Source organism: Streptomyces sp. NPDC051976, from assembly GCF_040680795.1.
GTDB lineage: Bacteria > Actinomycetota > Actinomycetes > Streptomycetales > Streptomycetaceae > Actinacidiphila.
The window spans coordinates 1-57,145 of the sequence record NZ_JBFAXL010000020.1; the positions used below are offsets into that span (position 1 = coordinate 1).

At 72.1% G+C, this 57,145-nt stretch carries 50 protein-coding genes and 1 tRNA gene (1 of these 51 cut by a window edge); 11 read left to right on the top strand and 40 right to left on the bottom strand.

Features of this window, described 5'->3' with window-relative positions; all coding sequences use genetic code 11:
* Window positions 1-137 precede the first annotated feature (137 nt).
* On the bottom strand, window positions 138-902 hold the full coding sequence (locus AB0M29_RS20595) for an SIS domain-containing protein (RefSeq protein WP_365384463.1): 765 nt from the start codon (window positions 900-902) through the stop codon (window positions 138-140).
* Window positions 903-1,004: 102 nt separating this feature from the next.
* The gene (locus tag AB0M29_RS20600) at window positions 1,005-2,036 is read right to left on the bottom strand and encodes a BadF/BadG/BcrA/BcrD ATPase family protein (protein WP_365384465.1); all 1,032 of its coding nucleotides are present in this window, start codon (window positions 2,034-2,036) and stop codon (window positions 1,005-1,007) included.
* 117 nt (window positions 2,037-2,153) lie between these two features.
* Here AB0M29_RS20600 and AB0M29_RS20605 point away from each other — a divergent pair, with 117 nt between their 5' ends.
* Entirely contained in the window at window positions 2,154-3,023 is an 870-nt protein-coding gene (locus AB0M29_RS20605) for a MurR/RpiR family transcriptional regulator (protein WP_365384467.1), read from the top strand.
* Window positions 3,024-3,122: 99 nt separating this feature from the next.
* On the opposite strand, the gene AB0M29_RS20610 is transcribed toward AB0M29_RS20605, so the two are convergent.
* The 11 genes from AB0M29_RS20610 to AB0M29_RS20660 form a co-directional block, all read right to left on the bottom strand.
* A complete protein-coding gene (locus AB0M29_RS20610; RefSeq protein WP_073497103.1) occupies window positions 3,123-3,458 on the bottom strand; it encodes an RNA polymerase-binding protein RbpA in 336 nt (111 codons plus the stop codon).
* Between the two features lie 171 nt (window positions 3,459-3,629).
* Complete coding sequence (gene secG / locus AB0M29_RS20615; protein ID WP_222968246.1) at window positions 3,630-3,866, bottom strand: preprotein translocase subunit SecG; 237 nt, start codon at window positions 3,864-3,866, stop codon at window positions 3,630-3,632.
* A gap of 144 nt (window positions 3,867-4,010) precedes the next feature.
* On the bottom strand, window positions 4,011-4,805 hold the full coding sequence (tpiA, locus tag AB0M29_RS20620) for a triose-phosphate isomerase (RefSeq protein WP_365384470.1): 795 nt from the start codon (window positions 4,803-4,805) through the stop codon (window positions 4,011-4,013).
* A gap of 7 nt (window positions 4,806-4,812) precedes the next feature.
* Window positions 4,813-6,030: a phosphoglycerate kinase gene (locus AB0M29_RS20625; protein ID WP_365384472.1), complete on the bottom strand. Its 1,218-nt coding sequence runs from the start codon at window positions 6,028-6,030 to the stop codon at window positions 4,813-4,815.
* 146 nt (window positions 6,031-6,176) lie between these two features.
* Window positions 6,177-7,187: a type I glyceraldehyde-3-phosphate dehydrogenase gene (gene gap / locus AB0M29_RS20630; RefSeq protein WP_365384473.1), complete on the bottom strand. Its 1,011-nt coding sequence runs from the start codon at window positions 7,185-7,187 to the stop codon at window positions 6,177-6,179.
* Window positions 7,188-7,477: 290 nt separating this feature from the next.
* Complete coding sequence (gene whiA, locus AB0M29_RS20635; RefSeq protein WP_365384475.1) at window positions 7,478-8,455, bottom strand: DNA-binding protein WhiA; 978 nt, start codon at window positions 8,453-8,455, stop codon at window positions 7,478-7,480.
* A complete protein-coding gene (yvcK, locus tag AB0M29_RS20640) occupies window positions 8,446-9,450 on the bottom strand; it encodes a uridine diphosphate-N-acetylglucosamine-binding protein YvcK (protein ID WP_365384477.1) in 1,005 nt (334 codons plus the stop codon). The genes whiA and yvcK overlap by 10 nt, the downstream gene beginning before the upstream one ends.
* Window positions 9,447-10,376, bottom strand: coding sequence for an RNase adapter RapZ (gene rapZ, locus AB0M29_RS20645; RefSeq protein ID WP_365384478.1), 930 nt, complete (start codon window positions 10,374-10,376; stop codon window positions 9,447-9,449). The genes yvcK and rapZ overlap by 4 nt, the downstream gene beginning before the upstream one ends.
* Window positions 10,373-12,475: an excinuclease ABC subunit UvrC gene (uvrC, locus tag AB0M29_RS20650; RefSeq protein WP_365384480.1), complete on the bottom strand. Its 2,103-nt coding sequence runs from the start codon at window positions 12,473-12,475 to the stop codon at window positions 10,373-10,375. Before uvrC ends, rapZ begins: the two co-directional genes overlap by 4 nt.
* 81 nt (window positions 12,476-12,556) lie before the next feature.
* On the bottom strand, window positions 12,557-13,399 hold the full coding sequence (locus AB0M29_RS20655; protein WP_365384482.1) for a hypothetical protein: 843 nt from the start codon (window positions 13,397-13,399) through the stop codon (window positions 12,557-12,559).
* Between the two features lie 4 nt (window positions 13,400-13,403).
* Complete coding sequence (locus tag AB0M29_RS20660) at window positions 13,404-13,994, bottom strand: papain-like cysteine protease family protein (RefSeq protein ID WP_365384484.1); 591 nt, start codon at window positions 13,992-13,994, stop codon at window positions 13,404-13,406.
* Window positions 13,995-14,234: 240 nt separating this feature from the next.
* Between AB0M29_RS20660 and AB0M29_RS20665 the strand changes: the two genes are divergently transcribed.
* Complete coding sequence (locus tag AB0M29_RS20665; RefSeq protein WP_365384485.1) at window positions 14,235-15,161, top strand: hypothetical protein; 927 nt, start codon at window positions 14,235-14,237, stop codon at window positions 15,159-15,161.
* A gap of 54 nt (window positions 15,162-15,215) precedes the next feature.
* On the opposite strand, the gene AB0M29_RS20670 is transcribed toward AB0M29_RS20665, so the two are convergent.
* Together AB0M29_RS20670 and uvrA are read right to left on the bottom strand one after the other, a co-directional pair.
* Window positions 15,216-15,638, bottom strand: a complete 423-nt coding sequence (locus AB0M29_RS20670; protein WP_365384486.1) for a Rieske (2Fe-2S) protein — start codon at window positions 15,636-15,638, stop codon at window positions 15,216-15,218.
* A 148-nt stretch (window positions 15,639-15,786) separates the two neighbouring features.
* Window positions 15,787-18,720, bottom strand: a complete 2,934-nt coding sequence (gene uvrA, locus AB0M29_RS20675; protein ID WP_365384487.1) for an excinuclease ABC subunit UvrA — start codon at window positions 18,718-18,720, stop codon at window positions 15,787-15,789.
* A gap of 207 nt (window positions 18,721-18,927) precedes the next feature.
* Between uvrA and AB0M29_RS20680 the strand changes: the two genes are divergently transcribed.
* A complete protein-coding gene (locus AB0M29_RS20680; protein ID WP_365384488.1) occupies window positions 18,928-19,659 on the top strand; it encodes a maleylpyruvate isomerase family mycothiol-dependent enzyme in 732 nt (243 codons plus the stop codon).
* Between the two features lie 4 nt (window positions 19,660-19,663).
* Window positions 19,664-20,320: an MBL fold metallo-hydrolase gene (locus AB0M29_RS20685; RefSeq protein WP_365384490.1), complete on the top strand. Its 657-nt coding sequence runs from the start codon at window positions 19,664-19,666 to the stop codon at window positions 20,318-20,320.
* A gap of 22 nt (window positions 20,321-20,342) precedes the next feature.
* Here AB0M29_RS20685 and AB0M29_RS20690 read toward each other — a convergent pair whose 3' ends face one another.
* Entirely contained in the window at window positions 20,343-20,819 is a 477-nt protein-coding gene (locus AB0M29_RS20690) for a hypothetical protein (protein WP_365384492.1), read from the bottom strand.
* A 123-nt stretch (window positions 20,820-20,942) separates the two neighbouring features.
* Between AB0M29_RS20690 and AB0M29_RS20695 the strand changes: the two genes are divergently transcribed.
* On the top strand, window positions 20,943-21,941 hold the full coding sequence (locus tag AB0M29_RS20695) for a hypothetical protein (RefSeq protein WP_365384493.1): 999 nt from the start codon (window positions 20,943-20,945) through the stop codon (window positions 21,939-21,941).
* 159 nt (window positions 21,942-22,100) lie between these two features.
* Here the strand turns inward: AB0M29_RS20695 and AB0M29_RS20700 are convergent, their stop codons facing one another.
* The 11 genes from AB0M29_RS20700 to AB0M29_RS20750 all read right to left on the bottom strand — a co-directional run bounded on the left by AB0M29_RS20700 (window position 22,101) and on the right by AB0M29_RS20750 (window position 35,491).
* A complete protein-coding gene (locus AB0M29_RS20700) occupies window positions 22,101-22,613 on the bottom strand; it encodes a hypothetical protein (RefSeq protein ID WP_365384495.1) in 513 nt (170 codons plus the stop codon).
* Window positions 22,614-22,659: 46 nt separating this feature from the next.
* Window positions 22,660-23,874, bottom strand: coding sequence for a hypothetical protein (locus tag AB0M29_RS20705; protein ID WP_365384497.1), 1,215 nt, complete (start codon window positions 23,872-23,874; stop codon window positions 22,660-22,662).
* 130 nt (window positions 23,875-24,004) lie between these two features.
* Entirely contained in the window at window positions 24,005-25,675 is a 1,671-nt protein-coding gene (locus AB0M29_RS20710) for a protein kinase (RefSeq protein ID WP_365384499.1), read from the bottom strand.
* Between the two features lie 4 nt (window positions 25,676-25,679).
* Window positions 25,680-26,513 carry a serine/threonine protein kinase gene (locus AB0M29_RS20715; protein WP_365384501.1) on the bottom strand — a complete coding sequence of 278 codons (834 nt, stop codon included), beginning with the start codon at window positions 26,511-26,513 and terminating at the stop codon, window positions 25,680-25,682.
* A 248-nt stretch (window positions 26,514-26,761) separates the two neighbouring features.
* Window positions 26,762-27,196 (bottom strand): hypothetical protein, encoded by a 435-nt coding sequence (locus tag AB0M29_RS20720; RefSeq protein ID WP_365384502.1) that lies wholly within the window; start codon window positions 27,194-27,196, stop codon window positions 26,762-26,764.
* A gap of 136 nt (window positions 27,197-27,332) precedes the next feature.
* Entirely contained in the window at window positions 27,333-28,376 is a 1,044-nt protein-coding gene (locus AB0M29_RS20725) for a cytochrome c oxidase assembly protein (RefSeq protein ID WP_365384503.1), read from the bottom strand.
* A 94-nt stretch (window positions 28,377-28,470) separates the two neighbouring features.
* Complete coding sequence (locus AB0M29_RS20730) at window positions 28,471-29,484, bottom strand: TerC family protein (RefSeq protein ID WP_365384504.1); 1,014 nt, start codon at window positions 29,482-29,484, stop codon at window positions 28,471-28,473.
* Between the two features lie 105 nt (window positions 29,485-29,589).
* Window positions 29,590-31,497, bottom strand: coding sequence for a TerD family protein (locus AB0M29_RS20735; protein ID WP_365384506.1), 1,908 nt, complete (start codon window positions 31,495-31,497; stop codon window positions 29,590-29,592).
* Between the two features lie 63 nt (window positions 31,498-31,560).
* Entirely contained in the window at window positions 31,561-32,139 is a 579-nt protein-coding gene (locus AB0M29_RS20740) for a TerD family protein (RefSeq protein ID WP_365384508.1), read from the bottom strand.
* A 163-nt stretch (window positions 32,140-32,302) separates the two neighbouring features.
* On the bottom strand, window positions 32,303-34,399 hold the full coding sequence (gene uvrB / locus AB0M29_RS20745) for an excinuclease ABC subunit UvrB (protein WP_365384510.1): 2,097 nt from the start codon (window positions 34,397-34,399) through the stop codon (window positions 32,303-32,305).
* 69 nt (window positions 34,400-34,468) lie between these two features.
* Entirely contained in the window at window positions 34,469-35,491 is a 1,023-nt protein-coding gene (locus AB0M29_RS20750; protein WP_365384511.1) for a type IV toxin-antitoxin system AbiEi family antitoxin domain-containing protein, read from the bottom strand.
* A 202-nt stretch (window positions 35,492-35,693) separates the two neighbouring features.
* On the opposite strand from AB0M29_RS20750, the gene AB0M29_RS20755 reads away from it, so the two are divergent.
* Entirely contained in the window at window positions 35,694-36,224 is a 531-nt protein-coding gene (locus AB0M29_RS20755; RefSeq protein WP_365384513.1) for a methylated-DNA--[protein]-cysteine S-methyltransferase, read from the top strand.
* 48 nt (window positions 36,225-36,272) lie between these two features.
* Here the strand turns inward: AB0M29_RS20755 and AB0M29_RS20760 are convergent, their stop codons facing one another.
* From AB0M29_RS20760 to rpsA, 5 genes are all read right to left on the bottom strand, one after another.
* A complete protein-coding gene (locus tag AB0M29_RS20760; RefSeq protein WP_365384515.1) occupies window positions 36,273-37,199 on the bottom strand; it encodes a slipin family protein in 927 nt (308 codons plus the stop codon).
* Window positions 37,200-37,315: 116 nt separating this feature from the next.
* Window positions 37,316-37,681: a tetratricopeptide repeat protein gene (locus tag AB0M29_RS20765; protein WP_365384516.1), complete on the bottom strand. Its 366-nt coding sequence runs from the start codon at window positions 37,679-37,681 to the stop codon at window positions 37,316-37,318.
* 85 nt (window positions 37,682-37,766) lie between these two features.
* Window positions 37,767-38,360 (bottom strand): dephospho-CoA kinase, encoded by a 594-nt coding sequence (gene coaE / locus AB0M29_RS20770; RefSeq protein WP_365384518.1) that lies wholly within the window; start codon window positions 38,358-38,360, stop codon window positions 37,767-37,769.
* A gap of 94 nt (window positions 38,361-38,454) precedes the next feature.
* A complete protein-coding gene (locus AB0M29_RS20775) occupies window positions 38,455-39,390 on the bottom strand; it encodes a PAC2 family protein (protein ID WP_365384520.1) in 936 nt (311 codons plus the stop codon).
* Between the two features lie 397 nt (window positions 39,391-39,787).
* Window positions 39,788-41,290 (bottom strand): 30S ribosomal protein S1, encoded by a 1,503-nt coding sequence (rpsA, locus tag AB0M29_RS20780; protein WP_365384522.1) that lies wholly within the window; start codon window positions 41,288-41,290, stop codon window positions 39,788-39,790.
* Window positions 41,291-41,574: 284 nt separating this feature from the next.
* Here rpsA and AB0M29_RS20785 point away from each other — a divergent pair, with 284 nt between their 5' ends.
* Both AB0M29_RS20785 and AB0M29_RS20790 read left to right on the top strand, forming a co-directional pair.
* On the top strand, window positions 41,575-42,399 hold the full coding sequence (locus AB0M29_RS20785) for a class I SAM-dependent methyltransferase (protein WP_365384524.1): 825 nt from the start codon (window positions 41,575-41,577) through the stop codon (window positions 42,397-42,399).
* Window positions 42,400-42,453: 54 nt separating this feature from the next.
* Window positions 42,454-45,120 (top strand): ATP-dependent helicase C-terminal domain-containing protein, encoded by a 2,667-nt coding sequence (locus tag AB0M29_RS20790; protein ID WP_365384668.1) that lies wholly within the window; start codon window positions 42,454-42,456, stop codon window positions 45,118-45,120.
* A gap of 12 nt (window positions 45,121-45,132) precedes the next feature.
* Here AB0M29_RS20790 and AB0M29_RS20795 read toward each other — a convergent pair whose 3' ends face one another.
* The 4 genes from AB0M29_RS20795 to polA all read right to left on the bottom strand — a co-directional run bounded on the left by AB0M29_RS20795 (window position 45,133) and on the right by polA (window position 50,645).
* On the bottom strand, window positions 45,133-46,155 hold the full coding sequence (locus AB0M29_RS20795) for a DUF3068 domain-containing protein (RefSeq protein WP_365384526.1): 1,023 nt from the start codon (window positions 46,153-46,155) through the stop codon (window positions 45,133-45,135).
* An 8-nt stretch (window positions 46,156-46,163) separates the two neighbouring features.
* The gene (locus AB0M29_RS20800; protein WP_365384528.1) at window positions 46,164-46,298 is read right to left on the bottom strand and encodes an SPW_0924 family protein; all 135 of its coding nucleotides are present in this window, start codon (window positions 46,296-46,298) and stop codon (window positions 46,164-46,166) included.
* Window positions 46,299-46,427: 129 nt separating this feature from the next.
* Window positions 46,428-47,621 (bottom strand): lytic transglycosylase domain-containing protein, encoded by a 1,194-nt coding sequence (locus AB0M29_RS20805; RefSeq protein WP_365384530.1) that lies wholly within the window; start codon window positions 47,619-47,621, stop codon window positions 46,428-46,430.
* 315 nt (window positions 47,622-47,936) lie between these two features.
* Complete coding sequence (gene polA / locus AB0M29_RS20810; protein WP_365384532.1) at window positions 47,937-50,645, bottom strand: DNA polymerase I; 2,709 nt, start codon at window positions 50,643-50,645, stop codon at window positions 47,937-47,939.
* 119 nt (window positions 50,646-50,764) lie between these two features.
* On the opposite strand from polA, the gene AB0M29_RS20815 reads away from it, so the two are divergent.
* Together AB0M29_RS20815 and AB0M29_RS20820 are read left to right on the top strand one after the other, a co-directional pair.
* Entirely contained in the window at window positions 50,765-53,068 is a 2,304-nt protein-coding gene (locus AB0M29_RS20815) for an FdhF/YdeP family oxidoreductase (protein ID WP_365384534.1), read from the top strand.
* A gap of 62 nt (window positions 53,069-53,130) precedes the next feature.
* On the top strand, window positions 53,131-53,601 hold the full coding sequence (locus AB0M29_RS20820) for a hotdog fold thioesterase (RefSeq protein WP_365384536.1): 471 nt from the start codon (window positions 53,131-53,133) through the stop codon (window positions 53,599-53,601).
* Window positions 53,602-53,719: 118 nt separating this feature from the next.
* Here AB0M29_RS20820 and AB0M29_RS20825 read toward each other — a convergent pair.
* Window positions 53,720-53,803 (bottom strand) — tRNA-Leu (locus tag AB0M29_RS20825).
* A gap of 103 nt (window positions 53,804-53,906) precedes the next feature.
* Between AB0M29_RS20825 and AB0M29_RS20830 the strand changes: the two genes are divergently transcribed.
* Entirely contained in the window at window positions 53,907-54,548 is a 642-nt protein-coding gene (locus AB0M29_RS20830) for a response regulator (RefSeq protein ID WP_365384537.1), read from the top strand.
* A 70-nt stretch (window positions 54,549-54,618) separates the two neighbouring features.
* On the opposite strand, the gene AB0M29_RS20835 is transcribed toward AB0M29_RS20830, so the two are convergent.
* The 3 genes in view from AB0M29_RS20835 to AB0M29_RS20845 are tightly spaced (at most 8 nt apart) and all read right to left on the bottom strand, a layout consistent with a single transcriptional unit that may run on beyond the window.
* Entirely contained in the window at window positions 54,619-55,335 is a 717-nt protein-coding gene (locus AB0M29_RS20835) for an ABC transporter ATP-binding protein (RefSeq protein WP_365384538.1), read from the bottom strand.
* Complete coding sequence (locus AB0M29_RS20840; protein WP_365384539.1) at window positions 55,332-56,267, bottom strand: ABC transporter ATP-binding protein; 936 nt, start codon at window positions 56,265-56,267, stop codon at window positions 55,332-55,334. The genes AB0M29_RS20835 and AB0M29_RS20840 overlap by 4 nt, the downstream gene beginning before the upstream one ends.
* 8 nt (window positions 56,268-56,275) lie before the next feature.
* A protein-coding gene (locus tag AB0M29_RS20845; protein WP_365384540.1) for a branched-chain amino acid ABC transporter permease crosses the window boundary here: on the bottom strand, window positions 56,276-57,145 show its 3' end. Its footprint extends 1,017 nt past the window's final position; only the last 870 of its 1,887 coding nucleotides appear in the window; the start codon falls outside the window, past its right edge; it ends in the stop codon at window positions 56,276-56,278.

Below are 57,145 nucleotides of genomic sequence, written 5' to 3' on the forward strand. Positions count from 1 at the left end.
TGAAGGGCCACAAAACCTTCATCTTCCGCACAGCATCACTTCCAGAAGTTGCCTACGACCAACTCCTTTTCATGTTCAGGACACAAGACCAGGGAGAACACCCGGCAGGGGGTGGCGGGGAGTGGATCGGCGGCGGGTCAGAAGCCGCCGCGGTGGAGGCGGCCCGCGTAGCGCTGTTCAAGGACCGCGTTGCGCTCGAAGCCGCCGGGCAGGTTGGCGGAGATGTAGACCGGTGCCTCGTGGCCCTCGGCGGTGAGCAGGCCGACGGCCTCGGCCACCACCATCTGCACCAGCATCGCCGAGGTGATGGTCGAGACGCCGCAGAGCGCGCCGCCGTCCGGCAGCGGCAGCAGCGCGTCCCCGGCCGGGGCGCAGTTGTCGAGTACGGCGTCGGCGATGTCGGCGAGGTGCTCGCCGCTGGGGTGCAGCGCGGGGACGGCGCGGGTGTGGATCAGCGAGGTGAGCGCGACCAGCGGGTGGCCCGCCTCCTTGACGTGCAGCGCCATGTCGACGACGGAGTTGTTCACACCGGAGTTGGAGACGATCACGAACAGGTCCTGCGGCCGCGGCGCGGACAGCTCGTACAGCCGCCTGGCCAGGCCCGGGGAGCGTTCCAGCAGCGGGTCGGCGAGCACCGCGCGGTCCTCGCCGCCGCGCAGCACGAGGTCGGCCAGGCCGATGCGGTTCGTGGGGATCAGCCCGCCGGCCCGGCCGACGATCTCCAGGACGGTGGCCTGGGAGTGGCCGGTGCCGAAGCCGTGGATGACGCCGTCGGCGGCCACGCAGTCGGCGAACAGCCGTCCCGCGGCGGCGACGGAGTCCTTGTTGGCCTCGATGGCACGCTCGACGGCGGCGCGCCCCTCGTCGGCGAACCGTGCGGCGCTGAGCTGTGCTTCGGCCATGGCCGAGCCCCCTTGCTGGATGGGTTGGATGATTCATCATCTCGCACTGTCACTGAAACAATGAACCACCCTGCCGAGTGACGTCAAGCCGCCCCGGGCCGCTCAGCGCGGCAGCAGCCGGGCCAGCGCCGCCGCGCCGGCGCCGCCGTCCGCCACCGGGAAGATCCGCAAGTCCAGCCCGTCGAGCCGTGCGGTGACGCGTTCCAGCAGCGGGCCGCCGGGACCGAGCAGCCCGCCGGTCAGCACCAGCGGCTCACCGGCCCGCGGCTCCAGCGCCCGTACGCTCGCGACCAGCAGATCGGCGGCGCTGTCGAGCAGCCGCAGCGCGACCGCGTCACCCTCGGCCGCCGCCCGGACGGCCGCCAGGCTCAGCTCGGCCAGCCGGGCCGGGGGCCGGGCGTAGGCGCTCGTCACGACGGCCTCGGCCAGCCGGTGCCGCTCCTCGGGCCCGGCGAGCGGCCGGACCGCGCCCACCGGCTCGTACGACCCCCGCGGCAGGTGGTGCGCGGCGACCTCCGCGACCAGGGAGGTCCAGGGCCCGCGGCCGTCCAGCGCCTCCAGGGCGGCGCGCACCGCGTGGCCGCCGAGCCAGAAGCCGCTGCCCTCGTCGCCGAGCAGCCAGCCGTGGCCGTCGACGACGGCGGCCCTGCGGCGGTCGGTGAGCCGGGTCGCGATGGCGCCGGTGCCCGCGATCAGCACCAGGCCGTCCGCGGGCGCGCCGGGGGCGGCGGCGAGCGCGACCTCGGTGTCACCGCCGACGTCGACGGCCGCCGCGGTGATCCCGTTGGCCGCCAGCGCGTCCTCCAGGCACGAGAGCGCCAGCCCGCGGCCGCGTTCGGGGCCCACCCCCACCGCCGAGCCCGCGAAGCCGCCGAAGACGGCCGCCACCCGGTGCCGGTCCGCGGCGGGCACGGCAGCGGCGATCGCGTCGGTCAGATGCCGGGTCAGCTCGGGGCGGCGGACGCTCAGCGCGTTGCCCGGACCCCCGGCGCCACGGCCGAGCGCGGTCCCGTCGCCCTCGCCCCCGTCCCACCCCGCCGCCACGAGAGGGGCGAGATACGCCCGGGTGCGCGTGCCGCCCGCGTCGACGCCGATGACCAGATCCCGACGGCCTCGGCTGTAGATTTCATTCATTGCCACGAATGGTGGTTGATAGATTCACCAGGGTGCAAGTCCCGCGGCGCCGACGCGCAGCGTCGATGTCCGGGACGGTCCACCACCCTCCGCCCGCCCCCGCCGAGACGAGTCGTCATGATCACCCCGCTCATCCGCTCCGAACTGCCCAGGATGTCCGGTTCCCTGCGCAAGGTCGGCGAGCTGGTGCTGGCCGACCCGGCCGCCGCCACCCATGGCTCCGCCGCCGAGCTGGGCCGCCGTACGGGCACCTCGCAGGCCACCGTCACCCGCTTCTGCCGGGCGCTGGGCCTGGACTCGTACCAGCAGCTGCTGATCGAGCTGGCGCAGGAGCTGGGGCGCAGCGAGGCGGAGCCGCCGGGCAGTGCGGCGCTCGGGCCGCAGATCGGGCCCGAGGACGATCTGGAGCGGGTCATCGCGGTGGTCGCGGAGGCCGATCTGCGGGCGCTGCGGCACACTGCCGACCGGTTGGACCGGGAAGCGCTGGAACGGGCCGCACAGGCGCTCGCCAGGGCCCGCAGGATCGATGTGTACGGGGTGGGCGGCTCGGGGATCGTGGCCAGGGAGACCGAGGCCCGGCTGTTCGGCATCGGCTGCGCGGCGCGCGCCTGGACCGAGGTGCACGCGGCGGAGACCTCCGCGGCCCTGCTGACGCCCTCCGACGCGGTGGTGGCGGTCTCCCACTCCGGTGGCACCCGCGAGGTGCTGGAGCCGCTGCGGCTGGCCGCCGGGCGCGGCGCCTTCACCGTGGCCGTCACCGGTGACCCGCGGGCACCGATCGCCCAGGCCGCCGATGTGACGCTGACCTCGTACTCGGGCGAGACCAGCTTCCGGCGGGGCAACTTCGGCACCCGCCACTCGGTGCTGCTGATCGTCGACTGCCTCTACGCCCGGGTCGCCCAGCTCACCTATGACCGGGCGACGGCCTCCATCGCGTTGACGGGCCATATCGCCGACGCCCACACGGCCCGGCCGCGCAGGCGCTGAGCAGGCCGGAGCCCGCACCCCGGACACGGAGAAGCCCTCATCCGCCGGGCGGGCTCACACCATGAGCCTGCCCGGCGGACGAGGGCGTTTCCCTGCGACCTAGATCTCGCCGCGGAGCTTCGCGAGCGCCTCCGCGAGGATCGCCTCGCCGTCGGCGGCGCTGCGCCGCTCCCGGACGTAGGCGAGGTGCGTCTTGTACGGCTCGGTACGCGGCGGCGCCGGCGGGTTCTCCTCGTCCTGCCCGGCCGGGAAGCCGCAGCGCGGGCAGTCCCAGGTCTCCGGGATCTGCGCGTCGCTGGCGAAACTCGGCTGGGTCTCGTGCCCGTTCGAGCACCAGAAGGAGATGCGGAGGCGCGGCGCGGACTCGCCGCGCTCCGCCTCTCCCATCGGCCCCGCTCCGACCCGACTTCCACGGATCGCGTTGCCACTTGCCACGGTCGTAACTCCCTGCGTGATGGTGCTGCGAGGTCGCCCAGTTTACGGAGACCTTACGTGCCGTCCAGTGGCAGGCGCACGGCCTGGCCCCCGAGGACGTCCCCCCATAGTAAGCCGGGGTGGCGACGAGGCGTCAGTTCTCCCCAGATGCGCAGGAGTCGGACGCCGGGCTCACTTCTGGTACTTCATCACCAGACCAAGGGTGACAATGCAGGCAAACCACAGCAGACCCACCACGACGGTGATCCGGTCGAGGTTGCGCTCGGCCACCGAGGAGCCGCCGACGGAGGACTGCATGCCACCGCCGAACATGTCCGACAGGCCGCCGCCCTTCCCCTTGTGCATCAGCACGAGCAGCAGAAGCAGCAGGCTGAAAATGATGAGGGCGATGGAGAACCCGATGACCACGGCTGGACCAACTCTCTCGACTACATGACAACGGCGCGGGGCCGGATGGCGCGGTCACGCCGGTCCGGCCCCGACAGGGTACTTCGTGAATGCCCGGTCAGCCCACTGTCGGGTTGCCGGCCATCGCCCAGTGTGCTCGCGGGCTCACTGATCGCGGAAGCGGACGATCTTGACGAACTCCTCCGCGTCCAGTGCGGCGCCGCCCACGAGGGCGCCGTCGACGTCGGGCTGGGCCATGATCGCGGCCACGTTGGACGCCTTCACGGAGCCGCCGTACTGGATCCGCACACCGGCGGCCAGCGTCGGGTCGTACAGCTCGGCCAGCCGCCCGCGGATCGCCCCGCAGACCTCCTGGGCGTCCTCGGGGGTGGCCACCTCGCCGGTGCCGATCGCCCAGACCGGCTCGTAGGCGATCACGATGGAGGCCGCCTGGTCAGCGGAGACGCCCTTGAGGGCGCCGTCGAGCTGGGCCAGGGTGTGCGAGACCTGCTGGCCGGCCTTGCGGACGTCCAGGCCCTCGCCGACGCACAGGATCGGGGTCAGGCCGTGCCGGTAGGCGGCCTTCACCTTGGCGTTGACGATCTCCTCGTTCTCACCGTGGTACTGCCGCCGCTCGGAGTGCCCGATGGCGACGTAGGCGCACTTGAGCTTGGAGAGCATCGGCCCGGAGATCTCGCCGGTGTAGGCGCCGGAGTCCTGCGCCGACACGTCCTGGGCACCGTACTTGATCTTCAGCTTGTCGCCGTCGATCAGGGTCTGCACGGAGCGCAGATCGGTGAACGGCACCAGTACGGCGACCTCGACGGCGGCGAAGTCCTTGTCCGCGAGCGCGAAGGCCAGCTTCTGGACGTGGGCGATGGCCTCGAGGTGGTTGAGGTTCATCTTCCAGTTCCCCGCCATCAGCGGGGTACGGGGGGTCTGGTCGGTCGGCTCGGTCATGGGGGTGTCAGTTCTCCTCAAGTGCGGCGAGTCCGGGCAGCGTCTTGCCCTCGAGGTACTCGAGGCTGGCGCCGCCGCCGGTCGAAATATGGCCGAAAGCGTTCTCGTCGAAGCCCAGGATGCGGACCGCGGCGGCCGAGTCGCCGCCGCCGACCACGCTGAAGGCCGGGGAGTCCAGCAGCGCCTGGGCGACCGCACGGGTGCCGTCGGCGAAGTCCGGGTGCTCGAAGACGCCCATCGGGCCGTTCCAGAAGATGGTGGCGGCGTCGGCGAGCTTGGCGGCGAAGAGCTTGCGGGACTCGGGGCCGATGTCCAGACCGAGCACGTCGGCCGGGATCGCGTCCACGGCCGCGGTGACCGGGGTGGACGGCGCCTTGGTCTTCAGGTCGGGGAATTCGGTGGCGCCGATCACGTCGACCGGCAGCACGAACTCCACGCCCTTGGCCTTGGCGCGCTCCAGGTACTCGGTGACGACCGGGATCTGGTCCTCCTGCAGCAGGCTCTTGCCGACCTCGTGGCCCTGGGCCTTGAGGAAGGTGAAGACCATGCCGCCGCCGACCAGGATGCGGTCGGCCTTCTCCAGCAGGTGGTCGATGACCCCGAGCTTGTCGGAGACCTTGGAGCCGCCCAGCACCACCGCGTAGGGGCGCGAGACGTCCTCGGTGAGCTTCTTCAGTACGCCGACCTCGGTGGCGATCAGCCCGCCTGCGGCGTGCGGCAGCCGCGCGGGCAGGTCGTACACGGAGGCGTGCTTGCGGTGCACCGCGCCGAAGCCGTCACCGACGTAGGTGTCGGCGAGCGCGGCGAGCCGGTCGGCGAAGGCGCCGCGCTCGGCGTCGTCCTTGGCCGTCTCGCCCGCGTTGAAGCGGAGGTTCTCCAGCAGGGCCACCTCGCCGTCGGCGAGCCCGGCCACGGTGGCCGCGGCACTGTCACCGACGGTGTCGGCGGCGAACGCCACGTCCTTGCCGAGCAGTTCGCCCAGCCGCGCGGCGACCGGCGCGAGCGAGAACGCCGGGTCGGGCTCGCCCTTGGGGCGGCCCAGGTGGGAGGCGACGATCACCCGGGCGCCCGCGGCGGCGAGCTTGGTGACGGTCGGGACGGCGGCGCGGATCCGGCCGTCGTCGGTGATGGTCGAGCCGTCGAGCGGCACATTGAGGTCGGCGCGGACGAAGACCCGCTTGCCCGCCACCTGCCCCTGGCTGATCAGGTCGTCGATCGTCTGCATCGTTAAGGTCTCCTACGAGTGCGGGTACCACTACGAGTTCGGCGCCGGGACGCGTACGCGGGCGCCAAGGAAACAGGGTCCGGACCGGCGCTTCGTCGCGCCCGTCCGGACCCTGTCACTCACATCGCTGTGCGTCGGCTACGACGTCAGAGCTGGCCGCCGACGAAGACCGTGAGGTCGACGAGGCGGTTGGAGTAGCCCCACTCGTTGTCGTACCAGCCGAGGATCTTCACCGTGTTGCCCTCCTGGACCATGGTCAGGGAGGAGTCGAAGGTGCAGGAGGCCGGGTCGCTGACGATGTCCGAGGAGACGATCGGGTCCTCGGTGTACGTCAGGAAGCCCTTGAGGTCGCCGTCCTCGGAGGCCTTCTTGAACGCGGCGTTGACCTCGTCCTTGGTGACCTCGCGCTGGAGCGTGACGACCAGGTCGGTGGCCGAGCCGGTGGGGACCGGGACGCGCATGGCGATGCCGTCCAGCTTGCCCTTGAGCTGCGGGAGGACCAGGGCGGTGGCCTTCGCGGCACCGGTCGTGGTCGGGATGATGTTCTCGGCGGCGGCGCGGGCGCGGCGCAGGTCCGAGTGCGGGAAGTCCAGGATCCGCTGGTCGTTCGTGTACGCGTGAACCGTCGTCATCAGGCCCTTGACGATGCCGAAGTTCTCGTCGAGAACCTTGGCCATCGGCGCCACACAGTTGGTGGTGCAGGAGGCGTTGGAGATGATGTGGTGGTTGGCGGCGTCGTACTTGTCCTGGTTGACGCCCATCACGATGGTGATGTCCTCGTCCTTGGCCGGAGCCGAGATGAGGACCTTCTTGGCGCCGCCGGCGATGTGCTTCTCGGCGTCGGCCTTCTTCGTGAAGATGCCGGTCGACTCGATGACGATGTCGACGCCGAGCTCGCCCCACGGGATGTCGGCGGGGTTGCGCTCGGACAGGACCTTGATGGTGTGGCCGTCGACGGTGATCGTGTCGGCGGTGTGCGACACCTCGGCCTTGAGGCGGCCCAGAATGGTGTCGTACTTGAGCAGGTGCGCGGTGGTCGCGGTGTCACCCAGGTCGTTGACAGCCACGATCTCGATGTCAGCACCCTGCTCCAGCAGCGCGCGGAAGTAGTTACGACCGATGCGGCCAAAGCCGTTGATGCCTACGCGGATCGTCACGAACCGATCTCCTCGCTCATACGCCGGAATCCATTCCGGCTGCGAAATATGGGATGTCCCCGACCAGTGAAGACCCTACCTCGCCCGCGTGTTCCCAGTGACATCGGCAAGCCATCGACGGCCACCGGAACGCGCCTGAGCGCCCGCTCAGGCGGCATCGTCGCAGGTGGGCGGGGCAATGACGGAGAGTGACGACAGTAGCAACCGGTAACCGCTCCGCATGCTGAGACGGCCGCCGGGACGGTCCGCGAGGCGGCCCCGGGAGCGGCCGCCGCGACCGGCGGAAGGGGTCAACCCACCATCTCGTCGGTGAGGTTGGCGTCGGTGCCCGGCATGCCCAGATCCGAGGCGCGCTTGTCCGCCATCGCCAGCAGACGGCGGATCCGGCCCGCGACCGCGTCCTTGGTCAGCGGCGGCTCGGCGAGCGAGCCCAGCTCCTCCAGCGACGCCTGCTTGTGGTCCATCCGCAGCCGTCCCGCGGCGGCGAGGTGTTCCGGTACGTCGTCGCCGAGGATCTCCAGCGCGCGCTGCACCCGGGCGCCGGCCGCGACGGCGGCGCGGGCCGAGCGGCGCAGGTTGGCGTCGTCGAAGTTGGCCAGCCGGTTGGCGGTGGCCCGCACCTCGCGGCGCATCCGCCGCTCCTCCCAGGCCAGCACCGAGTCATGGGCGCCGAGCCGGGTCAGCAGCGCGCCGATCGCGTCGCCGTCGCGGACGACGACCCGGTCCACGTTGCGCACCTCGCGGGCCTTGGCCGGGATCTGCAGTCGGCGGGCGGCGCCGACCAGGGCCAGCGCGGCCTCGGGGCCGGGGCAGGTGACCTCCAGCGAGGACGAGCGGCCGGGCTCGGTGAGCGAGCCGTGCGCCAGGAAGGCCCCGCGCCAGGCGGCCTCCGCGTCACAGGTGGCACCGGAGACGACCTGCGGCGGCAGGCCGCGGATCGGCCGCCCGCGGCCGTCCACCAGGCCGGTCTGCCGGGCGAGCTGGTCGCCGCCCGCCACCACCCTGACCACGTACCTGCTGCCGCGGCGCAGGCCGCCGGGCGCCATCACGACCAGGTCGGAGGAGTGCCCGAAGATCTCCAGGATGTCCTTGCGGAGCCGCCGCGCGGCGATCCCGGTGTCCAGCTCCGCCTCGATCACGATCCGGCCGCTCACCAGATGGAGGCCGCCGGCGAACCGCAGGATCGACGAGACCTCCGCCTTCCGGCAGCAGGTCCGGGTGACGGGAAGCCGGGAGATCTCGTCCTTCACCGCTGCCGTCATCGCCATGGGCCGATCCTTCCACGCATACGAAAAATCCGGTCATACGCGGTGGCCAACAGCTCCGGGTCGTGCCGCGGCCCGTCGGGGGCGGCGACCGGGGCCAGTTCGACCGTGCCGCCCAACCGCTGCGCCGCCTCGGAGAGGCTGTCGCGGTCGGGTACGGCGGCCTCGTCGGCGAGAACCACGTCGATGGTGAGTTTAGGGGCGTGTCGGGCCAAAACCTCCAAGTGACGCTGCGGAGAAAATCCGTCGGTCTCTCCGGGCTGCGGCGCGAGGTTCAAGGTGAGCACCCGGCGGGCCCGGGTCGTCATCAGCGCCTCGACGAGTTCCGGCACCAGGAGGTGCGGGATCACCGAGGAGAACCAGGAGCCGGGCCCCAGCACCACCCAGTCGGCGTCCAGCACCGCCTGGACGGCCTCCGGGACGGCCGGCGGGTCGGACGGCTCGACCTGCACCTCCAGCACCTCACCGGGGGTCAGCGCGACGGTGGCCTGGCCCCGTACGGTCGAGATCGCGTCGGGCGCGTCGGGGTCGTGGCCGCGCACGATCGCGTGCAGGTCGAGCGGGACCGCGGACATCGGCAGCACCCTGCCGTGCGCGCCCAGCAGCCGCCCCACCCACTCCAGGGCGGCGACCTCGTCGTTCAGCTGTTCCCACAGGGCGACGATGAGCAGGTTGCCGACCGCGTGTCCGTGCAGGTCGCCCTTGCTGGCGAAGCGGTGCTGGACGACCCGGGACCAGGTCTGCCCCCACTCGTCGTCCCCGCAGAGCGCGGCGAGCGCCATCCGCAGGTCGCCGGGCGGCAGCACGCCCATCTCGGCGCGCAGCCGCCCGCTGGAGCCGCCATCGTCCGCCACGGTCACCACCGCGGTCAGGTCGCCGGTGATCCGGCGCAGCGCGGCGAGGGAGGCGGCCAGCCCGTGCCCGCCGCCGAGGGCGACCACCTTCGGCGGCACCCCGGAGCGGCGGCCGGTGCGCCGCCGCCGACCCGTCTTGATCACTCGCGCCCCATGTCCCTGTGTACCGTCACCGTCTCCACCCCGTCCGCCGCGAGCCGCGCGGCCAGTCGTTCCGACATCGCCACGCTGCGGTGCTTGCCGCCGGTACAGCCGACCGCGATCGTCACGTAGCGCTTGCCCTCGCGGCGGTACCCGGCGGCGATGATGTGCAGCAGTTCCGCGTACCGGTCGAGGAACTCCTTGGCGCCGGGCTGGTTGAACACATACGTGGCCACCTCGTCGTTGAGACCGGTGAACGGCCGCAGCTCCGGCACCCAGTGCGGGTTGGGCAGGAAGCGGCAGTCGACCACCAGGTCGGCGTCGACGGGAAGCCCGTACTTGAAGCCGAACGACATGACGGTGGCCCGGAGTTCCGGCTCCTCCTCACCGGCGAACTGCGCGTCCAGCTTGGCACGCAGCTCGTGCACGTTGAGGCTGGAGGTGTCGATCACCAGGTCGGCGTCGCCGCGCAGTTCGCGCAGCAGGTCGCGCTCGGCGGCGATGCCGTCCACGATCCGGCCGGAGCCCTGCAGCGGGTGCGGGCGGCGCACCGACTCGAAGCGCCGCACCAGCGCCTCGTCGGACGCCTCCAGGAAGATGATCCGGCGCTTGACGCTGCGGGTGGCCAGGTCGGCCAGGGACTCGCGCAGGTTGTCGAAGAAGCGGCGGCCGCGGACGTCCACGACCACGGCGATCCGGGCGACGTTCCCCTGGGACCGGGCGCCGAGGTCCACCATGGTGGGGATCAGGGCGGGCGGCAGGTTGTCGACCACGAACCAGCCGAGGTCCTCCAGGCACTTGGCCGCGGTGCTGCGGCCCGCTCCGGACATACCGGAGATGATCACCAGTTCGGGGATGGCCTCGATGGCCTCTCCCGCTCCGCCGGTCGTCACGTGTGCTCCGTCCCGTTCGTGCTCGTGCTCGTTCATCCGCTCATCCCCCGATGGTCGTCGGACGGGGCCGCGGTGGTCGCGGCGGCTGTCCCGTCGTCCTCTTCAATGATCTCTCCAGTCGCGGTGTTCACCGCGGGTGCGGCCGGAGCCGCGGACGCGAGGGCCGCGGCAACCGTCTCCGCCGTACGGCGGCCGATCCCCGGGACCTCGCAGATCTCCTCGACGGTCGCCGCGCGGAGCCGCTTGAGCGAACCGAAGTGCTTGAGCAGTGCCTGCCTGCGGGTCTCGCCGAGGCCGGGCACGGTGTCCAGGGCGCCCGCCTTGAAGCTCTTGGCGCGCTTGGTGCGCTGGTAGGAGATGGCGAAGCGGTGCGCCTCGTCGCGCACCCGCTGCAGCAGATACAGGCCCTCGCTGGTGCGCGGCAGGATCACCGGGTCGTCGTCGCCCGGCAGCCAGACCTCCTCCAGGCGCTTGGCGAGGCCGCACACCGCGATGTCGTCGATGCCCAGCTCCTCCATGGCCCGGCGGGCGGCGGCGACCTGCGGCTGACCACCGTCGACCACGACGAGCTGCGGAGGGTAGGCGAACCGGCGCGGCCGCCCGGTGTCGGGGTCGATCGGTCCCGACACCGCCGGCTCGGCCGCGCCCACCTCACCGCCGGGCAGGTCCGCCGCCACGTCCTCGCCGTCGCCCTGCCACTCGCCGGTCCGCTGCTTCTCCTGCAGATAGCGGCGGAAGCGGCGGGTGATCACCTCGTGCATCGACCGGACGTCGTCCTGGCCCGCGAACGACTTGATCTGGAAGCGGCGGTACTCGCTCTTGCGGGCCAGGCCGTCCTCGAAGACCACCATGGACGCGACCACGTCGTCGCCCTGCAGGTGGCTGATGTCGTAGCACTCTATGCGCAGCGGCGCGGTGTCCAGGTCGAGGGCGGCGGCGATCTCCTCCAGGGCGCGGGACCGGGTGGTCAGGTCAGAGGCGCGCCTGGTCTTGTGCAGCGCCAGGGCCTGCTGCGCGTTGCGCTGCACGGTGACCATCAGGTCCTTCTTGTCGCCGCGCTGCGGGACGCGCAGGCTCACCTGCGAGCCGCGGCGGTCGCTGAGCCACTGGGCGACCGGCTCGGCGGGGCTGGGCAGCGCGGGGACGAGCACCTCCCGGGGCACACCGCCGCTGCCGCCCGACTGCTCGGCGTCGCCCTGCTCGTCGCCGTAGAGCTGCTGGAGGGCGTGCTCGACCAGGCCGGCGGTGTCGACGGCCTCGACCTTGTCGGTGACCCAGCCGCGCTGGCCGCGCACCCGGCCGCCGCGGACGTGGAAGATCTGCACGGCGGCTTCGAGTTCGTCCTCGGCGACGGCGATCAGGTCGGCGTCGGTGGCGTCGGCGAGCACCACCGCGTTCTTCTCCATGGCGCGGCGCAGCGCCTCCAGGTCGTCCCGCAGCCGGGCCGCCTGTTCGTACTCCATGGCGCCTGCGGCCTCCTTCATGCGCTGTTCCAGGCGACGCATGTGGGTGCCGGTGTGACCGGCCATGAAGTCGCAGAACTCCTCGGCCAGTTCGCGGTGGTCGTCGGCGCTGATCCGGCCGACGCAGGGCGCGGAGCACTTACCGATGTAGCCCAGCAGGCAGGGGCGGCCGATCTGGGCCGAGCGCTTGAACACCCCGGCGGAGCAGGTGCGGACGGGGAAGACGCGCAGCAGCAGGTCGACGGTCTCGCGGATCGCCCAGGCGTGGGCGTACGGCCCGAAGTAGCGCACTCCCTTGCGCTTGGGGCCGCGCATCACCTGGACGCGGGGGAATTCCTCGCCCATGGTGACGGCCAGCGACGGGTAGCTCTTGTCGTCGCGGTACTTGACGTTGAACCGCGGGTCGAACTCCTTGATCCAGGAGTACTCCAGCTGGAGCGCCTCGACCTCGGTGGAGACCACCGTCCACTCCACGGAGGCGGCGGTGGTCACCATGGTGGCGGTGCGCTGGTGCAGGTTGGTGATGTCCTGGAAGTACGACGACAGCCGCTGCCGCAGGCTCTTGGCCTTGCCGACATAGATGACCCGGCCGTGCTCGTCCCGGAACTTGTAGACCCCGGGAGAGTCGGGGATCGTGCCCGGCTTCGGTCGGTAGCTGCTGGGGTCCGCCATGGCTCCCACCCTACTGGCGGGATGTGACATTCCCGGTCCCGGCTCGGGAGGTCCACCGGGACCGGGGATGTCGGGCAGGTGTCAGCGGTGGGCGCGGCGGCGGCGTACCGCCAGGGTGCCCGCCGCGGCCAGTGCCAGCGCGCCGCCCGCGGCCGCCGCGGGCGCCGTCAGGTCACGGCCGCCGCCGGTGTGACCTGCGGCCCCTGCCTCGGGCCCGAAGCCGCCGCCCTCGCCGCGCCGGTCGTACGCCGAGCCCGGCAGCTTGTCGCCGTACCGCCGGTGGACCAGCCGCTGGTAGGCGGCCACGGTGGTGCCGTGGGCGCCGACGGACGCCACGGCGTCCGGGTCGAGCGGCAGGATCCGGCCATCGCGCAGCACGTACCAGGCGTCGATCTGCGGTTCGCGGAAGACGGTGCCGCCGGGCCGGGCGCTGCCCTTGGCGACGTACTCCGTCTCGTCGGCGCCGGTCGCGATGTTGACGACCTTCCATCCCTGGGCGGTGTGCACGGCCCACACCGAGGCGGTGCTGCCGTTCGCCGCGACCGCCTTGGTGGCGGTGAAGTCGGGGCGGGCGACGGGCGCGCCGCGGCGGCCCGCCACGAAGTCCGGGTCCAGGGTGTCGACGGTGACGGTCGGCCCCTCCAGGTGCGGCGCGGCGGCGGTCAGCGGGGTGACGCCGTCGCGGGCGAAGAAGCGGGTGAGGAGTCGGGTGGTGGCGGGCGCGGCCACCGCGTCACGTGCGGTGGCCGCCGTGGTGCCGCCCGGCGTGCCGCTGTCGGCGTGTGCGGGCGCGGTGCCGGCCAGGACCAGGGTGGTGGTGGCGAACAGCGCGGCGAGGGCGGCGGGGACGGCTCGCGCGGTACGGGTGCGGGTGCGGGAGCGGGTCTGGGTCCAGGTGCGGGTCCAGGTGCGGGTCCTCCTCATGGCGTCACGCCCCGATCCGGTAGAGGGAGTGGGTCCAGGAGAAGTCGCTGTTGCTGACGTAGTACGAGTAGTCCGCCCAGTTGTAGCGGTAGTTGGACGGCCAGGGGTCGCCCCAGTAGACCCAGTTCTGGGCGGTGTCGTAGCCGTACAGCACATGCATGTGGCCGCCGCCCGACGACCATTGGATGCGGGTTTCCACCGGGCGGCCGCTGTTGATCTCGGTCTGGACCGTTGCGTAGCGCAGATATCCGGTCACGTACGCACCGGAGTTGATGCCCATCCAGGAGAAGGCGTTCTGCACGTCGGCCAGCGACGCCTGCGAGTTGCCGCAGGTGGAGCCCTGGGGGCGGTTGAAGGCGGCGTCGCAGAACTGGTTCTGGGTGTAGTCGCGGCCGAACCAGGTGGCGATGGTGTTGCCGCTGGCCGCCCAGCACCAATTGGTGTTGTTCTGCGCCTGCATGGTGATGTCGAGGCGGTTCGCGGTGGCGCTCGCGGTGCCGGTGCCCGCGACCAGGGCGCAGAGCAGGGCGAGGAGCAGGGCGGCGAAGCGTCGGGTGGCGCGCGCGGGGCGCGGGCGGCCGGATGCTCGGGGCATGGCGGTCCTCCCTGTCGGAGAGGGTGGGGGGTGGGTGCTGAGCGCGTCCGGACGCTGGGGAGAGCATCGCGGGGTTGTCGCGTACGGGTCAACGGGCTTCAATACGTGCACGGCCGTGGTGTGAACGCGCCCTGGCCGGAAGTGAACGCCGACCGTGTTCCAGCAGGTCAGAGCCGCTCCCGGAGTGGCAGTGGCGCCCTGGTGGGGGTGAATGTTCACGCCATCGGGCCGAGGAGAGGTGTGCCGCACAGAACCGAACTCGCCGAGGCGCTGCGCACCGGTCCCTTCGACGCCGCCCTGCGCGCCGCGCTCGCCGCGCGCGGGCTGGCCCTGCACCGCGTCCAGCACCGGCTCGCGCAGCGCGGCGTGCGGATCGGGGTGACCAGCCTCAGCTACTGGCAGCGCGGGCTGCGCCGCCCCGAGCGGCCCGAGTCGCTGCGCGCCGTACGGGCGTTGGAGGAGGTGCTGGAACTGCCGCCGCGCTCGCTGCTGCGGCTGCTGGTCCCCCGGGACGCCGCGGCGGGCGACGGCCGCGACCGGCCGCCGCCCCGCCCGTACCGCTCCCTGCTGGAGAGCGCCGCCGCCGTCACCTCGCTGCTGGCCGAGCTCGGCTCCCCCGCCGACGGCGGGCTGCACACCGTCGCCCACTTCGAGCGGGTGCGCATCGGCGCCGGGCGGGAGCTGCTGGCACACGACTCACGGCAGGTCGTCAGGGCGCACCGCGACGGCGTCGACCGCTATCTGGCCATCCACCACGGCGACCCGGGGTGCGATGTACGGCGGGTCGCGGTGCGCGCGGTGGACGGCTGCCGGGTAGGCCGGATCCGCCGCCACGAGGGCGCCGGGGTGGTCGTCGCCGAGCTGCTCTTCGACGCGCGGCTGCACGCCGGGGACACCGCGCTGCTGGACTACGGCTTCGACGACGGCACCGGGCCGCCCAGTGACGAGTACGTCCGCGGCTTCCCGTTCGGCGGCGGTCAGTACGTGCTGCAGGTGGCCTTCGATCCCGCGGTGCTGCCGGTGCGCTGCCACCGCTTCACCCGGGCCGCCCATGACGCGGCCCGGCAGGGCGTCACCGAGCTGGTGCTGGGCGGCCGGGGCACCGCCCACTTCTTCGAGGAGTCGCTCAGCCCGGGACTGCTGGGCATCGCCTGGGAGTGGAGCTGACGCCGCTCTCCCGGCGGGCCGCGGTACGGGTACGGGTACGGGTACGGGTGCGGCTCAGCTCGCCGGCCCGGCGGTCAGCTTGCCGCCGGTGACGGTCACCGGGACGGCGGGCAGCGGCTTGGAGGCCGGACCCTGGACGACGGCGCCGGTGTCCGCGTCGAACTGACTGCCGTGGCAGGGGCAGGACACGGTGGTGCCCTTCAGCGAGTCGACGACGCAGCCCGCGTGCGTGCACACCGCGCTGAACGCCTTGTAGGTGCCCTTCTGCGGCTGCGAGACGATCACCTTGTCCTCGCGGTAGAGCTTGGCGCCGCCGACCGGCACCTCGGTGGCCGCGCCCAGCTCCACGGCCTTGGTCGGGCCGGCCGCCGAGCCGCCGCCGGATCCCCCGCAGGCGGTGAGGCCGAGTCCGGCGGCTCCTGCCAGGGCCGCGCCCCGCAGGACGGTACGGCGGCAGGCGGGCAGTTCGGTGGTCATCCGTGCTCCAGGTTCGCGACGACGGGGATCTTGCGACCCGTAACCCTACGTCGCGAACCTGTCCGCTTCCTCTCTGCCCTGCCACGCCGCGAGCGCGCGGGTGACGCCGGGCACGGCGTCCTTGTGACGCCCCGCACGTGCTTCCGCCTTACGCCTTGCTCGCGGCCCGCTTGCGCGCCGCGGCCTTCTTCGCGGGCGCCGCGCGCTTCTTCGGCGCGGACGACGACGCGTCGCTGACCCGCTCGGCGCCCAGCACGTCCCGCAGGAACTTGCCGGTGTGGCTGGCCGGGATGCCCGCGATCTGCTCGGGGGTTCCCTCGGCGACCACCAGACCGCCGCCGCTGCCGCCCTCGGGGCCCATGTCGATGACCCAGTCCGCGGTCTTGATCACGTCGAGGTTGTGCTCGATGACGATCACCGAGTTGCCCTTGTCGACCAGTCCGGACAGCACCTTGATGAGCTTGCTGATGTCCTCGAAGTGCAGACCGGTGGTCGGCTCGTCCAGTACGTAGACGGTCCGCCCGGTGGAGCGCTTCTGCAGCTCGGAGGAGAGCTTCACGCGCTGCGCCTCGCCGCCGGAGAGGGTGGGCGCGGACTGGCCGAGCCGCACATAACCCAGACCGACCTCGTTGAGCGTGCGCAGATGGCGGGCGATCGTCGGCACCGCCTCGAAGAAGTCCAGCGCCTCCTCGATCGGCATGTCGAGCACCTCGGCGATGGACTTGCCCTTGTAGTGCACCTCGAGCGTCTCGCGGTTGTACCGCGCGCCGTGGCAGACCTCGCACGGCACATAGACGTCCGGCAGGAAGTTCATCTCGATCTTGATGGTGCCGTCGCCCGAGCAGTTCTCGCAGCGGCCGCCCTTGACGTTGAAGGAGAACCGGCCGGGCAGATAGCCGCGGACCTTCGCCTCCATCGTCTCCGCGAACAGCCTGCGCACATGGTCGAAGACACCGGTGTACGTAGCCGGGTTGGAGCGCGGGGTGCGGCCGATCGGCGACTGGTCGACATGCACGACCTTGTCGACCAGGTCGTCGCCGTCGACGCGGGTGTGCCGTCCGGGCACGCTGCGCGCGCCGTTCAGCTCGCGGGCGAGGTGGGTGTAGAGGATGTCGTTGACCAGGGTGGACTTGCCCGATCCCGACACGCCCGTGACCGCGGTGAGCACGCCGAGCGGGAAGGACACGTCGATGTCCCGCAGATTGTGCTCGCGGGCGCCGTGCACCGTCAGCCGCCGCTTGCGGTCTATCGGGCGCCGCACGTCCGGCGTGGGGATGGCGCGCTTGCCGGCCAGATACTGGCCGGTGAGCGATTCGTCGTTGGCCAGCAGGTCCTTGAGGGAGCCCGAGTGCACGACCTTGCCGCCGTGTTCACCGGCGCCGGGGCCGATGTCGACGACCCAGTCGGCGGTCTTGATGGTGTCCTCGTCGTGTTCCACCACGATCAGGGTGTTGCCCAGGTCGCGCAGCCGCACCAGTGTCTCGATCAGCCGGTGGTTGTCGCGCTGGTGCAGGCCGATGGACGGCTCGTCGAGCACATAGAGCACGCCGACGAGTCCGGAGCCGATCTGGGTGGCCAGCCGGATGCGCTGGGCCTCGCCGCCGGACAGGGTGCCCGCGGCGCGGTTGAGCGACAGGTAGTCGAGGCCGACGTCGACCAGGAACCGCAGCCGTTCGTTGACCTCCTTGAGCACCCGCTCGGCGATCTTCCGGTCGCGGGCGTCGAGCTTCATCGCGCCCAGGAACTCCGAGCAGTCGCTGATCGACATCGCGGAGACCTCGGCGATGGACCGGTCCTGCACGGTGACGGCCAGCACCACCGGCTTGAGCCTGCTGCCCTCGCAGGTGGGGCAGGGCACCTCGCGCATGTACCCCTCGAAGCGCTCACGGCTGGAGTCGCTCTCGGAGTCCTGGTGCCGCCGCTTCACGAACGGCACCGCGCCCTCGAACTGGGCGTTGTACGCGCGCTCGCGGCCGTATCGCGTCTTGTACGCCACCCGGACCTCGGCCTTGTGGCCGTACATCAGCGCCTTCTTGGCGCGGGCGGGCAGCCCGGCCCAGGGGATGTCGGTGCGGAAGCCCAGCTCCTCGGCGAGGCCGTCGACCAGCCGCTCGAAATACCCCTTGGACATGCCGCCGGTCCAGGGCGCGATGGCGCCCTCGGCGAGCGACTTGCTCTCGTCGGGGACGATCAGCTCCGGGTCGACCTCCATCCGGGAGCCGATGCCGGTGCAGTCCGGGCAGGCGCCGAAAGGTGAGTTGAAGGAGAAGGAGCGCGGCTCCAGCTCCTCGAACGACAGGTCGTCGTACGGGCAGTAGAGGTGCTCCGAGTACATCCGCTCGCGCTGCGGGTCGTCCTCGGGCAGGTCCACGAAGTCGAGGATGACCATGCCGCCGGACAGGCCGAGCGCGGTCTCGACCGAGTCGGTCAGCCGCCGCTTGGCGCCGTCCTTGACGGTGAGGCGGTCGATGACCACCTCGATGGTGTGCTTCTCCTGCTTCTTGAGCGTGGGCGGGTCGGTGAGCTGGATCGTGGCGCCGTCCACCCGGGCGCGGCTGTAGCCCTTGGTCTGCAGATCGGAGAAGAGGTCGACGAACTCGCCCTTGCGCTCGCGCACCAGCGGGGAGAGCACCTGGAAGCGGCTGCCCTCCTCCAGCTCCAGCACGCGGTCGACGATGGCCTGCGGCGACTGGCGGCTGATCGGGCGGCGGCACTCCGGGCAGTGCGGCTTGCCGATCCTGGCGAACAGCAGCCGGAGGTAGTCGTAGACCTCGGTGATGGTGCCCACCGTCGAGCGCGGGTTGCGCGAGGTGGACTTCTGGTCGATCGAGACCGCGGGCGACAGGCCCTCGATGAAGTCCACGTCGGGCTTGTCCATCTGGCCCAGGAACTGCCGGGCGTACGAGGACAGCGACTCCACGTACCGGCGCTGCCCCTCGGCGAAGATCGTGTCGAAGGCGAGCGAGGACTTGCCCGATCCGGACAGCCCTGTGAACACGATGAGGGAGTCCCGTGGCAGGTCGAGGGAGACGTTCTTCAGATTGTGCTCGCGAGCGCCACGGACGGTGAGTCGATCGGCCACGCCAGTGCGCACCTTTCATAGAAGCGGGGGGAGGGTCGGCACCCCCAGTCAGCCTAAACGGGGTGCGCTCAGCTTTTCTTCCTCTTGCGACAGACCGACCATATAGCACGCGCATTCGATTTACGGGATCGCTCTGCCAACTTCACCCGTTCGTGGGGGCCGGGCAGCACCGGTGCCGCTGTCGGCGGCATGGGCTAGCTTCGGTACGTGACTGTCCAACGACCTGATCCGGCCGCCGACACCGCCGCTGTGCACGACGCCACCGCGCAGCTGCTCGACGCCGTGGCCGCGCTCTCCGATGCCGCGCTCGCGGAGCCGTCGCTGCTGCCCGGCTGGACCCGGGGCCACCTGCTGGCCCACCTCGCGCGCAACGCGGACTCGCTGGTCAATCTGCTCACCTGGGCGCGCACCGGTGACGAGACGCCGCAGTACGCGAGCGGGGAGGCGCGCGACCGGGAGATCGAGGAGGGCGCCGGCCGCCCGCTCGACGCGCAGCTCGCCGATCTGCGCGCCACGGCGCGGCGCTGGGCCGAGGCCGCGGAGCAGGTCCCGCCGCCCGCCTGGGCGGCGCAGGTCGCCATGCGCTCGGGCCGGGTGATCGCCGCCGCCGAGATCCCCTGGCGGCGGCTGGTCGAGGTGCGGCTGCACCACGTGGACCTCGGCATCGGCTACACCACCGCCGATCTGCCCGCCGACTTCGCGGGCCGGGAGCTGGCGCTGCTCGCCGACGGCCTGGTCGGCCACGAGGGGGTCGCCGCGGTCCGGCTGCGGGACACCGACTCCGGCGCCGGCTGGGACATCGGCGCCGCGGACGCGCCGGACCTCACCGTTTCCGGCCCCACCCGCGCGCTGCTCTGCTGGCTGTCGGGACGCGGTCCCGGCGACGGCCTCACGGCGAGCCCCGACGGCCCACTGCCGGTGCTGCCGCCGCTAGGCTGACGCCATGGCGTACAGCGGAGAAGTGACGGTGGGCGGCGCCCCCGACGTGCATGAGCTGAGCGATCTCGTCATCACCAAGGTCGCGGTCGGACCGATGAACAACAACGCGTATCTGCTGCGCTGCCGGGAGACCGACGAGCAGCTCCTCATCGACGCCGCGAACGACGCCGAGGCCCTCGTGGAGCTGGTCGGCGCCGACGGGCTGGCCTCGGTGGTCACCACGCACCGGCACGGTGACCACTGGCAGGCGCTGCGGGCCGTCGTCGACGCGACCGGCGCCCGTACCTACGCGGGCCGCGAGGACGCGGAGGGCATCCCCGTCGCCACCGACGTGCTCCTCGACGACGGCGACACCGTGAGCGTCGGCCGGGTCACCCTCACCGCCCGCCACCTCGTCGGCCACACCCCCGGCAGCGTCGCCCTCGTCTACGACGACCCGCACGGCCACCCCCATGTCTTCACCGGCGACTGCCTGTTCCCCGGCGGCGTCGGCAACACCTTCGACGACCCCGCGGCCTTCACCTCCCTCCTGGGCGACGTCACCACCAAGCTCTTCGACGCCCTCCCCGACGAGACCTGGGTCTACCCCGGCCACGGCCACGACACCTCCCTGGGCGCCGAGCGCCCCCACCTCAAGGAGTGGCGCGAGCGCGGCTGGTAGGCCGCCGCCCGTCCACCGCGACTCAGCGGTCCCCCGTCGTGCCCTCGGGGAGGGAGTCGGCCAGGTAGGCGTCGAGGTCGGGGTGGGCGGGGGTGAGCATGTGGCGGACCCAGGCGTCGCGTTCGTGGAGGATCGGCGGGAGTTCCCAGACGCAGCCGATGAACGAGGGGGCGAGGGGGACGAAGTGGGTGGGGTCGTTGTCCGGGCAGCCGAGGACGGGTTGTCCGGCGGCCGCGCCCGCGAAGTGCAGGGCGTTGTCCCAGGCCCAGCTGTAGACGTTGAGGTAGGCGCCGTCGTCGCCGCCGCGGTGCAGGACGGTGAAGGTGGCGGCCGGTGTTCCGTCGGGCGGCGGCAGCAGCCGGGGAAGCAGGGCGTACGCCGCCTTCTCCACCTCCGGAGCGATTCCCTCGGGATCGGCGGTCACGTGGTACCGCTTGACGAACCGGCCGCCCACCTCGATCGGTGGCGGCGTCAGCAGGAGTTTCTCCGCGAAGGCCATACCGTGACCCTAGGAGCGCTCCCCTGACATCTTGTGTCAGGGGAAATGCGCCGGGATAGGGCCGCTTGCCCGTGGCAGACTGCCGTCCGGAATCGGCGCCGGACGAGGGAGTGCGGGAGACCTATGAGGCGGGTGCGATACGCGGCGGCGGCGGTCGGTGCGGCGGCCGCCCTGGCCGTCGCGGGCTGCGGGGGCGGCGGGCACGGCCACGGAGGGACGCCGACCAACAGCGGCGCGAGCGGCACCGCGACCGCCGTCGCCGCGCCGGTCTCCGTGTCGGTGATGCCCAGCGATGTGTACGCGCGCCATCTGACCGGGATCGTCGGCGTCGAGGTGCACAACGACGGGCCCGCCCGCACCTCGGCCGTCGTCGCGCTGAGCATCGACGTACCGGCCGGCCGGAAGGTGGCGGTGCTGAGCGAGGTGCGCGGCGACCCCAAGGCCGACGCGCGGAGCGCCTGGACGCCGGTGGCGATGGCGGCCGCGCCGGGCGCGAAGGCCGGGCACGCCACGTTCACCGGTGCGTTCTCCGCCTCGCTGCCGCACGGGATGACGCTGCTGCGCTTCGAGTTGATCCCGCTCTACCCGACGGCGGCGGAGGGCGAGAAGGTCCCGGTGCGCGTCACCGTGACCGACGAGGGGCGCACCCTCGCGTCGAGCACCCGCGACGCCTCGCTCGCCGCGCTCTCGGTGACCTCGGCCGACGGCCCCGAGGGCGGCCTCCTGCACCGGCACCGCTGGACGACCTACGCCTACACCCTCACCAACGAGTCGTCGGGCGACTTCCCGAGGGTCGGGGTGAGCGCCAGGTTCCAGGCGTGCTCACAGGACAGCCCCGCCTCCTGCGAGACGGTGAACGGCCCTTATCTGACCGCCGACTTCAGGACCCAGATCGACACCGGCAGCGGCTGGCGGGACGTCGCCGGCAGGCGGACGCTCCGGCTGCTCACCACCGCGCTGCCCGCCGGTTCCCAGCACCACTTCCGGCTGCGGATCGTGCCCACGCGTCACCTTCCGCACCGTACCGACCGGGTGAATCTGGATGTCTGGTCGAGCGGGCGACTGCGCGGCGCCGCACAGCCGTCACAGGCCATTGACTCCCTCGTCCTCACTTTCGAGTGAATCCGGGTCGGCGACCGGAGACGGACATGACCGTTCCCCCGGCTCGGCTTCGAGCCGGGGGAACAGCCGTGCCGGCGTGACGTCAGGGCCGCCGCCCGTCCGGCCACACCGGTCCCCGGGACCGCGCGGCCGTACGGACCACCGCGTCGGCCGTACCGGCTACCACCACGGCGTGCAGCGCACCGCGCCGCCGCCGCGGGAACCGCAGGCACGGAAGCGCCAGGCCGGGCTGTTGTCGGTACGCATGGCCGGGGTGGTCGCCACCTGGCCGGTGCCCACGGTGAACGGGCCGCACTGCGTCCAGCCGCTGGCGGAGCCGTTGGAGTAGCTGGTCGTCCAGTCCATCCAGAACTGGTCACCGGCAAGGGTGTTGCCGATGATCGCCGCGTAACCGCGGGACTGGCCCTGGATGCTGGCCGTCTCCAGGTGGATGGTCGCCGCCGCGGCGGTGCCCGGGTCCATGGTGAAGGACTCCTGGCTGGTGCCGTTCGGCATCCAGTCGGGGATGTCGACGAAGCCCTGGGCTCCGTGGACGCAGTCCGCGGCGGAGGCATGGGCGGGGGCGGCGGACGCGACCGCGACGCCGCCCGCCAGCAGGACGGTGGCGGCGAGCGTGCGGGCCGCCGTGTGGACGGAACGCCGGGTCGTGGCACGGGTCTTCGGGGAGAGCATCGGAGAACCTCCAGGTGTCGTGGGCGGTGGGGCCGGGAACGGGCGGTCAGCAGAGGGGAACGCCGGGGAGCTGGTTGTCCGGTGAGCTCATGTAGATGTTGCTCACGTAGCCGCCGTATTGCGGCAGATAGGCCCACCAGTCGTTGTCGTACGGCGGGACCGAGACCTCCTGGCCCTGCTTCTGGCAGGAGACGAGCGTGTCCACTCCCGCGGGGAGCACGCTCAGGACGGCGGACGCGGTGGTCGCCGCCGCGCGGATGTGGACTCCGCTGTTCCAGGTGCCGAAGACGGTGCCGGGCAGGGGCGAGCCGCCGGGGACGTTCAGCGTCCGCACCAGGCTGTTGACGTTGGAGTACGCCTTGCCGAAGGCGATGTTCTGCGGCTGGAGGGTGAAGACGGCGACGATGGTGCGGTCGCCCGCGCCGACGGTGCCGGTGGAGTGCAGTGCGGGCCTGGTGATGTCCACACCCGACGCGGTCCGCGGCTGGGCGGCGGTCCGCGGCTGGGCGGCGGTCCGCCGCTTCGCCGCCGCCGTCACACCACTGGCGCAGTCGCTGGTGTTGCCGAAGCCGGACCAGCCCTCCTTGACCGCCCACGGCCGGGCGAACACCGACGGGATGCCGAAGCGCTCGTCGAAGCCGTCGAGGCCGCATGTCTCGGACGCGTGCAGATCGCCCATGACCAGGTCGCGGATCCCGGCCGGAGCGCTGTCCAGCAGGTAGCGGTAGACGCGTACGGTGTCGGCCGCGGACAACGCGGTGTAGCCCCAGACAGCGGGGTACGCCGAAGGCGGCGGCGCGGTGTCCGTCAGGCCGAGCCGGGACACCATGCGGGTGAGGATGTCGTTACGGCCGTCGTTGTCCCAGTAGTACTGGGCCGCGTTGTCGTCGCTGCGGCGCAGCATGGAGTCCAGCCGCGTGCGGTCGTCCGACGAGAGCGCGGAGGGGTCCTTGCCCCACAGGAAGTCGAGGGCGAGGAGCAGCTTCACCACCGACGCGGAGCGGAACTGCATGTCCTGGTTGAGCTGTTCGGTGAAGGTGCCGGTCTGCCGGTCGAAGACCGCGACCCCCGCGGTGACGCCGGGCGGCACGGTGAGCGACGCGGCGCGCGGCGCGTCCTTCGCGGCGGCACCCCGCGCGGACAGCGGCGCCGCCTTCGGAGGGGCGGCGCCCGCGGGTACGGCAGCGGCGCCCAGCAGCGCGGCCCCGACGGCGCACGATCCGACGGCGAGGGCGAGTCTGCCGCGCAGAGTTGCGAACATCCGGTCCCCTTTTCCCAGTTCTGTCGTTCGGTCCTCCGCACCGTACGAGCGCGACGGGGCGGACCGCTCCTGACAGATGGCAGGGGTGTGACGGATGAGCCGGGTGGGACGATGACGTGACGGTCGGCGGCTACCTCGTGTAGTCCGCCAGATAGCGCCTGACCTTGTCGATGTACGGCTCGACCGCCGGCGGGACGCCGCCCGCCTTCACGACCTTGCCGTAGCTCGTGCGGTAACTGGCGGCGATCAGCGACGGCATGTCGGTGTGCATGCCCGCGACCTGCAACTGGTCGTCGATCCAGCAGAGATAGACGCCCATGGTGGCGATCGCGTCGGGCGCGGACATGTAGTCCGCCTTCCCGTCGTGGTTGCCGTCCTTCGCCCAGGGCTCGAAGACACTGGGCGTCCACATGGCGATGCCGTACTCGCCGGTGCTGGGGCGGCGCGCGTTGGCGTCGAAGTTGCTCTCCGCCTTGAGCATCGCGGCGATCAGCGCGGGGGTGACCTCGGGGTGCACACACCCGTGGGCGGCGTCGTAGATGTACGGGCGCAGCGCCACGGGCACGTCGGAGTCGGCGGGAACGCCGTCGTTGGTGACGCCCGCGCCGGTGCCGCCGGAGCCGTGGTGGCCGCCGCCGGTGGTGAGCAGGACGGCGGTGACGGCGCCCGCGGTGACCAGCGCGGTCGCGGCGGCGGCCAGCGGCACGCGCCGCCGCCACCAGGGCCGGCCGCCGGGCGCCGCCGCCGTACCGGAAACGTTGCCGGGCGCTGGGGCGGACCCGGCTGCGGTGTCGGTGCCGGACTCCAGCGCCGCCACCCTCTCGGCGAGCGTCGCCGCGTCCAGACCGGACCGCGAGGCGTGGTCGGGAGCGAGGCAGTCGACGATCAGCCGCCGCCAGCCGTCCGGCACGCCGCCGTCGAGTCGCAAGGGGGCGCGGCCGCGGGCGTACGACTGGGCGGCGAGCGCCCGGGCGCGGGCGCCCGCACCGGGGAAGGGGTGCAGTCCGCCGCTGAGCACCTGGTGGGCGAGGACGCCGAACGCCCAGATGTCGGAGGTCGGCCGCATCGCGGTGCCCCGGCTGCCGGTGCGCTCCGACCACCACTCCGGCGGCAGATGGTCGAGCGAGCCGAGCGGCGGCACGTAGGCGTGGGTGCCGTCCAGTTCGGCGGTGAGGCCGAAGTCGGCCAGCCAGACCTCGCCGCCGGGGCCGAGCAGGATGTTGCCGGGCTTGAGGTCGCCGTGCACCCAGCCCCGCGTGTGCAGATGGGCGAGCCCGGCGCTGACCCCGCGCAGCAGTCGCTCCGCGCCCGGGACCGGCGTCCCGGGTTCCGCGGCGGCGAGCACGTCCTGCACACTGCGCTCCGCGCGGTCCATCACCAGGGCGATCGCGCCGTCGAGCCCGCGGCTGGCGCCGGAGCGCGGATCGGGGTCCGTGGCGGAGTCCGCGTCCGTATCCGTATCCGTATCCGCATCCGGATCGGAGCCTGAATCAGAGCCCGTATCGCCGTCGTTGACGGTCAGCGCCGCGTGCGCCCGTACGAGGTTGGGGTGGCGGGCGGCGAGGCTGAACTCGACCTCCCGCTTGACCAGTTCGTCCATCGAGGTGAGCTGGCCCGGGGTCAGCAGTCCGGTGCGCAGGAACTTGACGGCGACCCGCGCGCCGTCCGGCCCCTCCGCCGCGTAGACGCTGCCCCAGCCGCCGGAGCCGATCAGCCCGGTGACCGTCCAGTCGCCGACGCGGAAGCCCTTCGGGACCGAGAGGGGCGGAGCGCCCTGTCCGTCCCGGCCGATCTGTACCACGGTGTCAGCCCTCCACCCTGTCCGCCCGCCGCGCCTTGGGCGGCAGCAGGGCCAGGTGTTCCTCGCGTACCAGGTCGAAGCGGAGCGCGAACGCCACCAGTTCCTCGCGCTTGCCGCCCACCATGGCGTCGCCGTCGCCGGACCAGGCGTCGTCGCGCAGCCGCAGCTTCACGGAGGCGAGGTAGTCGATGTGGTAGTTGGCGGCGGACCGGGTCAGGTCGCGGCAGGACTCCAACGGCCGCAGCCGCTCCAGCACTTCGGAGACGCCGGGCACGGCTCCGCTCGACGCGTTGCGCAGCCGCGGCTCGCACAGCGCGAGCAGCACCAGGAAGTACTTGGCGGTGGCGTCGAGGGCGAAGGGGTTGGTGGTCTGCTCACCGCCGCGCGCAAGGTCCGGGCAGTCGGCGGCGCCGTCGGCCGCGCCGGGGGCGTCGGGTCCGACGCCGTCCAGATACGCGTGCTGCGGCGCGAACACCTTGAAGCTGGCCTCGGTGGAGCGGGAAGGCAGCACGACCCGGGAGAACTCGAAGGGCACCGGCGCCCCGAGCCGTCCGGGGGCGACCTTGATGTGCTCGCCCGCGCCTTCCAGGTTCTCCACGACATACGTCACCCGGCGGCTGAAATTCGACAGCCGCCAGTAGTCCTCGGCCGCGGTGATCAGCCCGGCGCAGCGGGACACGCTGGCGTCGTACAGCCGCACCGGTACCGGGCTGCCCGGGGCGCCGCGCCCGAATTCCGCCGTGTCGCCGGGCCCGAGGCGGAGCAGTCGCGGGCACGGCGCCGGGGAGTCCGGCGGCCGTCCGCCCCGCTCGGGAAGCTGCACGATGACGGTGTCCATGTCTTTCCCCGATCCGGCGTTCCTGTCGCGCAATTGGGGACGCCGACCGGGCACGGGCAGTTGCGTGCCTCGCGGATTTTGGCCGAGAAGAACTTCACCGTCCGTACAACACCAGCAACCCTGGGCACAATTCTAGCTGCGCGAGTGGCGTGCGGGGCGGATGTGACGGCCCGTCGGGGGGTGTGCGGGCTCGCGCGATCGGCGCGGCGTGCACACCGCACAAAGGGTGCGGTTGTCACCGGGGTCGGTCAGCGCACCGGGCTCTTGGTCCTGGAGGTCGTCCTGTCGGAGGCCGGGCACTCCTCCGTGGCCTTGACGATGCCGAGTTCGACGTGTGTGCCGAAGGCGGCGGCCGTCCCGGGGGCGGGATGCTGGAAGCAGACCTGCCAGTCGGCGTCGACGGTCTCGGCTCGTTCCGCGCCGGTGGCGTCGTGGGTGGCGACGTTGCCGTAGCCCGCGAGAGCGGCGGCGTCCATGGCGGCGGGCAGATCCATTCCGGTCAGTACCGGAACGCTGCTGGCGGCGTGGGTGGCGGTCGCAGTCGCCACGGCGGTGCCGGTGGGCGCGCTGCCGGGGTCGGCGCCGGAACCGGAATCGGAACCGGCCACCTTGGTGCCGCAGGCGGCGAGCGAGAGCACGGCGGCGGTGAGCAGACACGCCGCGGTCGTACGGAAGTAGCGCATTTTCCCCCTTGGGATCATGTAAGGGGATCAGCGTGTACCTTCTCGACAGCGAATGTCCGTGGCGTGATCCGATCGTGACCGTGAGTGCCACAACCGGAACACGACCGCCCGTTCCTGCACCTGACGGCGGCTCCGGTCAGCCGCGGCGCCGCATCCGCATACCGACCTCGCCCTCGTCGGTCTCCCACCACGGCCGGGTCATCTCGGGCGCGGGCGGAGGGACCGCGGCGGCGTCGGGACCGGCGGCGGCCGCTCCGGAGACCGCGGTCGCGGGCGCCGGGGCCGGGGCCGCGGGCATCGCCAGCGCGGCCTCGCGGTCGAGACGGGCGTCGAGCTCCACGGTCTTCTCCCGCTCGGCCTGCCACCACTCGAAGAACACCAGGATGAGGAAGGGCAGTCCGACGAGTTCGGCGAGGGTGAGCATCAGCCCGCCGCCGAGCATCTGGTCGTGCTGGATGCTCGGCCCCCAGGAGCGCGGGTGGTCGCGGTACCAGTGGCCCGCCACCAAGGTGCCGCTGGTCATCACCACGATGCCGGGCACGGAGTCGAAGAGGCCGTCCAGGAAGACCAGCGCGGCCCGCACCGGGTGGCTGCACCAGCGCGGCAGCAGCTCCTGGCGGCTGAGCATCGGCAGCACGAACAGGCAGCCGGTGAGCAGCAGTTGCAGGTGCATCAACTGGCGGACGAAGCCGTTGCCCAGTGCGGTGGAGAAGTACGGCGTGAAGTAGATCGTCAGCTCGGAGGCGAGCACGAGCACCGAGCTGACCAGCGGATACGTCAGCGCCCTGACCGGGCGGCTGGTGAACGCGCGCTGCAGCCTGCCGTCGGGTGCGGCGAGTGCGAGGGGGTCGCCGAGGGCCAGGCCGAGCGGGGCGAACAGGTCGAGGGCGATGTTCTGCACGGCCGCGGGCCAGAACAGCACCCGGTCGTAGACGGCGAGCGCCGACATGGTGGCGACCACCAGGGTGCCGAGTCCGAGCACGAAGAAGGCCGCCGTACGCCACAGCGGCCATGGCTCCCCCGCCCGCCGTTTGCGTCGTACGCCCGCCGCGTAGGCCGCCCCCAGAAGGAGTACGGCGGCGAGCGCGACACCGTCGAGCTGCCAGGTGCCGAGGAACCGCGAGCCGGTCAGCTCGGGGAGTGCCGTGACCGCAGGGCCGACCGCAAGACCGCTCGCCACAATCCGCGCCTTTCCACGCATCCGTCCGCTACGGGGACACGGTAGACCCCGCGGCGGACGGCGCGAGCGAGCGGGGGGCGGTCGGCCCGGCCCGTCAGGCGTCGACGGGGGCCGGGCGGTCCGGGTCCTCGACCGCGGCGGCGGCATCCGCCTCGGCTGCCGCCGCCTGGCCGCGCGAGGCGATCAGGCTGGTCACGGTGGTGACACCGAGGACGACGACGATGACGCCGAGCGAGACCGGGATCGAGATCTCCGGCACATGGACGCCCGACTCGTGCAGCGCGTGCAGCACCAGCTTGGCGCCGATGAAGCCGAGGATCACCGACAGGCCGTACGACAGGTGGACCAGCTTCTTCAGCAGCCCGCCGATCAGGAAGTAGAGCTGCCGCAGACCCATCAGCGCGAAGGCGTTGGCGGTGAAGACGATGTATGGGTCCTGGGTGAGGCCGAAGATCGCGGGGATGGAGTCGAGCGCGAAGAGCACGTCGGTGGTGCCGATCGCGAGCATCACCACGAGCATCGGCGTCATCAGCCGCTTGCCGTTCTCGGTGATGAACAGCCGGGTGCCGTGGTAGCGGTCGGTTGACGGCACCCGCCGCTCGACCATCTTCAGCACGCGGTTCTCCTCGAACTCCTCTTCGTCGCCGTCGTCGGAGCGGGCGTCCTGGATGAGCTTCCAGGCGGTCCAGATCAGGAAGGCGCCGAAGAGGTAGAAGACCCAGGAGAAGCTGGCGATGATCGCGGCGCCGCCGGCGATGAAGACCGCCCGCAGCACCAGCGCGATGAGCACACCGACCAGCAGCACCCGCTGCTGGTAGCGCGAGGGCACCGCGAACTTCGACATGATCAGCACGAAGACGAAGAGGTTGTCGACGCTGAGCGACTTCTCGGTGATGTAGCCCGCGAAGAACTCGCCGGACGGCTTGCCGCCCGCGAAGAGCAGCAGGCCGAGGCCGAAGAGCCCGGCGAGCACGACCCAGACGACGGTCCAGATCCCTGCCTCCTTGACGGAGACGTCGTGCGGGTTCCGGCCGATCACGAAGTCGGCGGCGATGAGGGCGCCCAGCCCGGCGATGGTGAGCGCCCAGAGGGCGAGGGACACGTCCACTGGTCCTCCGGCAGTCGGGGTCGGCAACAGTCGATGGCTCGCTGTCGGAAGCCCAACGGTACACGAATGACCAAGAAACAGTAAAGATTACTCCAAGTATGCAGGTCAGGTGCCGTATGCCGGACGTGCGGCGGCGATCTCCCCGAGGACGTGCGAGAGCACCTGGCTGCCCGGCGGCACCAGCGCGGGCTCGAACGTCCAGGCATGGCCGACCCAGGGATCGGCGAGATGGTCGCTGGGCAGCGGGGTGAGCCGCAGCAGCGAACGCCACAGCGGATCGAGCACCGGACCGTACGCGGCGGCGTCCTCCCGGTCGGCCACCAGCAGCAGATGGACGCCTGCCCGGGGGCCTTCGTCGGCCAGATAGCGCAGCTGGTTGACCGCCCGGTCGTCGAAGCCGTACGGGAACTCGTTGACGATCAGCAGCTGCTGCGCGGTGTCGAAGCCGGGGGGCAGCGCGTCGGCGGCCCCGCCGCGCATCGCCATCTGCAGCAGGTCGACGCGCTCGGTCAGCCGGTTCAGCACATCGCTGACCCCGGCGGCGCCCGCGGCGGGCGGCAGGGCGAGCGCGCCGCCGGCGGCCAGCGGGGCCAGCGCGGTGGCGCCGGAGCCCGCGGGGTCGAGCGCGTGCACGGCGAAGCCGCCCACCGGATACGAGGCGAGCAGCCGGGCGGCCGTCGCCGCCGCGGTCTCCATGGCCAGCCGGCGGTCCTCGGAGCTGTCGATCCACAGGCCGCGGTCCAGCGGCAGCCGGACCATCAGCGGGATCCGCAGCTCCGGGGCCTCGGGCAGCGAGAGGCTGCCGAGCCGGACGGCGAGCGGCGGCTCCGACGGCACCCGGTAGCCGTGCCAGGCCGGGTTCTCCCAGCCCGCGAAGGCGGGCGGCAGCGCGGGCTCGACCACCTCGGACTCGGCGGTGAGCTGGGCGATGTCCCGGTCGAGCACGGCGCGGGCCTGGTCGACCAGGGCGAACTGCTTGGCCTGCGCCTGGTCGCGGGCGGCCTCGGCGGCCGGACCGCCGCGGGTGGCGGGATCGGACAGCAGCCGGTCCATCTCCTGGTCGAAGCGCGACTCCGCGAAGTCCACCGCGCTGCGGTAGGCGGCGACGGTACGGGCCAGGTCCTCGAACATGCCCCAGATCTGGTTGTGCAGCCGCTCCTCCATCGTCCAGCCGGAGGCGTCGCCCGCGACGGGGACGGGCGGGGCGGACTGGCCGGGGACTCCGCCGGACTGCCCGGGGATCCCGCCCTGGGCGGCCGCGGGCGGGGCCTGCGGCGGCGGGGCGGCGGCCTTGCGGCGCGGATGCCGGTAGTCGACCGGACCGCCGGAAGGGGCGGACGCGGTGGCGGCCGTGCCGGTGGTCCCGCCCGGGTCGGCGGCCGGGGTGGGCGACGGCGGAGTGGGCGGCATCACCGTACGCGGCACGGCGGGCGGGGCCACCGAGCGGGACAGCTCGCGGCCGACCGCCTCGTGGATCGTCCCGGCGACCGTGGCGGCCTCCGGCACGCCCTGGTCGAGCAGCAGGGCGGGCAGCCCGCCCTGGTAGCCCTGGCCGACGGCCCGTACCTTCCAGGCGCTCTGCCGCCGGTACAGCTCCAGGGCGAGCAGAGCGGTCTCCGGGCCGAGCCCGGTGATGGTGAAGGCGGCGATCGCCTCGCCTTCCGGGGTGGTCACCGCGAGATACGGGGCGGGGGCGGCGCCGAAGTCGGACGGCGCGCCGGGGCGGCCCGCGGCGCCGGGCAGCGCGAGCAGCACATGCACCCGGTGCACCCCCGGCGGCATCGCGCCGAGGTCGACCGCCAGCCGGTGGTCGGCGGCGGCCTGCCGCGGCACCTCGACCCCGGCGAGCTGCGGCGCCCCCGGGTGGGCGAGCCATGCGTCGTCGCCGACGACTCTGCCCTGCTCGTCCCCCAGGGTGACCGCGGCCACCACCGGGGTGCCCGCAGACACCCGGATCTCCAGCCGGTTGCCTGGCAGCGGATGGTTCTGCCCCCGGACCAGTTCGGCCGTCATGTCCGCCGCCCCCTACTCCCGTATTCGCGTGTGTGTGGTCCGGCCCTCAGGCCGGGTCTGCCGTCAGAGCGCCGGCAGGATGGCCGGGATCAGGTCCTGGAAGGTCCGTCCGTTGGCGGGGGTGCCGATGGCCGTCATCGACCAGCCCGACGCCCCGCGCTGCACCTTGGCCATGATCTGCGCGGTGAACGCGCCGCCGCCGGTGAGCGTGTAGCGGGCCAGCTCCTGGCCGTTGGTCTCGTCGACCAGGCGGCAGAAGGCGTTCTCCACCTCGGCGAAGCTCTGGCCGGTGAAGGAGTTGACCGTGAAGACGATCTGGTCGACGTGGACCGGCACCCGCTGCAGGTCCACCAGGATCGACTCGTCGTCGCCGCCCTGGCCGGCGCCGCCGACCAGGTTGTCGCCGGTGTGCCGCACCGAGCCGTCGTCGCTGGTGAGGTGCTGGAAGAACACCACGTCGACGGGCTGCTTGTCGGCGAAGAGCACGGCCGAGGCGTCCAGGTCGATCTCGCGGGTGCGGCTGCCGAACAGCCCGCGGCGCGGCGCCGCCTGCCAGCCGAGCCCCATCCTGATCGCGGTCAGGGTCCCTCCATCGGCCTTGCTCAGGCTGATCTTCTGACCCTTGGACATGTTGACCGTCACGCGCTGTCCCCTCTCACCCGTCACCTGTGTGTGCGGTTGTCCGCACCCTAACAAGACGCCGCGCAACGGTATCCCGGTTCGTCGTCCGTGAATTCCCGCTGAGGCACGGCCGGTTTCCGGCCGCCCGCACCGGGCGTCCCCCGCTCACCGCCGATCCGCCGCGCTACGCCATCCCCGCCTCCCTCATCTGGCGCAACTCCTTCTTCAGCTCCCCCAGTTCGTCCCTGAGCCGGGCCGCGACCTCGAACTGCAGCTCGGCGGCGGCCGCGTGCATCTGGTCGGTGAGCTGGCCGATCAGATCCGCCAGCTCCTCGGCGGGCAGCGACTTGGCGGTGCGCTTCTCACCGCCGCGCGAGGACAGACCGGGCACCGGCGCCTTGCCGCGCGAGCGCTGACGGCCGGAGCCGAGCAGCTCCTCGGTGTCGGCGTCCTCCCTGGCGAAGGAGTCCAGGATGCCGGCGATCTTCTTGCGCAGCGGCTGCGGGTCGATACCGCGCTCGGTGTTGTACGCCATCTGCTTCTCGCGGCGGCGGTTGGTCTCGTCGATGGCCCGTTCCATACCCGGGGTGATCCGGTCGGCGTACATGTGCACCTGGCCCGAGACGTTACGGGCGGCGCGGCCGATGGTCTGGATCAGCGAGGTGCCGGAGCGCAGGAAGCCCTCCTTGTCCGCGTCCAGGATGGCCACCAGTGAGACCTCGGGCAGGTCCAGGCCCTCGCGCAGCAGGTTGATGCCGACCAGGACGTCGTACTCGCCCGCCCGCAGCTCCCGCAGCAGCTCCACCCGGCGCAGCGTGTCGATGTCGCTGTGCAGATAGCGCACCTGGATGCCCAGTTCCAGCAGGTAGTCGGTGAGGTCCTCGGACATCTTCTTGGTGAGGGTGGTGACCAGCACCCGTTCGTTCCGCTCGGTGCGCAGCCGAATCTCGTGCACCAGGTCGTCGATCTGGCCCTCGGTGGGCTTGACGATGACCTCGGGGTCGACCAGGCCGGTGGGGCGGATGATCTGCTCGACGACGCCCTCGCCGCGCGACAGCTCGTACTTGCCGGGGGTGGCCGACAGATAGACGCTCTGGCCGACCCGCTTGAGGAACTCCTCCCACTTCAGCGGGCGGTTGTCCAACGCGGAGGGCAGCCGGAAGCCGTGGTCGACCAGGGTGCGCTTACGGGACGCGTCACCCTCGTACATGGCGCCGATCTGCGGCACCGTGACATGCGACTCGTCGATGACCAGCAGGAAGTCCTCGGGGAAGTAGTCGATGAGGGTGTCGGGGGCGGAACCCTGCTCGCGGCCGTCGATGTGCCGTGAGTAGTTCTCGATGCCCGAGCAGGAGCCGATCTGCCGCATCATCTCGATGTCGTACGTGGTGCGCATGCGCAGCCGCTGGGCCTCCAGCAGCTTGCCCTGCCGGTCGAGCTCGGCGAGCCGCTCCTCCAGCTCCTTCTCGATCCCCGCGATGGCCCGCTCCATCCGCTCGGGTCCGGCCACGTAGTGGGTGGCGGGGAAGACGTAGATCTGCCGGTCGTCGGTGATGACCTCGCCGGTGAGCGGGTGCAGGGTCGACAGCGCCTCGATCTCGTCGCCGAACATCTCGATCCGGACGGCCAGTTCCTCGTAGACCGGGAAGATCTCGATGGTGTCGCCGCGCACCCGGAAGGTGCCGCGGGAGAACGCCACGTCGTTGCGCGTGTACTGGATGTCGACGAACTTGCGCAGCAGCTGGTCGCGGTCGATGACGTCACCGACATTGAGCCGGACCATGCGGTCGATGTACTCCTGCGGGGTGCCGAGACCGTAGATGCACGACACGGAGGCGACCACGACGACGTCGCGCCGGGTCAGCAGGGAGTTGGTGGCCGAGTGCCGCAGCCGCTCGACCTCCTCGTTGATGGAGGAGTCCTTCTCGATGAAGGTGTCCGTCTGCGGGACGTACGCCTCGGGCTGGTAGTAGTCGTAGTACGAGACGAAGTACTCGACGGCGTTGTTGGGCAGCAGCTCGCGGAACTCGTTGGCGAGCTGGGCGGCGAGCGTCTTGTTCGGCGCCATCACCAGGGTGGGGCGCTGCAGCCGCTCGATCATCCACGCGGTGGTGGCGGACTTGCCGGTGCCGGTCGCGCCGAGCAGGACGACGTCCTGCTCACCGGCGCGGATACGCCGCTCCAGCTCGTCGATGGCCGCGGGCTGGTCGCCGCTGGGCTGGAAGGGGCTGACGACCTCGAAGGGCGCCACACTGCGTTCGATGTCTGATACGGGCCGCATGGCACCACCGTACGACCCGGCACCGACAATCGGCCGGGTCCGGCGGTGGACGCCCTCCCGCCGGGGGCCTCAGCCGCCCGCGGGAAAGACCGTGATCCGGTCGTGCGGCCCGTGCGGGCCGGTCTCCAGCGCGATCCGCAGCGCGTCGGCGATCCGGCCCGGCCTGCTGGTCAGCGCGTCCGGCGGGACGCCGACCACCCGCAGCCCGAGGCCCGCGAGCCGCTCGTACTGCGCACGGGCCCGGGAGCCGGCGTGCTGCCTCGCGCCGGGCTCCGGGGCGGCGCCCCGGCCGGTACCCGAGCCCGCGCCGGGGCCCGGGTCGAGCATGCCCAGCGCGACGCCCTCGCGCGGCCAGTACGCGTCGGGCGAGCCGAGGTAGGCGCCGTCGAAGCGCAGGACGGGGCGCCACAGCGGGGGCCGCAGCCCGCAGCCGCGCACCAGGGCGCGCAGCGGTGGCGGGACCGGGCAGCGGGCCTGCGCGCGCAGGTCGCGCAGCGTCTCGGGCACCCCGGACTTACGGGCCAGCGCCTCGTCGAGGAGGGCGTTCGCGAGCGTCTCCAGGCCGACGCCGCGCTCGCGGACCAGTTCGGTCAGCACCGAGCGCACCCAGAGCGGGTCGCAGGAGGCGCGGACCGCGTCCACGGCGGCGCGGTGCAGCGGTGCGACCGGCAGCCCGTCGGCGTGCTGGGCGGCGGGCAGCGCGGCGGCGTAGTGCATCCGCACCCAGGTGTGGGTGCGTACGGCCCGGCCGCGCGGCACCAGGACGTCGACGATCCGGCCGCCCGCCGCGGCGGCGAACGGGGTCTGGTCGAGGCCGTGCAGGGCGAGCGCCGCGGGGCCGGTGAGCAGCGCGCCCACGGCCGGGAACCCCGCGTAGGCGAGGGCGGCGCGGCAGCGCTGGTCGACGGTGAGCGGCCCGGGCCGGAGCACGACGACCTTGGGCAGCACCCGCTGCCAGCGTCCGCCGGGGCGGCACAGATTGCGTACGGCGCTCGCGGGCACCCCGATCGCGGCGAGCTGACCGGTGGTGGCCACCTGGTGCTGGTCGCGGGCGAGTTCTCCGAGCGCGTCGGCGTAGTCGGTTCGCGTCATGGCGGCAACTTGCCCCTCGGTAACCGCCCGGCCACCTCTTGTGACGACTCTGCTACAGGAATCCGACCGTACGCGGACAGTCATAGGGAAGGACGGTCATATCATCAGCCCGCCCTGGTGTCCGCCGGGCCGCCGGGCGCGGGGACGGCGCAGGGACCGCGTGGGGACCGCGTTGTCAGACCCCCGGCATACGCTGGCGGACGTGACCACGAATGCCGTCTGGACCGTCCTCGACACCCCGATCGGCCCGCTGCTGGTGGCGGCGACCGACGAGGGACTCGTCAATGTCGTCTTCCGCGCCGACGAGGCCACCGCGCGGCGCGCGGTGGCCTCGATGGGGCGCCGGCTGGGCGCGATACCGGTCGAGGACGCGGCCCGGCTGGCGCCGGTCGCCGAGCGCTTCGCGGCGTATTTCGCGGGCGACCTCAAGGAGTTCGGTCTCGACCTCGACTGGTCGCTGATCACCGGCTTCGCCCGCCGGGTGCTGCGCGAGCTGGCGACCGGGGTGCCGTACGGCGCGGTCGTCGGCTACCAGGACCTGGCCGACCGGGTCGGCGAGCCGGACGCGGCGCGGGCGGTCGGCTCCGCGATGGGAGCCAACCCGCTGCCCGTCGTGGTGCCCTGCCACCGGGTGGTGGAGAGCGACGGCGGCATAGGCGGCTTCGGTGGCGGCCTGGAGATCAAGCGCACCCTGCTGGCCCTCGAAGGCGTGCTGCCCGCACCGCTGTTCTGAGCGACGGCCGCGCCCCGGACCGGGGCGCGCGCCCGCACCGAGCGGCTGTCACTCCTCCGAGGAGCGGGGGTCGGGGATCTGCGCGGGCCCGGACTTCGGCAGTTCGGCGCGCTGCTCCCCGGCCTCGACCTCCGACGGCCGCTCGGCGGCGTCCACCGGCTTGGCCTGCGGCGCCTGCGAGGGCTCCGGCGGCGGCGCGGGCGCGGGCGGCTGGGCCGCCGCGCCGGCCCGGTCGAAGAACCGCAGCAGCTCGATGGGGAAGGGCAGCACCAGCGTGGAGTTCTTCTCCGCCGCGACCTCCACCACGGTCTGCAGCATGCGCAGTTGCAGCGCCGAGGGGTTGGCGTCCATGGTCGCCGCGGCCTCGGACAGCTTCTGGGACGCCTGGAGTTCACCGTCGGCGGTGATGATCCTGGCCCGCCGCTCACGGTCCGCCTCCGCCTGACGGGCCATCGAGCGCTTCATCGACTCCGGCAGCGCCACGTCCTTGATCTCGACGCGGTCGATGTGGATGCCCCAGCCGGTGGCCGGGGTGGACAGCATCAACTCCAGGCCCTCGTGCAGCTTCTCCCGCCCGGACAGCAGGTCGTCCAGCTCGCTCTTGCCGATGATCGACCGCAGCGAGGTCTGCGCCACCTGCAACATCGCGAACTGGTAGTTCTGCACGTCCACGGTGGCGCGGATCGGGTCCACCACCCGGAAGTACAGCACCGCGTCGACCCGTACCGACACGTTGTCGCGGGTGATGCCCTCCTGGGACGGCACCGGCATGGTGACGACCTGCATGTTGACCTTCGTCATCTTGTCGATGAACGGCACCAGCATGCGCGGGCCGGGCTCCCTGGGCAGCCGGTTGACCCGGCCGAAGCGGTAGATCACCCCGCGTTCGTACTGCTTGACCACCTTCAGGCTGCTCGGCAGCACGATCAGGCCGAGCACCGCCGCGATGATCAGCACTGCCACGAGTATGGCCATGTCCCCCGCTCCCCTCGTACAAGGGTGTGAAAATACCTGCGGAACCCGCTCCTTGTAAGTATCGCGAGGGGTTCCTTGACGGGACCTTGACGATCACTCACCGAGGGTCGGGACGCTCACTCGCCGTCGAAGCGCGCCGCGGCCAGATATTCGGGCTGCGGGTCGAGCGCGGCGGCCAGCCGGAAGTGCCGGCGGGCCTCCGCGGCCCGGTTGGCGCGCTCGAGGGTACGGGCCAGCGCGAAGTGCGCGAACGCGTTGTCCGGCTCCCGCTCCAGGACGATCTGGAACTCCAGCTCCGCCGGGCGCAGTTGCGCGGCGGCGAAGAAGGCGCGGGCGCGCAGCAGCCGGGCCGCGGTGTTCTCCGGGTGGGCCGCGATCACCTGGTCGAGCAGCTTCACCGCGCCGCGCGGGTCACGCGCGTCGAGGAGCCGCTCCGCTGCGCGGAAGTCGATGACATGCGTCTCGGGGGTGCGCTCTGGCACGGCCGCCTCCCTGACATCGGGCACGGGCGACGAATGATCGTCTGGACAGACATACCCAACGCCGCCCGTGGCAACCGCATTCCCGTCACGTACGGTCGCGCAGCTCCTGCCACACCTTGCGGACCTGCGGCTCCAGGTCCTCCAGCGGGCCGTCGTTGTCGATGACCACGTCGGCGACGGCGAGGCGCTGCTCGCGGGTGGCCTGAGCGGCCATCCGGGACCTGGCCTCCTCCTGCGACATCCCGCGCAGCCGTACCAGCCGGTCGAGTTGGGTGGCGGGGTCGGCGTCGACGACGATGACCAGGTCGTAGAACGGGGCGAGGGAGTTCTCCGCGAGCAGCGGCACGTCGTTGACGACGATGTCGCCGGGGCCCGCGGCGGCCTGGAGTTCGGCGGAGCGGCGGCCGACCAGCGGGTGCACGATCGCGTTCAGCGCCTGGCGGCGGCTCTCGTCGGCGAAGACGATCGCGCCGAGCGCGGGCCGGTCGAGGGTGCCGTCCTCGGTGAGCACGGACGTGCCGAACTCGGCGACGACGGCGGCCAGCCCCTCGGTGCCGGGCTCGACCACCTCACGGGCGATACGGTCGGCGTCGATCAGGATCGCCCCGTACGACGCGAGCAGCCGCGACACCTCGCTCTTGCCCGCCCCGATCCCGCCGGTCAGTCCCACGCTCAGCATGGGCACAGCGTAGGGCCTGGCCGGTCGGTCCGGGACTGGGGGCAGTCTCCGGACCGGCCGGTCAGGCCCTGGGCGGCGCTGACTTCTCCGTGCTCTAGCGGCCGTCGTCGTCGCGGTCGGCGAGGAAGCGCTCGAACTCCGCGGCGAGGTCGTCGGCCGAGGGCAGGTCGACGGGCTCGGCGATCAGGCTCTCGCGGGACTGCGACCCGGCGACCGCGTCGTACTGGCTCTCCAGCCCGCGGACCACCGAGACCAGCTCGCCGTCGCCCTCGGCGACCTGGCGGTCGATCTCGACGCGGACGGTGTGCGCCTCGGCGCGCAGCGCGTGGGCGACATCGGGCAGCACCAGGCCGGTGGCCGCGGTGATGGTCTCCAGCACGGCGAGCGAGGCGTCCGGATACGGCGAACGCGCCAGGTAGTGCGGCACATGCGCGGCCACGCCCAGCACGTCACGGCCGGCCTCGGCCAGCCGCAGCTCGATCAGCGACGCCGCGCTGCCGGGCACCTGGGCCTCGTCGAACCAGGCGCGGTGGCCGGGCATCAGGTCCACCCGGTTGCCGTGCGGGGTCAGCCCGACCGGACGGGTGTGCGGGACGCCCATAGGGATGCCGTGGAAGTTGATCGCCAGCCGCACCCCCAGCCGCTCGACCACCTGCAGCACGGCCTTGCCGAACCGCTCCCACTCCACGTCCGGCTCCGAGCCGGACAGCAGCAGGAAGGGCGTGCCGGTGGTGTCCCGCAACAGGTGGAGGTCGATCTCCGGTGAGTCGTACGACGTCCAGTGATCCCTTTCGAAGGTCATCAGGGGGCGGCGGGCCCGGTAGTCGACCAGACGGTCGGCGTCGAAACGCGCGACCAACTGGTTGTCGAGGCGGTCCAGCAGTTGCGCGCTGATCTGCTCGCCGGTCTCACCGGCGTCCATGTATCCCTCGAAGTGGTAGAGCAGCACGGGACCGGTGTCCCCGACCGCCGCGTCGACGGCCTCGGCCCCGCCCGGTACGTACTCGTACAGCCCTTGCGGATCCAGCACGATGATCGTCCTCCTCGCTCTCTCCCACCAACAACGAACAAGGAAGCGCCGCCATTCCCCACCGGACGCCCTCCAGGCGCAGTTCCTCGACAACCTCATCGCCCCGCCTTCCGCCACGGCTCCGCCGCCAAGGGGGGTCCGGGACCCTGCTCAGCGGCTCCGCCGCGAAGGAGGTCCGAGGCATCCACCGGCGACCTCGCCGCAAAAGGGGCCCGGGGCGGGCACCCGCGGCTCCGCCGCGAAGGGGGCCGGGGCCATGACCCGCGCTTTCCGGGCGCACCAAAAAAAGGGGGCCCGGGGGCTTGCCCCCGGGATTTCCTCGGGCACAAAAGAACCGCGGCCCGCATCCCCGGAGGGGTGCGGGCCGCGGTCTTGGGTCTTGCCCAGCGGCGAGCGACTAGCTCTGGCCGCCCGCCAGCTTCTCGCGGAGCGCCGCGAGCGCCTCGTCCGAGGCGAGCGCGCCGGAGTTGTCGTCCGACTCCGAGGAGTACGAACCACCGGAAGCACCGGCGCCACCGGCCGCGGGAGCCGCGGTGCCGGCCTCGGCGGCCGCCTGCTCGTCGGCCTCGCGGGACTTGATGACCTGGGCCTGGTGCTGCTCGAAGCGGGTCTGGGCCGTGGCGTACTGGCCCTCCCACTCCTCACGCTGCTTGTCGTAGCCCTCGAGCCAGTCGTTGGTCTCGGGGTCGAAGCCCTCGGGGTAGATGTAGTTCCCCTGGTCGTCGTACGACGCGGCCATGCCGTAGAGGGTCGGGTCGAACTCGACCGAGGCCGGGTCGGCGCCGAACGACTCGTTGGCCTGCTTGAGCGACAGCGAGATGCGGCGGCGCTCCAGGTCGATGTCGATGACCTTGACGAAGATCTCGTCGTTGACCTGGACGACCTGCTCCGGGATCTCCACGTGGCGCTCGGCCAGCTCGGAGATGTGCACCAGGCCCTCGATGCCCTCGTCGACGCGCACGAACGCACCGAACGGGACGAGCTTGGTGACCTTACCGGGCACGACCTGCCCGATCTGGTGGGTCCGGGCGAACTGCTGCCACGGGTCCTCCTGCGTCGCCTTCAGCGACAGGGAGACACGCTCGCGGTCCATGTCCACGTCGAGAACCTCGACGGTGACCTCCTGGCCGACCTCGACAACCTCGGACGGGTGGTCGATGTGCTTCCAGGACAGCTCGGAGACGTGCACGAGACCGTCGACGCCGCCGAGGTCCACGAACGCACCGAAGTTGACGATCGAGGAGACGACGCCGGAGCGCACCTGACCCTTCTGCAGGGTGGTGAGGAAGGTCTGGCGGACCTCGCTCTGGGTCTGCTCGAGCCAGGCACGGCGGGACAGCACCACGTTGTTGCGGTTCTTGTCCAGCTCGATGATCTTGGCCTCGAGCTCCTTGCCCACGTAGGGCTGGAGGTCGCGGACGCGGCGCATCTCGACGAGCGACGCCGGCAGGAAGCCACGGAGGCCGATGTCGAGGATGAGACCACCCTTGACGACCTCGATGACGGTACCGGTGACGATGCCGTCCTCTTCCTTGATCTTCTCGATGGTGCCCCAGGCGCGCTCGTACTGCGCCCGCTTCTTCGAGAGGATCAGGCGGCCCTCCTTGTCCTCCTTCTGGAGAACAAGGGCCTCGATCTCATCGCCCACGGCGACGACCTCGTTGGGGTCGACGTCGTGCTTGATGGAGAGTTCGCGGGAGGGGATGACACCTTCGGTCTTGTAACCGATGTCGAGCAGGACCTCGTCCCGGTCGACCTTCACGATGACGCCGTCGACGATGTCGCCGTCGTTGAAGTACTTGATCGTCTCGTCGATCGCGGCGAGGAAGGCTTCCTCGTTGCCGATGTCGTTGACCGCCACCTGCGGGGTGGTGCGAGGGGCCTCGGTGCTGCTCGTCATTAGGGAAAGGACTCCGGTACGGACAGTAAGTCGTAGGTACTGCTACGCCGTAAGCCCTTTTCGCTCCTGATGAATTCCGGACAGCCTTGAAGGCCGAGAGGTATGCAACAGATTCCGAGCGCAGCCTGCTCTGTCTGAGGCGCGCAGGCTCGCAGCGCAACTTGTAGCATACGGGGGCAGCCGGGCACGGTCAATGCACGAAGAGCACACCCGGCGCGTAACAACCCGAACCGCCGCAACTGCCCCAGCCACCGGTCTTCTCAGAGAGTACGACGACTGCCGCGATGATCCAAGGACCCGAACCTGAAGCCACCCGCCGTATCGCGGGCGTCACCGAGAGCAGCCGGGCCAGTCGTGGCTGGTGGGACCGGAACGCGGACGACTACCAGGTCGAGCACGGGGACTTCCTGGGCGACGCCAGGTTCGTCTGGGGACCGGAGGGGCTGGACGAGGAGGACGCCGCCCTGCTCGGACCGGCCGCGGGCCTGAAGGACCAGGCGGTGCTGGAGATCGGCGCGGGCGCGGCGCAGTGCTCGCGCTGGCTGGCCGCCAAGGGGGCCCGGCCGGTCGCGCTCGACCTGTCCGGCAGGCAGCTCCAGCACGCGCGGCGGATCGACGAGGCCGCCGCGCCCGGCACGGCGGCGGTCCCGCTGGTGCAGGCCGACGCGGGCGCGCTGCCCTTCGGCGACGCCACCTTCGACCTGGCCTGCTCCGCGTACGGGGCGCTGCCCTTCATCGCCGACACCGCACGGGTGCAGCGGGAGGTACGGCGGGTGCTGCGGCCCGGCGGCCGCTGGGTCTTCTCCGTCACCCACCCCGTCCGCTGGGCCTTCCCCGACGAGCCGGGCCCCGAGGGCCTGACCGCCGCCACCTCCTACTTCGACCGCACCCCCTATGTCGAGCAGGACAGCCGCGGCATCGCCGAGTACGTCGAGCACCACCGCACCCTCGGCGACCGGGTCCGCGAGATCGCCCAGGCCGGCCTGCGCCTGGTCGACGTCGTCGAGCCCGAGTGGCCGGAGTGGAACGACCAGGAGTGGGGCGGCTGGTCCCCGCTGCGCGGCCGCCTCCTCCCCGGCACGGCGATCTTCGTCTGCACGGCGGACTGAGGGGTGCCTGGCGGCGCCGGGGACGCACCCGGTGCGGGCGGGGGACGGCTCAGGATCGCGGACATCCGGTCCGAGGGGCTCGGGCTGCCCGTGGCGGAGGTGGTGCCCGCGCTGCTGGAGGCGCTCGGAGGGTCGGGGCCCGGGTGCGCGGTGCTCGCGGCGCCGCCCGGTACGGGGAAGACGACGCTGGTCCCGCTGCTGCTGGCGCGGGCGGGCGGCGGGCGGGTGCTGGTCGCCGAGCCGCGGCGGATGGCGGCGCGGGCCGCGGCCCGGCGGATGGCCTGGCTGCTCGGTGAGCGGGTCGGCGGCACGGTCGGCTTCACCGTCCGCGGCGAGCGGCGCGTCTCGGCGCGTACGGCGGTGGAGGTGGTCACCACCGGTGTGCTGCTCCAGCGGCTGCAGCGCGACCCCGAACTGGCCGGGGTGGGCACGGTGATGCTCGACGAGTGCCACGAGCGGCATCTGGACGCCGACACCGCGATGGCGTTCCTGCTGGACGTACGGGCCCTGCTGCGGCCCGAGTTGCGGCTGGTCGCCGCGTCGGCCACCACCGACACCGCCGCGTGGGCGGCCCTGCTCGGCGGTGCGGACGGGCCGCCCGCGCCGGTCGTCGAGGCCGCGGGGGTCCTGTACCCGGTGGCCGTGGAGTGGACGCCGCCGGCCCGCCCGGTGCGGCCCCCGCACGGGATGAGCGTGGACCCGGCGCTGCTCGACCATGTGGCGTCGGTCGTCCGGCGGGCGCTGCGGGAGCACGACGGCGACGTGCTGTGCTTCCTGCCCGGGACCTGGGAGATCGGCCGGGTCGCGGGGCTGCTCGGCGACTGCGACGGCGCCGACGTGCTGCAACTGCACGCCCGTGCGCCCGCCGCCGTCCAGGACGCGGCCCTTGCCCCCGGCGGCGGCACCCGGCGGGTGCTGCTGGCGACGTCGGTGGCCGAGTCCAGCCTGACCGTGCCGGGCGTCCGCGTGGTGGTGGACGCCGGTCTCGCCCGTGAGCCGCGGGTGGACCACGCGCGGGGGCTCGGCACGCTCGCCACCGTACGGGTGTCGCGGGCCGCCGCCGACCAGCGCGCGGGGCGGGCAGGGCGTGAGGGGCCGGGCACCGTCTACCGCTGCTGGCCGCAGGCGGAGGACGCCCGGCACCCGAAGCAGCCCTCGCCGGAGATCGCGCTGGCCGACCTCACCGCGTTCGCCCTGCAGGCGGCGTGCTGGGGTGACCCGGACGCCACGGGGCTGGCGCTGCTCGACGCGCCGCCGCCGGGTGCGTTCGCGGCGGCCCGCGAGACCCTGCGCGGCCTGGGCGCCGTCGACGCGACGGGGCGCGCCCTGGACCGCGGCCGCCGGCTGGCCCGGCTCGGCGTCCACCCCCGGCTGGCCCGCGCCCTGCTCGACGCCGCCCCCGTCCTCGGCCCGCGCCGCGCCGCCGAGGTCACCGCCCTGCTCAGCGAGGAACTCCCCCGCTCCTACGGCCCCGACCTGACCGCCGCCTGGCACCGGGCCCGGCAGGCGTCCGACCCGTACGCCGCCCGCTGGCGCGCGGAATCCTCCCGGCTCGCGGCGTCATTGTCCGAGACGGCACCCGCGCACGCGGCCCGGGGCGGAACGCACGAAGACCCGGACGCGGGCACGCTGGCGGAGCCTGGCACGGCACCGCGCGGTGCGGCGGGCGCCGCGGCGGGCGGACACCCCGAAGGCGACTCGGCCGAGCGCGCGGCACCGCGCGGTGCCGCGCGGGGTGGCGCGGCAGGGGGTGCCGTCTCGGACGACGAGGCCGCCGGGCTGGTGGTCGCGCTCGCGTTTCCCGAGCGGATCGCGCGGCGGCGCGGGCCGGGGGCGTATCTGATGGTGTCCGGGACCGGCGCCGAGATCGGCGGGGTCGGGGACGCCGAGTGGGTGGCGGTGGCGGTGGCCGATCGGGGCGTGGGGAAGGCAGACGCGCGGGTGCGGGTGGCCGCGGTCGTCGACGAGCCGACCGCGCGGCTGGCCGCGGCGGGCGTACTGACCGCGTACGAGGAGGTGCGCTGGACGGACGGCGATGTCGTGGCGCGGCGGGTGGAGCGGCTGGGCGCGGTGGAGCTGGCGTCGGTGCCGCTGCGGACGCCGTCCCGTGAGCTGGTGCGGGCGGCGCTGCTGGACGGGCTGCGCCGGGAGGGCACCGGGCTGCTGCGCTGGTCGCGGGAGGCCGGCGAGGTACGGCAGCGGCTGGCGTTCCTGCGCCGGGAGGTGGGCGGCGGCTGGCCGGACGTGTCGGAGGAGGCGCTGCTGGACCGGGCGGAGGAGTGGCTGGGCCCCGAGTTGGCGGCGGCCCGGCGGCGGTCCGACCTGGAGCGGATTGACGCGGGCGCCGCCCTGCCGCGGCTGCTGCCGTGGTCGACCGGTGAGGGCGGCAGGTTCGGCGAGCTGGCGCCGGAGCGGATCGAGGTGCCCAGCGGGTCGCGGATCCGGGTCGACTACAGCGGCGAGCAGCCCGTACTGGCCGTGAAGTTGCAGGAGTTGTTCGGGCTGCGCGAGACGCCGCGGATCGCCGGGGTGCCGGTGCTGGTCCATCTGCTGTCGCCCGCCGGGCGGCCCGCGGCGGTCACCGCGGACCTGGCGTCGTTCTGGCGCGACGGCTACCGGGCGGTGCGGGCCGAGTTGCGCGGCCGCTACCCCAAGCACCCCTGGCCGGAGGATCCTTCGACGGCCGAGCCGACCCGCCACACCACCCACCGCCGCCGCTGACCCGGCCCGGTGTCAGACCGGCACCGGGTCGCGGTCGGGGCTGGGGTCGCGGTCCGCCGCGTCCTCGCCCAGCGGGTCGGCCGGCCGCCTGCCGCGCGCCTCCAGGACCAGCGCGAGCGCCAGCAGCAGCGCGGCGAGACCGCCGAAGCCCCACGGCAGGTAGCTCGTCATCAGCAGCACCAACTGCCGCTGGGACTTCACCAGATGGACGATGTGGTCGACGTAGTCGGGCCGCATCTTCACGTCCCCGGCGAAGGCGGTGACGGGCGCGTGGTGCGAGGAGGCGGGGAAGCGCAGTTCCTCGGTGTGGATCTCCTCGCCGTTGACCGGGGCGCCGGTGACGGGGTCGACCCAGAACATCCGCTTGGTGGTGTACCAGCGCTCGATGCCGATCGCCTTGACCTCCTGCGGGGTGATGGCGGGCGCGCCCGGGGCGATCTCCGGCAGCTTCTTCGGCAGCGGGACCCGGGTCCACGGCAGGGTCTGCTCGAAGTAGTAGACCTTCATGCCGTGGAACTTCTGGGTGCCCGCGTAGTGGATCGGCGCCGAGGTGCGGCTCTGCGCGTCGAAGTAGTAGTAGTCCCGCTTCTGGGTGGAGAAGGGGAACTTGAACTCGATGCCCTGCCGGGTCACCGGGTCGCCGTCGACCATCTCGCCCGCCGCGTGCACCGGTTCCTGGGTGTGCGCGTCGAAGACGTACCGCTCGGGGATCTCCGAGACCATCTTCCCGTCAGGGCCGACGACGTACGACAGCGCGTCCCAGACCACCACGTCCCGCCCGGTGTCGGCCTTGACGCGTTCGGCCTCCCGCACGTTGCCGCGCAGCGTCTGCACGATGCTGACGCTGGAGACCTTCTTCGCGGTGAGGGCGGCGTAGTCGACGAGGGTGGCGTTCTTCGCCTCCAGCACGGCCACCTGGTACTCGCTCGGCGGCACCTTCACCAGCCGGGGGAAGGCGTACCAGCGCAGCATCGGTGACAGCGTCGCGAAGAAGACGGCGAAGGCGAGCAGCACCAGGCTGGACTTGCGGCGCATCGCGGCTCCTACGGGTGGCTGGGGACCGTGGTCAGCAGCGGCTTCGGGGAGGTGTGCCCCGCGGGCGCGCCGATCGCGGTGACCGTGAACACCAGCGCGAGGGCGGCGGCGAGTCCGGCAGCCGCCGCGGCGAGAGCGCGCATCAGGACCTCCCTGGGACGGTGTCGTCGACCGGGCCGGGGCACCGTAGCAACCGGGAGGTGAGATGAGAACACGTTTCACCGGGGACGTTCGGGCGACGTCCCCGGTGCGTGGAGTGGTGCGGACAGCTCTTAAGGAGCGACGGGGGCGGTGGTGACGCCCGCGCCGGTCGCCGTCGCGCCGGTCGCTGAGGGGGACGGCGTGGGCGTCGGCGACGTGGTGTCGCACGGGTCGGGCGTGGTGGTGGGCGTGGGCGTGCCCGAAGGCGTCGTGGTCGGCGTGGGCGTCGGCGTCGGGGTGCCGCTCGGGTCCGGCGTCGGGGTGGCCGTCGGGCAACCGGGCGTCGTCGGGGTGCCGGTGGGCGTGCTGCCCGGGGTGGTGGGCGGCGTCGTCGGCTTGCCACCGGACGGCGGGGTGCTCGGCGACGGCGCCGTGCCGCCGCTGCCCGGTGCCGGCTTGACGGTGCCGCCGGTGGTCTTGCGCGGCTGCGGGGCCGTCGGGGACGGGCTGGTGGTGGGCCGCGGGGCGGTCGGCGTCGGCGAGGCGCCGGGCGTACCGGGAGTCCCGGGCCGGTCGGGCACGGAGACCGCGCCGCCCTGCCGGAAGTGGTCGTACCAGGACCTGACCAGGTTCAGGTAGTCCTGCGAGTGGTTGTAGCCGAGGATCGCCCGGTCCATGTCCTGCGGGTTCGACAGGTCGCGGCCGTCGGCGCACAGGTAGTGGGCGGCGGCCAGCGCGGCGTCGTAGACGTTGTTGGGGTCGCGCACCCCGTCACCGTTTCCGTCCACACCCCAGTGCTCCCACGTCTGCGGGATGAACTGCATCGGGCCGACCGCCCGGTCGTGCACCGGGTCGCCGTCGTAGGCGCCGTGGTCGGTGTCGCTGATGTTCGCGAAGCCGTTGCCGTCGAGGACCGGGCCGAGGATCGGCGTGTACGTCGTGCCGTGGGCGTCGACCGCGCCGCCGCGGGCCTGGCCGGACTCCACCTGGCCGATGGCCGCCAGCAGTTGCCACGGCAGATGGCAGCCGGGGTCGGACTGGGCGACCGCGGCCTGCGCGCGCTGGTAGGCGTCCAGCACGGTAGCGGGCAGTCCCGCGCCGCCGGTGGGCACCGGGCCGCCGGGGGCGCCGGGCGACGCCGCGGGCGGAGTGGGTCCCGTGGGGGTGTTCAGCGGCGGCAGAGCGGTGATGTACGGCGAACCACCGTCGATCTGCGGGCCGGGCGGTGGGGTGACCGTGGCCACGTGGTGCGGGGCGGCGTGCGCCACCGGCACCAGTCCCGGCGCCTGCGAGGCACCGAGCGCGGCCATCGCCGCGGCGGCCACCGCGGTCCCCGCCGCTCCCCTGCGTAGTCTCCGGCCGTACCGCCGCGCTGCCATATCCGCGGTCCCTCCCAGGTGCGAGATGTGCGCCGTCCCCGCGCAACAACCCGCATGACCCTACGGCAACTTGGAGCCCCCGACCACAGTCCCTGACATGGACAAACCCGCACCTAATCCGGCATTCCGGTGCGCTGCCGCATCCTCCGGCGAAGCTTTCACCGGAGGGATGCGGCACGTTCACACAGCTCGTCCACAGACTGCGCCGGGAGGGGGCCCGGGGCTCACGCCGGCCCCGCGCCTCCTCGCGTCCTCCCGGTGTCAGTGCGCGGCCGACTCCCAGTCGGCGCCGTCACCCACCGACACATCGAGCGCCGCCCGCAGCGGATAGGCACCGGCCATCTCGCGGCGCACCAGCGCCTCGGCCTTCTCCCGCTCGCCCGGGGCGATCTCCAGCACGATTTCGTCGTGCACCTGGAGCAGCATCCGCGAGGCCAGCTTCTCCTCCGTCAGCGCCTTGTCGACCTTCAGCATCGCGATCTTCACGATGTCGGCGGCCGACCCCTGGATCGGGGCGTTGAGCGCCATCCGCTCGGCCATCTCACGACGCTGCCGGTTGTCGCTGTTGAGGTCGGGCAGATAGCGGCGGCGGCCCAGCAGTGTCTCGGTGTACCCCGTGCCCCGCGCCTCCTCGACGACCCGGTGCAGATAGTCGCGCACCCCGCCGAACCGCTCGAAGTACGTCTCCATCAGCCCGCGCGCCTCGGCCGGTTCGATGCTGAGCTGCTGCGCCAGCCCGAACGCCGACAGGCCGTACGCCAGCCCGTACGACATCGCCTTGATCTTGCGGCGCATCTCCGCGTCCACCTTGTCGCGCGGGACGCCGAAGACCTGCGAGCCGACCGTGGTGTGCAGGTCCTCGCCCGAGGCGAAGGCCGCGATCAGCCCCTCGTCCTCGGACAGATGGGCCATCACCCGCAGCTCGATCTGGCTGTAGTCCGCCGTCAGCAGCGAGTCGTACCCCGCGCCCACGACGAAGCCGCGGCGGATCGCCCGGCCCTCGTCGGTGCGCACCGGGACGTTCTGCAGATTGGGGTCCGTGGACGACAGGCGGCCGGTGGCCGCGACCGTCTGGCTGAAGGTGGTGTGGATCCGCCCGTCCGGCGCGATCGTCTTCACCAGGCCCTCCACGGTCACCCGCAGCCTGGCCTGCTCGCGGTGGCGCAGCATGATCACCGGCAGTTCGTGCTCGGACTGCGCCGCCAGCCACGCCAGCGCGTCGGCGTCCGTGGTGTAACCCGTCTTGGTCTTCTTCGTCTTGGGCAGCCCCAGCTCGCCGAAGAACACCTCCTGGAGCTGCTTGGGCGAGCCCAGGTTGAACTCATGGCCCACCGACGTGTGCGCCTCGGCCACCGCGTGCTCCACCGCCGCCGCGAACTGCTGCTCCAGGCCCTCCAGATGGGCCCGGTCCGCGGCGATCCCGGCCCGCTCCATCCGCGCCAGCAGCGACGACGTCGGCAGCTCCACGTCATGCAGCAGCTCGGCGGCACCGACCTCCGGCAGCCGCTCGACGAACACCTCGCCCAGGTCCAGCACCGTACGCGCCTGCACCATCAGCGCGTCCGCGACCGCCGCGCCCTCGTCCTCCTCGCCGAACGCCAGCTGGCCGCTGCCCGCGCCCGACGGGGCCAGCTCGCGGCCCAGATACTCCACCGACAGCACGTCCAGCGCGAACGAACGCCGCCCAGGCTTGATCAGATACGCCGCCAGCGCGGTGTCCATCGACACCCCGGCGACGCTCCAGCCGTGCTCGGCGAAGACCCGCTCCACGTTCTTCGCGTTGTGCAGCACCTTCGGGCGCGACGGGTCCGCGATCCACGCCGCGAACGCCTTCTCGTCCGCCTCGTCCAGCAGCGCCGGGTCGAACCAGGCGGCATCCGCCGCCGACGCCAGGGCGATCTGCGTGACGCTGCCGCTGCCCAGCGCCCAGGTGTCCACACTGGCCAGCCCCAGCGGCCCGCCGCCGTGCTCCTCCAGCCAGCCCGGCAGCTCCCCCGGGTCCAGCACCGAACCGTCCACCGCGACGCCCTCGGCGATCACGGGCTCCTCCTGCGCGGCGCCCGGATCAGCGGCGAACAGCCGCTCGCGGAAGTTGGAGTTGCGGAACTCCAGCACATCCAGCACACCCACCAGCGCGGTGCGGTCGTACGGCGTCCGCGCCAGCTCCTCGGGGCCCGACGCCAGACTCACGTCGCGCACCATCTCGGTCAGCCGCCGGTTCAGCTTCACCGCTTCCAGATGGGCCCGCAGATTCTCGCCCGCCTTGCCCTTGACCTCGTCGACCCGCTCCACCAGATCCGCGAACGACCCGAACTGCACGATCCACTTGGCGGCGGTCTTCTCCCCCACACCCGGGATACCCGGCAGATTGTCCGACGGGTCGCCGCGCAGCGCGGCGAAGTCCGGATACTGCCGCGGCGTCAACCCGTACTTCTCCTCGACCTTCTCCGGAGTGAAGCGGGTCAGCTCCGAGACGCCCTTCGTCGGGTAGAGGACCGTCACGTTCTCCGTGACCAACTGGAACGCGTCCCGGTCGCCCGTGACGATCAGCACCTCGTATCCCAGCGCCTCCGCCTGCGTGGCCAGCGTGGCGATCACGTCGTCCGCCTCGAAGCCGTCGACCGCGAACCGGCTCACCGACATCGCGTCCAGCAGCTCGCCGATCAGCTCCACCTGGCTGCGGAACTCGTCGGGCGTCTTGGACCGCGTCGCCTTGTACTCCGGGAACTCGTCGAACCGCCATGTCTTGCGGGAGACGTCGAACGCCACCGCAAGATGTGTCGGCTTCTCGTCACGCAACGTGTTCGCCAGCATGGACGTGAAGCCGTAGATCGCGTTCGTCGGCTGACCCGTCGCCGTGCTGAAGTTCTCCACGGGCAGCGCGTAGAACGCCCGGTACGCCAGCGAGTGCCCGTCCAGCAGCAGCAGCCGCGGGCGGTCGGTCGTCGTCTTCGATGCTTTCTCTGCCACGTCCCCGATCCTCCCACGGCCCACTGACAACGCCGCCCGCCGCGCCACCGGCCGCTCCCCCACCGAAAAACCGGGGCCCGCGTCGGGCGGAAAAGGGAAATGGTGGCAGGATCGGGTCCATGGCAAAGAAGCCCCCGGCAGGTGACCCCGTACAGGACGCGCCGCACGTCAGCGCGCCGAAGAACTCCGCCGCGGGGCTGCCCGCGATCGGGCACACCGTGAAGATGGCCGGTGCGCAGATGGGCGTGCGCAGGGCCACCCTCACCCTGCTCAAGGTCAACCAGAAGAACGGCTTCGACTGCCCCGGCTGCGCCTGGCCCGAGCCCGACCACCGGCACGTCGCCGAGTTCTGCGAGAACGGCGCCAAGGCCGTCGCCGAAGAGGCGACACTGCGCCGCGTCACCCCCGACTTCTTCGCCGCCCACCCCGTCTCCGACCTGGCCCGCCGCAGCGGGTACTGGCTCGGGCAGCAGGGCCGCATCACCCAGCCGATGTACCTCGCCGAAGGGTCCGACACCTACGAGGCGATCCCCTGGGAGCGCGCCTTCGCGCTGATCGCCGACGAGCTCCACGCCCTCGGCGGTCCCGACGAGGCCGTCTTCTACACCTCGGGGCGCACCAGCAACGAAGCGGCGTTCCTCTTCCAGCTCTTCGCCCGCGAACTGGGCACCAACAACCTGCCCGACTGCTCCAACATGTGCCACGAGTCGTCCGGCTCCGCCCTCACCGAGACCCTCGGCGTCGGCAAGGGCAGCGTCCTGCTCGACGACCTCTACCAGGCCGACCTGATCATCGTCGCCGGGCAGAACCCGGGCACCAACCACCCCCGGATGCTCTCCGCACTGGAGAAGGCCAAGCGCGGCGGCGCCACCATCGTCACCGTCAACCCGCTGCCCGAAGCGGGCATGGAACGCTTCAAGAACCCGCAGACCGCCGCCGGACTGGCCGGCTCCGGCACCGCCCTGACCGACCTCTTCCTGCAGATCAGGCTCGGCGGCGACCAGGCGCTCTTCCGCGCCCTCGGCAAGCTCCTCGTCGAGGCCGACGCGCTCGACCGCGACTTCATCGACACCCACACCCACGGCTTCGCGGAGTACGAGTCCGCAGCGCTCGCCACCGACTGGGACGAGGTGCTGCGCGCCACCGGCCTCAGCCGCGCGGAGATCCACAAACTCCTCGCGCTCGTCCTCGACGCCAAGAGTGTCGTCGTCTGCTGGGCGATGGGCCTCACCCAGCACAAGCACGCCGTCCCCACCATCCGCGAGGTCGTCAACTTCCTGCTGCTCGGCGGCAACATCGGCCGCCCCGGCGCCGGCGTCTGCCCCGTCCGCGGCCACAGCAACGTGCAGGGCGACCGCACCATGGGCATCTTCGAACGCCCCTCCGCGGCCTTCCTCGACGCCCTCAAGGGCGAGTTCGGCTTCGAACCGCCCCGCGAGCACGGCTACGACGTCGTCCGCGCGATCCGCGCGCTGCGCGACGGCGACGCCAAGGTCTTCTTCGCCATGGGCGGCAACTTCGTCGCCGCCTCCCCCGACACCGACGTCACCGAGGCGGCCATGCGGCGCGCCCGGCTGACCGTGCACGTGTCCACCAAGCTCAACCGCTCGCACGTCGTCACCGGCGCCCGCGCCCTCATCCTGCCCACCCTCGGCCGCACCGAGAAGGACGAGCAGGACGGCGGACCGCAGTTCGTCACCGTCGAGGACTCCATGGGCATGGTGCACGCCTCCCGCGGCGGCCTCACCCCCGCCTCCCCGCACCTGCTCTCCGAACCCGCCATCGTCAGCCGCCTCGCCCGCGCCGTCCTCGGCGACCGCAGCACCGTCCCCTGGGCCGAGTTCGAGCACGACTACGACACCATCCGCGACCGGATATCCCGTGTGATCCCCGGCTTCGACGACTTCAACACCAGGGTGCGGCGCCCCGGCGGCTTCACCCTCCCCCACGCGCCGCGCGACTCCCGCACCTTCCCCACCGCCACCGGCAAGGCCAACTTCACCGCCGCGCCCGTCGAGTACCCCGCCATCCCCGAAGGACGGCTGCTGCTGCAGACGCTGCGCTCGCACGACCAGTACAACACCACCATCTACGGCCTCGACGACCGCTACCGCGGCATCAAGGGCGGCCGCCGCGTCGTCCTCGTCAACGCCGAGGACGCCACCGCGCACGGCCTGGCCGACGGCGACTACACCGACCTCGTCAGCGAGTGGACCGACGGCAGCGAGCGCCGCGCCGACGGCTTCCGCGTCGTGGTCTACCCCACGCCGCGCGGCTGCGCGGCCGCGTACTACCCCGAGACCAACGTGCTCATCCCGCTCGACCACACCGCGGACACCAGCAACACCCCCGCTTCCAAGTCCGTGGTCATCCGGTTGGAGCGACCGCTTCCGCCCGTTCAGCCAACCCCCGCGAGCGGCTGACCACCGCCGTCCGGTAGAAAGCTGTCCAATACACCGACCAAGGACGATCGGAGCACGACCCCATGGGCGAGCAGACCACCACGCAGTTCCCCCCGGAGATCCTGGAGCAGTACGACGGGCTCGGTATCGACCTGCGCGCGCTCTTCTCCGCCGGGCACCTGGGCGAGCGGATGGGCATCCAGGTCCTGGAGGCGTCCCCCGAGAAGGTGGTCGGCACCATGCCGGTCGAGGGCAACACCCAGCCCTACGGCCTGCTGCACGGCGGCGCCTCCGCCGTACTCGCCGAGACCCTCGGCTCGGTCGGCGCGATGCTGCACGGCGGCCCCGGCAAGCTCGCCGTCGGTGTCGACCTCAACGCCACCCACCACCGCGGCCTGCGCTCCGGCACCGTCACCGGCACCGCCACGCCCGTCCACCGCGGCCGCTCCTCCGCCACCTACGAGGTCGTCATCACCGACGATTCCGGCAAGCGCGTCTGCACCGCCCGCCTCACCTGCATGCTCCGCCCGGCCACCCCGGCGGCCACGGCCTAGTGCTTCGGCCCGACGTGCCCGTCCACCAACGCGACGGACGCACGTCGGGCCACCGAGAGTGTGCGATGCGGAGAACGGATTCACTACGTTCAGTGATCTCGCTCAAGGATTCTTTGGGTGCCGGGTATGGGATTCGAACCCACACGTCCTTTCGGACAGAGGTGTTTGAGACCTCCGCGTCAGCCAGTTGCGCCAACCCGGCCAGGGTGCGGCCACAGCTTACCGTGTCGATGCGCGGCGTCACAGCTAGGTAGGCTCAGCTGTGCAGCACCCGCACCGCACTCCGTCGCAGAGCAAGGAGCATCGTGAGCGCCCCCGAAGAGTCGCCCCAGGACGATCAGGCTCAGAACGAGTCGTCGCATGTACCGCCCCTGACGACACGGGTCGTCATCGCGGAGGACGAGGCTCTGATCCGGCTCGATCTCAAGGAGATGCTGGAGGAGGAGGGGTACTCCGTGGTCGGGGAGGCCGGGGACGGGGAGACGGCGGTGAAGCTCGCGGAGGAGCAGCGGCCGGATCTGGTGATCCTGGATGTGAAGATGCCGGTGCTTGACGGGATCTCGGCGGCGGAGCGTATCGCCGGGGAGAAGATCGCGCCGGTCCTGATGCTGACCGCGTTCTCGCAGCGGGAGCTGGTGGAGCGGGCCAGGGACGCGGGGGCGATGGCGTATCTGGTGAAGCCGTTCAGCAAGAGCGATCTGGTGCCGGCGATCGAGATGGCGGTGAGCCGGTTCCAGGAGTTGCGCGCCCTGGAGGCGGAGATCGCGGATCTCTCGCTGCGGCTGGAGACGCGCAAGCTGGTGGACCGGGCGAAGAGCGTGCTGCAGACCAAGTACGGGCTGACGGAGCCGGCGGCGTTCCGGTGGATCCAGAAGACGTCGATGGACCGGCGGATGTCGATGCAGGCGGTGGCGCAGGCCGTGATCGACGAGGTCGCGCAGGGCTGACCGTACGGCGCAGGGCCCGCACCGGATCGATCGGTGCGGGCCCTGCGCCATGGGTTGGGTGCCCGGGAGCTCAGTCCTCGCCGAGGTACGTCTTGCGGACGCCCTCGTCGTGGAGCAGGTCGCGCCCGGTGCCGGAGAGCTTGATGGTGCCGATCTCCATGACGTGGCCCTGGTCGGCGAGGGAGAGCGCGGCCTGCGCGTTCTGCTCGACGAGCAGGATGGTGGTGCCCTGGGCCTTGAGTTCCATGATGGTCGTCATGATCTTCTGCATCATGATCGGCGACAGTCCCATGGAGGGTTCGTCGAGCATCAGCAGCTTGGGCTGGGACATGAGCGCCCTGCCCATGGCGAGCATCTGCTGCTCGCCGCCGGAGAGGGTGCCGGCGGCCTGCTTGCGGCGTTCCCCGAGGATGGGGAAGAGGTCGTAGGCGCGCTGGATGTCCTTGGCGATTCCGGCGGCGTCCTTGCGGAGGAAGGCGCCGAGCTGGAGGTTCTGCTCGATGGTGAGCCGGGGGAAGATGTGCCGTCCCTCGGGCGAGTGGGCGAGCCCCAGTGCGACGATCTTGTGCGCGGGGACCCGGGTGAGCGGCTTGCCGTCGAAGACCACACGGCCGCCGACCGGCTTGAGCAGTCCGCTGAGGGTGCGCAGGGTGGTGGTCTTCCCGGCGCCGTTGGTGCCGATCAGGGTGACGATCTGCCCTGCCTCGACGGAGAACGAGATGCCCTTGACGGCTTCGATCTTGCCGTAGGCGACGCGGAGGTCTTCTACTTCGAGCAGTGCGGTCATCGGTCGTTCTCCTGCTCGGTGGTGTCCGCTTCCGCTTCGGAAGCCTCCGCCTCGGCGGCTGCTTCCGCCTCGACGGCCGCCTCCGCCGCGACGGCCGCGTCGCCCTCGTCGGCGGGTGCGCCTTCGAAGGGTTCGCCGAGGTAGGCGGCGATGACGCGTTCGTCCTGCTGGACGACGTCGGAGGTGCCTTCGACCAGCTTCTCGCCCTGGACGAGGACCGCGACGCGGTCGCAGAGGTTGAAGATGAACCGCATGTCGTGCTCGATGACCAGGACGGCGATGCCCTGGTCGCGGATGGCGAAGACGAGTTCCTCGGTGGCCCTGGTCTCCTGCGGGTTCATGCCGGCGGTGGGCTCGTCGAGGAGCAGCAGCCCGGGTTCGCTGGCCAGCGCGCGGGCGATCTCCAGCTTGCGCTGCTCGCCGTAGGGGAGGTTGCGCGAGAGGTGTTCGGCCTTGTGGTCGAGGCCGATGAACGCCAGCAGTTCCATGGCACGTTCGCGGGAGCGCGCCTCGGCCTTGTGGTAGCCGGGGCCGCGGACGAGGGCGGACATGAGGCCCTCGCGGGTGCGGGTGTGCCGTCCGACGAGGACGTTCTCCAGCACGGTCATGTTGGAGAACAGCCGGATGTTCTGGAAGGTGCGGGCGATGCCTGCCTTGGTGACGAGGTGGGGCTTGGGCGGCAGGACGGTGCCCTGGTAGGAGACGGTGCCCTCGGTGGGGACGTACAGCCCGGTGAGGCAGTTGAAGAAGGTGGTCTTGCCCGCGCCGTTGGGGCCGATGAGTCCGACGATCTCGCCGCTGTTGACGGTGAGGGACACATCGCGGACGGCGGTGAGGCCGCCGAACCGCATGATGACGCCGCTGGCCTGGAGGAGCGGGCCGGTGTCGGGAGCCGACGCCGGGGTGGGCTGCTGGGGGATGGTGGTGGTCATGGTGTCCCTCACGCCCCTGCCGTGCTGACGGGGACGGTGTCGTCGCCCATGGGGCGCTTGTCCGGCGCCAGTTCGTCGTCCTGGTGGAATTCGAGCTGGCGGCGCTTGTTGGCGATGATGCCCTCGGGCCGGAAGCGCATGATGAGGATGAGGGCCAGGCCGAACGCGAAGAGTTCGTAGCGCGCGAGGAAGTCGAGCTTCTCCGGGATGAGGTAGAGCAGTGCCGCGCCGAGGATCGGGCCGCTGACGGTGCCCATGCCGCCGAGGACGACGGCGGCGAGCAGGAAGGCGGAGTTCGGCGGCACGGGGCCGGAGAAGACGTACGGGTCGGGCACGACGCTGTTGGTCACGTGGGCGCTGACGGTTCCGGCGAGGCCGGCGAGCGAGGCGCCGAGTGCGAAGGCGACGAGCTTGACCCGGAAGCCGTTGATGCCCATGGCGGTGGCGGCGGTCTCGTCCTCGCGGATGGCGACCCAGGCGCGGCCGATCCGGGAGTCGGAGGCACGGGTGAAGACCAGCACCACGATGACGGTGATCACCAGCATGAGCAGGTAGTAGTTGGCGAACCTGCCCAGGGTGAAGGAGCCGACGGTGTGGGAGTCGCCGAGGTTGTAGCCGAAGATCGACAGATCGGGGATCTGGGCGATGCCGTCGGGGCCGTTGGTGACCTTGGGGCCGGAGACACCGTCGAGGTTCTTGACGACGATGCGGAAGATCTCTCCGAAGCCGAGGGTGACGATGGCCAGGTAGTCGCCGCGCAGGCGCAGGGTGGGCGCGCCGATGAGGACGCCGAAGACGAGCGCGGCGGCCATGCCGGTGAGTGCGGCCGCCCAGAAGGGGAACTGCACGCCGGACCAGATGGAGAACTGGGAGCCGGA

Bases quoted from the DNA above. Each gene is read 5' to 3' on its own strand.
- whiA (WP_365384475.1), bottom strand. From the start codon at position 8,455: ATGGCGATGACGGCAGCGGTGAAGGACGAGATCTCCCGGCTTCCCGTC.
- uvrB (WP_365384510.1), bottom strand. From the start codon at position 34,399: ATGCGGCCCGTATCAGACATCGAACGCAGTGTGGCGCCCTTCGAGGTC.
- AB0M29_RS20785 (WP_365384524.1), top strand. From the start codon at position 41,575: ATGATCCAAGGACCCGAACCTGAAGCCACCCGCCGTATCGCGGGCGTC.
- rpsA (WP_365384522.1), bottom strand. From the start codon at position 41,290: ATGACGAGCAGCACCGAGGCCCCTCGCACCACCCCGCAGGTGGCGGTC.
- AB0M29_RS20595 (WP_365384463.1), bottom strand. From the start codon at position 902: ATGGCCGAAGCACAGCTCAGCGCCGCACGGTTCGCCGACGAGGGGCGC.
- uvrC (WP_365384480.1), bottom strand. From the start codon at position 12,475: ATGGCGGACCCCAGCAGCTACCGACCGAAGCCGGGCACGATCCCCGAC.
- AB0M29_RS20840 (WP_365384539.1), bottom strand. From the start codon at position 56,267: ATGACCACCACCATCCCCCAGCAGCCCACCCCGGCGTCGGCTCCCGAC.
- AB0M29_RS20670 (WP_365384486.1), bottom strand. From the start codon at position 15,638: ATGACCACCGAACTGCCCGCCTGCCGCCGTACCGTCCTGCGGGGCGCG.
- rapZ (WP_365384478.1), bottom strand. From the start codon at position 10,376: ATGAACGAGCACGAGCACGAACGGGACGGAGCACACGTGACGACCGGC.
- AB0M29_RS20760 (WP_365384515.1), bottom strand. From the start codon at position 37,199: ATGGCCATACTCGTGGCAGTGCTGATCATCGCGGCGGTGCTCGGCCTG.
- AB0M29_RS20625 (WP_365384472.1), bottom strand. From the start codon at position 6,030: ATGCAGACGATCGACGACCTGATCAGCCAGGGGCAGGTGGCGGGCAAG.
- AB0M29_RS20695 (WP_365384493.1), top strand. From the start codon at position 20,943: ATGAGGCGGGTGCGATACGCGGCGGCGGCGGTCGGTGCGGCGGCCGCC.
- AB0M29_RS20795 (WP_365384526.1), bottom strand. From the start codon at position 46,155: ATGCGCCGCAAGTCCAGCCTGGTGCTGCTCGCCTTCGCCGTCTTCTTC.
- AB0M29_RS20690 (WP_365384492.1), bottom strand. From the start codon at position 20,819: ATGGCCTTCGCGGAGAAACTCCTGCTGACGCCGCCACCGATCGAGGTG.
- coaE (WP_365384518.1), bottom strand. From the start codon at position 38,360: ATGCTGAGCGTGGGACTGACCGGCGGGATCGGGGCGGGCAAGAGCGAG.
- AB0M29_RS20685 (WP_365384490.1), top strand. From the start codon at position 19,664: ATGGCGTACAGCGGAGAAGTGACGGTGGGCGGCGCCCCCGACGTGCAT.
- AB0M29_RS20605 (WP_365384467.1), top strand. From the start codon at position 2,154: ATGATCACCCCGCTCATCCGCTCCGAACTGCCCAGGATGTCCGGTTCC.
- AB0M29_RS20835 (WP_365384538.1), bottom strand. From the start codon at position 55,335: ATGACCGCACTGCTCGAAGTAGAAGACCTCCGCGTCGCCTACGGCAAG.
- AB0M29_RS20600 (WP_365384465.1), bottom strand. From the start codon at position 2,036: ATGAATGAAATCTACAGCCGAGGCCGTCGGGATCTGGTCATCGGCGTC.
- AB0M29_RS20820 (WP_365384536.1), top strand. From the start codon at position 53,131: ATGGGCGAGCAGACCACCACGCAGTTCCCCCCGGAGATCCTGGAGCAG.
- AB0M29_RS20660 (WP_365384484.1), bottom strand. From the start codon at position 13,994: ATGCCCCGAGCATCCGGCCGCCCGCGCCCCGCGCGCGCCACCCGACGC.
- AB0M29_RS20750 (WP_365384511.1), bottom strand. From the start codon at position 35,491: ATGACGCGAACCGACTACGCCGACGCGCTCGGAGAACTCGCCCGCGAC.
- AB0M29_RS20705 (WP_365384497.1), bottom strand. From the start codon at position 23,874: ATGTTCGCAACTCTGCGCGGCAGACTCGCCCTCGCCGTCGGATCGTGC.
- tpiA (WP_365384470.1), bottom strand. From the start codon at position 4,805: ATGACCGAGCCGACCGACCAGACCCCCCGTACCCCGCTGATGGCGGGG.
- AB0M29_RS20735 (WP_365384506.1), bottom strand. From the start codon at position 31,497: ATGACGGCCGAACTGGTCCGGGGGCAGAACCATCCGCTGCCAGGCAAC.
- AB0M29_RS20655 (WP_365384482.1), bottom strand. From the start codon at position 13,399: ATGAGGAGGACCCGCACCTGGACCCGCACCTGGACCCAGACCCGCTCC.
- AB0M29_RS20815 (WP_365384534.1), top strand. From the start codon at position 50,765: ATGGCAAAGAAGCCCCCGGCAGGTGACCCCGTACAGGACGCGCCGCAC.
- AB0M29_RS20720 (WP_365384502.1), bottom strand. From the start codon at position 27,196: ATGCGCTACTTCCGTACGACCGCGGCGTGTCTGCTCACCGCCGCCGTG.
- AB0M29_RS20700 (WP_365384495.1), bottom strand. From the start codon at position 22,613: ATGCTCTCCCCGAAGACCCGTGCCACGACCCGGCGTTCCGTCCACACG.
- AB0M29_RS20800 (WP_365384528.1), bottom strand. From the start codon at position 46,298: ATGCGCGCTCTCGCCGCGGCGGCTGCCGGACTCGCCGCCGCCCTCGCG.
- AB0M29_RS20715 (WP_365384501.1), bottom strand. From the start codon at position 26,513: ATGGACACCGTCATCGTGCAGCTTCCCGAGCGGGGCGGACGGCCGCCG.